Source organism: Mycobacterium scrofulaceum (assembly GCF_001667885.1).
Taxonomy (GTDB): Bacteria; Actinomycetota; Actinomycetes; order Mycobacteriales; family Mycobacteriaceae; genus Mycobacterium; species Mycobacterium scrofulaceum_C.
In genome coordinates, this window is sequence record NZ_LZJW01000075.1 from 1 (window position 1) to 57,004 (window position 57,004).

The window sequence follows — 57,004 nt, forward strand, 5'->3', positions numbered from 1 at the left end:
TGGCTGGCCCGCATCATCTGGTCGTTCTCGACCGTCAACGAGGCCCAGACGTTCGACATGTCCAAGCCGGACACTGTCCGGCGCTACGTGGAAACGTTCGCCATCAACGGGCTTCGCTGAAGGACCACGCGGGCGTCGCTCAACTAAACAATAGACGTACTATTGTTCTCCGATGTCGGATGGCTTTCGACACTGGATTCTCGATCGGTGGTCAGCGCATGGGCGAACGGACATTGGCCGGCAAGCGGGTCGTGGTGGTGGGCGCATCGGCCGGGATTGGGCGGGCATTCGCCGTCCGTGCCGGCAAGGAGGGCGCCGACCTGCTCATCGCGGCGCGCCGACGAGACCGTCTCGACGAGGTCGCCGCCGATGCCGGCTGCGGCGCGGCCATCAGCGCGGATGTGCGTAACGCTGACGATTGCGGGCGGCTCGCCGATATGGCCCGAGAGAGCCTTGGTGAAATCGACCTGCTGTTCATCTCGGTGGGGTACGCGCCGTTGAGAATGTTCGCCGACACTTCCCTCGACGATTGGACGGACGTGATGCAGACCAATGTCGTCGGTGTGCATCAGGTCATCAAGTGCTGTCTGCCGGTGCTCGCACCCGCCGCGATCGTCAGTGCCCTGTCCTCCGAAACCGTCGGCCAGCCACGGACCGCGCTGGGCGCCTATTCCTCCAGCAAGGCCGCGCTATCAGAAAGCCTGAATGCTTGGCGCACTGAGCATCCCGGCTTTCGCTACTGCTGTGTCACAGTGGGCGGCACCGTTCCGACGGAGTTCACCGCGGCGTTCGAACCCGGGCTGCTCGGCGTGGTCGTGCAGGATTGGGTGGCGCGCGGCCTCTTGCAAGAGACATTGATGTCGCCCGCCGACGTCGCCGACATGCTGGCGGGAACATTCGCCAGCGCTTTGAACTTTCCCGCCGTCGGCCTCGAGCAGCTCGTAATTCGTCCACCGTCGTCGCCGCGTCGCGCGGTGACGGTATGAGGGCGGCGGCGAGAGGGTAGCGATGTCAACGCAAGTCGAGTCGGCGTGGCCCGATTACCCCAATTACCGGATCGAGGCGACCCCGTGTCCATACCGGGGCCAGGTGTGGTTCGGTGAGGTGCTCGTTGCCCAGAGCGACCGGTGCCTCGTGGTGACCGAGACCGACCACGAGGACCGCTTGTACTTTCCCGAATCCGACGTGCTGTGGGAGTTGTTCCGCCCGTCGGATCACAGCACCGTCTGCCCGTTCAAGGGCCGGGCGAGTTACTGGAGCCTCAGCCAATCGGACCCCGCGGTCGAGAACGTCGTCTGGGCCTACCCCACCCCCTTGCCAGAAGTCGCGGCGATCGCGGGACACGTTTCGTTCTACGACGACGCGCTGCGCGTGGTCGTCGAGGAAGACTGGCCGGACGGCTCAAAGGTAACTGTGAGATTCCCGCTGTGGGGAGACGCAGCCGAGCTGTGCAGGATCATTGACGTCCAGCAGGTGTCCGACAGCGAGTTCATCGGGCCAGCTCATGGGCCAACCCATCGCAACGTCGTCGAGGGTGGCCAGCTGCTCGGCGAGGCGATCGTCGCCGCATCGAAAGCACTCCCAGGGCAACGGATTACGTCCGCGTCGATGATCTTCGCCAAAGCGGCCTCGTTCGACGCGCCCGTAGACCTGTCCGTGGACGTGCTACGGCGGGGGAGATCGTTTTCGTCGGCCGAAATACGCATCAGCCAGAGCGGGGTGCTGCGCAGCGCAGGCTTGGTGCTCGCGGACTCAGGAGCCGGCGATGTCATGCGGGCAGTGGAGCCCATGCCGGACGTCCCAGGGCCCGAGTCGGCAGTGCCGTTCCAGGGCTTCGGGATGACCGGCCGCGAGATTCGGGTGGTCGATGGAGCATACGATCCGGATCCCGATCGGGTTGGCCCGCCGATCATCAACGCGTGGGTGCGATTCCGCGATGCGCCGCCGACCCCGTACCTAAACGCCGCATTGCTCGCCCAGTCGACGACGCATTGGACTATCGCCGCAGGTATGTTGCCGCATCCTGGCCTGGGCGAGGCGCGCGCGCATGCCACCTTGTCGACCGGAATCATGAAGGCCACCATCGCCTTTCACGACGACGTCGACGTCGCGGACTGGCTGCTCTACACCAACCACGCCTTCTGGTCGGGACGCGGCCTTGTGCAGGGCGACGGCCGGGTCTTCACCCGAGACGGACGGCTCGCCGCGTCGTACACCATCCAGGCGATGGTGCGTGAGTTCGCGACCGAGCCCGCGGTGATGGGACGTGACAGCCGCACGGCTATGTGATGGGGGTGTGGTGTTCGCGACCGCGTCAGCGCAGGCCGTTGATCGCGAATTTCTCGACGTACCGGCGGACCGTGGCCGGCTTGGTCATATCGAAGGTCAGACCCTGATTGACAGTCGAAAAGGAATAGATGATGCGGGCCAGCCACTCGCTGCCGGCCGTGACATCGACGCCGGTGCCGACCTCGCCGCGCTTCTGGGCATCGCGGACGTAAGGTTCCAAAAACTTGGTGGTGCGGCGGACGGCGGCGTCACCGTCGGCAACCATGTGGCGCATCAACTCCGCATCGTCGGCCATCAGCCGGTTGCGAGTCCGGTGGTCCAGCAGGATCTTCGCATGGGTCTCGGCCATCGCGCCGACCTGCTCAGCCAGCGTGTTCTTCTTGGCCATGGCGGAAGCGACCTCCCGATAAAACCGCTGCGCACCGAATTCGATCGCGGCGTCGATGAGCACGTTGCGGTCTTCGAAGTACCGGTACACCGTGCCCCGCGACACGCTGGCTTTTCGCGCGACGTCCTGCACGCTGGTGCGCTGGATGCCGAGCTGGGTGAAGCATTCGTTCGCCGCCTCGAGGATCTGGTCCCTGCGATCGAATTCCCCGTCCGATTCGAGATCGGCAGGGGCGGGTTTCGTCGACATGTCGCTCTATGCTACGCGACAAATTTCGCCGTTGTGTTCCGTCCACGGGCCAATCTGCCACTGAGCTGACACCGGATAGTAGTCATTGCGACACATAGCGTACTGCTGTCTAGTATGGCTGTCGTCGAGGATGACGCCAGAAACGAGGGCAGCGCGTGGAGCTTGGCCTGGGGGGACGCAATTTCGTTCTCGTCGGCGGGACGACCGGTATCGGGTTCGCCGCCGCGCGGCTGCTCGCGGCCGACGGTGCCAACGTGGCGCTGCTGGCGCGTAACGGAGAGCGCGCCCGCGCGCGGGCCGAGCAATTGACCGAAGACTACGGAGTGCGGGCGGTCGGAATCGCCGTCGACGCGGCCGCCCCGGGCGACGGGATGGATCGCGCCGTCGACGAGGCGGCCGCGAGCCTGGGGCCGCTGCGCGGCCTGGCCGTCACCGCGGGACCGATGAATCAACAGGGGCCGTTCCTCGAACACGGCGACGAGTCGTGGGACTGGTATTACCAGTTGATTTTGATGGGAACCGTGCGCTCCTGCCGCGCGGTCATCCCCCACCTGCAACGCAATGGCGGTGGAACCATCGTCACGACGGCCGCGTACTCCGTTCGGGCGCCGAAGATCCTCATTCCGCCATACAACGCGCTCAAGGCGGCGGTGTTGACCTTGTCAAAGATCCTGGCGAAAACACATGGCCCCGAGGGCATCAGGGTCAACACCGTATGCCCGGGACTATTCGACACCGAGGTCAACGACTTCATCCGTGCACGACGGGCGGCCGAATACGGGGTGGCGCTGGAGGACGCGATCTATACGCACCTCGCGAGCAACCCGGACTGGAACATGCGGGTTGCCCTCCGCCGCGGCGGGCGTCCCGAAGAAGCGGGCGAGCTGATCGCCTTCCTGCTCAGCGACAGGGCAGCTTTCATGACCGGTGCGGCCGTCAACATCGACGGGGGCACGGACTTCTGACCCCCTCAGAGCCCGATCTCGTCCGCGAGGAGCCCCCGGTGATAGGACGCGTCGCCCAGCAGGTGCCCTGACGATTGAGCCCGCTTGAAGTACAGATGGGCCGGGTGCTCCCAGGTGAATCCGATCCCACCGTGAATCTGGATATTGGAGGCAGCGGCCCGGGCAAACGCCTCAGAGCTGCACGCCTTGGCCAGCGACGCCACCGCCGGCAGTTCTGGCAAGCGTTGGGCCGCGGCCCGCACCGCGTAATAGGCTGCTCCGCGAGCACATTCGATGTCCAGGGATAGGTCGGCGCACTTGTGCCGGATGGCCTGGAATGAGCCGATGGGCTTGCCGAACTGTTTGCGGGCCTTGGCGTAGGAGACGGCCATCTCGAGGCAGCGTTGCGCGCCGCCGACCTGTTCGGCGGCCAGCGCGGCGCAACCAAGCGCGAGGGTCGACCGCAACAGTTCCTCCGCGCCGCCCAAACGACCGACGAGCGAGGCCGGCGTTGCGGTGAATTCGATGCGGGCCTGTTTTCGCGTCGGGTCCAGGCTGGACAGCGCGCGTCGGGTGGCGCTGTCGAACCGGTCGACGGCGAACAACGACAATCCGGAGTCGGCCTGGGCGGCCACCAACAGCAAATCGGCGCTGCAGCCGTCGAGGACATAGGTTTTGGCTCCGTCCAGCACCCAGCCGTGTGCCGTCTCTCGCGCCCGCGTGTGGATCGCCCCGGCTTGCCAGCGGCCCGACTCCTCGGTGACCGCCAGGCTGGCGATGGTCGCTCCGGACGCGATGCCCGGCAGGTATCGTTGTTGGGCGGCGTAGTCACCCGAATCAAGCAGCGCGCTCGACGCCAGTACCGCCGACGCGAAGTATGGCGACGGAGCCAGTGCCCGTCCCAATTCCTCGGTGACGACGCCGAGTTCGACGAAGGTGTACCCCTGACCGCCGAATTCTTCGGGGATTGCGAGCCCCACCAGGCCCAGTTCTTCGGACATTTGCGCCCACAGCGACGGGTCGTAGCCCACCGGGTTTTCCATGTGGCGGCGCACGCGTGCCTCGTCGGCCTTGTTTTCGAGAAAAGAACGTACGACGCGGCGCAACTCATTCTGCTCATCGGTGAATCCGAAACCCATTGCACGACCGGACATCACGACTCCGCGGGGGCGCGGCCGGTCGGGCTCACCCGCGGTGCGTCAGCGCCCTGGCGCAGGGTGCGCAGCCAATCGCCAACGGCCGCCGGGGCCGGGACCGGCGCGTCGAAGCGCCCGGGGTCGGCGGCCCAGAATGCCTCCCACGACGGGAACGCGTGGTGGAACGAGCCGTCCTGGTTCGGGCTGCCGGGCCAGCGCACCTTCCGCGGACCGACCGGCGGGTCGGTGATGTCGCTTCGGTACCAGAACAGCGGGATGCGGCGCGCGAAATACCAATGACCGTCGCGCCGTTCGTAACGGTCCAGATAGGCCAACATCTCGATGAACCAAGCGCCCTCGGTTTCCAAGTCGTTGCGCGAGTAGACGAGACCGCTTGCGGTGTCGGTGTCGTGGACATCGATGACATGGCCCAGGACACCGTGCGCGCTGCCCAGCAGCGTCGGACGAACCTCGGCGTCGTACCAGTGCCGCAATGCGGCGCGACCGTGGCGCTTGCCCGGCACCCCGATGTCGTCGACGAAAAGATTTGCCAGGGAATCGAAGTCACGCATGTCCAACGCCACCGCGTACCGTGCCGCCAGCTGACGGATTTCCTCGATGGCTTCTAGGCGGGCGATCCGCGCCTCCAACTCGGTCATGCCAGCTCCCCCGAGGTGACAAGCTGCACCAACCGTGGCTTATCGATCTTGTTCGTGGTGGTGTACGGCAGCCGATCGGCGTCGGGGAGAATCACCCACCGCTTTGGGACCTTGTAGGCGGCAAGTTCCTTGCGGCATGCCGCCGCGAGTTCATCCTGTGACGCGCACCGACCCTGGTTGAGCACGACCACGGCGCAGACGAGCGCACCCTTGTCCGTGTCCGGAACGCCGACGACATAGGCGATCCGCACGCCGTCGACGCCGCCGATCACCGCCTCGACCTCCACCGGTGCGACGTTGGCGCCCGAGGATTTGATCATGTCGTCGGTGCGTCCGGTGAAGAACAGGAAACCCTCGTCGTCCAGGTATCCGGCGTCTTTTGTGTGGTACCAGCCGTCGGCGTCGAACAGATCGCTGTGTTGCCGTCCGATCATGCCGCGCATCATCGCAACTCCCCGCACGCAGATTTCCCCGATGGTGCCGTTGGGCACCTCCGCACCGCACTCGTCGACGACCTTGTGCTCGTAGCCGGGTGCGGCAACCCCGAGTGAACCGCGCTTGCTTTCGGGCACCGGTTCGTGTGGTGGCCACCAGGTGTGGGAACTGCACGTTTCGGTCATCCCCAACTGCGTCACCAGCAGTGACGGATCGGCGGCGCGCAGTTCCGGCGGTAGCAGCACCTGGTGGTATCCCCCGCGCAAACTTGACAGATCGGCGGAGGCGAAGTCGGGATGATTCGCCAGTGCCCGGCCGACGTGCGGGAACCCCGTTGCGTAAGTGGCGCGCTCGGTTTCGAGTAGGCGCAGCACGTCGCCGGCGTCGAACTTGTGCTCGGTGAGAATGGTGGCGCCGGTCTGCATCGGCCCGAGCAGACCGAAGACCAGCCCGGCGACCCAGAAGAACACCATCGGGATGTAGACCCGGTCGTCGGGCTTCCACTCGTGCTGCGTGGCGACGAAGCGGGAGTGAGTAATCACGGTGCCGTGCGTGTGGATGATGCCTTTCGGGTCCGAGGTGCTTCCCGATGTGTAGATGACGACCAGGTCGTCGGACGGGCGGACCGTCGATTCACACGCACTCAGAAACGTTTCGGGCGCCGGCTCCGGCCATGCGCTGGGCCAGGTCCGCTCGCTGTCGCCAAGCCCAAAGATGTTGCGCAACTGGGGCAGCCGTTCGAGGCCAAGCGGTGCGCCCGGGGGCGGTAACTCGCCTGCAGCATCTCCGACACGAGCGAGCATGTCCTTGCCGAGCAGCGAGTCGACCGACAGCAGGGTGTGGATGTCGGCGTCGCGCAGCAGCCAGCTCAACTCCGGCGGCTGAAAGAAGGTGTTGATCGGCACCGCCACAGCGCCGATCCGGGTGGCAGCCAGGAAGGCGACCGCAAAATCGGGTCCGTTCGGCGCCAGGATTCCGACCCGAACGCCTTTGGTGACGCCCGCCGCGAGCAACCGCCGCGCCATCTCGGCGGACCGAGCAGCGGCCTGCGCATAGGTGATTCGCTCGATCGTCCCCCCGCCCGCCGTGGAAATGACGAAGTCGTTGTCTCCGTAAGCGGCTACCAGGTCGACCAGCATCGCCGGGACGACCGGTGCGTACGGCATCGGTTCGTAGGCGAAAATCCGTGGCGCCTCACTCATCGCGCGTCATTCCACTACCCACCGCGGTTCCCGCTTTTCCGCGAACGCGAGCATCCCTTCCCGGTAGTCGGGGTGGGTCAGCTGGTGTTGCAGCACATAGCGATACGCGATGTCGTTGGCCGCGCGTAACCCGACATCGAGACTGCTCCACATCGCCTTGATCGACGCCTGGACCGTCGCAGGCGAGAGTTTCGCGATGTCCAGGGCGATTTCGCGCGCACGCTGTTGCAGCCGGTCCGCGGGCACGACCTCATTGATCAGGCCGATCTCGTAGCCCCGCTGCGCGCTGATCCGGCCCTGCTTGGTCATGAGCCCGAGCTGCATCACCAACGACAGCGGCATTCTGCGCAGCAGCACGGCGGGCTCGAGCGCGAACACGTTGCCCACGGCCAGATGCGTGTCGATCAGCTCGGCGTGCTCGGCCGCGATGATGAGGTCGGCATCGGCGACCTGATGCAGGCCGCCGCCGACGACCATTCCGTTGAGGGCGCAGATTACCGGCTTCCACACGTTGTGGTGCAGCCGCGAGCCGGGAACCTTGTTGCGGATGCCACCCTCGGCCGTTGCCCGGATGTCCTGGCCCGCGGAGAACGCCCGGTCGCCGGCACCGGTGATGATGGCGACCCGGATGTTCGGGTCCTCCCGCACGCGTGCCCAGGCGATGCCGAGTTCGGTGCGGGTCAGGTCGTCGGTGGCGTTGAGCCGCTCCGGTCGGTTGATCGTGATGGTGGCGACCTGTTCCCTGACGTCGAACAGGATTCTCTTCAGTTCCACGACATCCCCTGGCATCGATTCGTAGCACTAAACACTACATCAACATATGTCTTGTCGTTCCGCGTCGTCGTCATGGCATCCACTGCCCACCCGACACCGAAATGAGTTGTCCGGTGACGTGTTTGGCGGCGGGCGAACACAGAAAGGCCACCACCCCGGCCACGTCCTCCGGCTCGCCGATGTTTCCGGTCACCGTCGTCTTGCGCATCTGCGCAAGCTCGTCGGACGTCTTGCGCGACAACAGCCACGGCGTCGCGGTGGTGCCGACCACGACGGTGTTGACCCGGATCCCATGCACACCGAGCTGAACGGCCATCAGCCGGCTCAACCCTTCAACACCGGCCTTGGCGGCCGCGTAGGCCGGCGGCCCGGTGCGCACCCCGTGGGCCGACACCGAGCTGACGTTCACGATGGCCCCGCCGCCGTGGGCGACCATCTGCCGGGCGGTGACCTGCGCCATCACGAAGGTGCCCTTGAGATTCACGTCGACGATGCGGTCCCAGTCCCCGTCCGTCTGCTCGAGAAACGTGCCGGGCAGCGTCATACCCGCGTTGTTGACCAACGCCCGGACGGGCCCGTACCGGTCGGCCAAGCCGCTCAGCGCGTCCTCGACCGCGCCACGGTCCGTGATCGACACGTTCATCGGGACGAGCAATCCCGATCTCGCCTCATCCGAATCCTCGACGCGCGCAATGGCCTTCGCGTTCACGTCGATCGCTGCCACCCGGTGCCCGCTGCACATGAGCGCGGCCACAATCGATTCACCGATGCCTCTTGCTCCCCCGGTGACGACCGCGAGCGGACGGGAATCACCCGACACGCTTGCCACCCCCTCGTCCCGGTCCGGACGTTGCGACGGTCCGCTCGATCGCGGCGATCGAGGGCCGCACTAGCTCCACGGATTCGGCCATCAGTTGTGACAACTCACCCCGGCCACCGGCGGCGACCCACGAATCGATCGCTGCGCGGTTGGCGGCGTTGATCAGCGTGGCGGCCAGCCGAGGCCGCAAGTCCGGTTGGTTATCGCTGCCCAGCCAGCGAGCGACCTCGGCGGTGAGCTGATCGATCCAGTCCTCGTTGATCCGCAACATTGTCGCGCGCAGCGCCGGCAGGCTGTGATACATCCGCGCGCGGACCAAAAACATGTCGGGCTGATCGACGATCGCCTGCGCCACGGCCGTCGAGGTCTCGGCGAGTGCGTCCCACAGTGAGTCGGAGCGTGCGGCACGGAAACGCCGGATCGCTTCCTCCAGCCGCTCGGCGTAGCCGTCGAACAGGATGTCTTCCTTGTTGGCGAAGTGATGGAAGAACGTGCGCGGCGCGACCCCGGCCGCCGCCGAGATCTGGTCGACGGTGGTGCCCTCGTAGCCCTGAGTGGTGAACAGCTCGATCGCGGCATGGATGAGCGCCTGCCGGTTGCGCAATCCGCGGGCCCGTCGTTGGTCCATGCTCACACCCCTGCCAGCGTGGCGGTTCCGGAGCTCAGGGCGACGGCATCGCCCTGCAGCGTCCGGAAACGCACCGAACCTTCGGTTCGCCAGATCTCCGTCCGCAGCGGGGCATCGAGCTTCACCTGCTTGGAGAACCGGCAGGCCAAGGATGTCAGCGACCGGGGCTCGCCGTCACCGATCCGGTCGATCACCGCCCGCGCGGCGAACCCGAGCGTGCACAGCCCGTGCAGGAAGACGTCGTCGAAGCCGTATTTCCGGGCCGCCGCCGGATCGATGTGCAGTTGGTTGCGGTCACCCGAGAGGCGGTAGAGGGCGGCCTGCTCGGGCCGGACGACGTCGTCGAATATCGCATCCGGCGGCCGGTCCGGGTCCGGTTCCGCGGCGGGTCCACGGTCGCCGCCAAATCCCCCCGCACCGAGAACCATGGTCTGGGACCTGGCGACGAACACGGTCCCGTCCGCATCGGCGCCGCGGCTGGTCAACTCGACGGCCGCGTGTTTGCCCTTGTCCCACACCGCCGACACCTCGGCCTGCACCGACATTTCCCCTTCGGCGCCGATCGGCCGGTGCAGCTCCAGCGATTGCGCGGAGTGCACGATCGGATACGTCCCCAGGTCGAGCGCACTGCGCAGGTCCTTGACGGCCCACCAGTTGGCCACCAGGGCGAACGTCGGCAGCACATCGGGACCGCAAGCCTCGTTGAGGAGCCTCAGCCCGGACGGCGGGCGGGCGCCCACCCCCAGCGCGTACAGGATCACGTCGGTCTCGCACCAGCGGAAGGTGCTCGGCGGCAACACGGTTCCGACCGCGGAGTCGAACAGAGCCACGGCACTCCCTACTAAACGGATTGACGATATGTGTTCAATCGTGCATTATTGTGGCAGTCAGTGCAACTACTTTTACAATGCGAACAGCGGGAGTGACCGACATGAAGTTCGGCGTGTTCATCCTCGGCGACAAGCCCAACCACCTCAGCGAGCGGGAGGTGCTGGCCAACGTGCTGGAGGAGGCGCGCTGGGCGGAGGAGCTCGGTTACGACGAGATCTGGCTGGCCGAACACCACTTCTCCCCCTACGGCATGCTCCCGGACCTGCCGCAGGTGGCGACGGCGATCGCCGCGCAGACCGAACGCATCCGGATCGGTACCGCGTGCATGGTGGCGCCCTTCCACGAGCCGATTCAGTTGGCCGAGCGGATCGCCTTGGTAGACGTCCTGTCCGGCGGCCGCTTCGACGCCGGCTTCGGGCGCGGCTATCAGGCTCATGAGTTCAAGGGTTTCGGCATCTCGATGGACGAAGCCACCGGTCGATATCAGGAGTGCGTGGAAATCGTCAGCCGCCTTCTGACCGAAGAGAACGTCAGCTTTCATGGCAAGTACTTCCGGATCGAGGACGTGACGATTTACCCTCGGCCGGTGCAGCAGCCGATACCCGTGTGGGGCACGGTGATGAAGACGCCGTCGAGCTTCGAGTGGCTCGCCGAGAAGGGGTTCGGCGCGATCATCGGAAACCCCTATCAGGTGGATCCGGATCTGCAGGGAGCATTGGACATTTACTTGAAGGTGCAGTCCGAGAAGGGACTTGACGCCGCTACTGGCAACGTGTGGGCGCTGCTCAACGCCTTCTGTCACCAGGACGACGCGTTCGCCCGTACTTACCCGCGGGAGAGTGTCGAGTTGTCCATTCAGACCCATCGCAAGTATTCGAGCCCGTTCGAGCGTGGCGGGGAGATACCGGCCGACTACAAGGCCTACTCGGACTGGTTCGAAAAGCACGATAAGCAGAGCTACGAACAGGTCCTGAATTCGCACCTGACGCTGATGGGTGACCCGGACCGCATCGTCGACAAGATGCGCACCGTCATCGACATGGGCTGGCGCAACATCATTTTGCGCATGTCGCGCGGCGGAGCTATGGACCGCACCAAGGTGTACGAGTCGATGAAGTTGTTCGCCCAAGAAGTGATTCCCGTGGCGACCGAGCTCGCGGCAGCCGCGGCTTGAGCCAGCAACTCGCCGACCGCATCCACGCGGTGCTCGCCCTTGACCCGCGGGCGCCCGCGATCGAGTACGAGGGCCGGTGGGTGGATTGGCAGGAATTGTCAGACGTTGCCGCGGGCATTCAAACTTGCTTACTGTCAGCCAATCTGGGCAAAGGATCTCCGGTCGGCCTCGTGCTGCGCAATCATCCCGCCATGGTCGGGGCCATGCTCGGCGTCTTGCTGACCGGTGGTTGCGTGGTCACGATCAACCCGTCCCAGGGTGACGCCGGGCTGTGCACGGATATGCGGGACCTGCGGTTGCCCGCGGTGGTAGCCGTGCGAACTGACTGGGAGCGCGCCGGAGTCGTCGACGCCGCCGCCGGGTCGCTGGGCCTGCAGGTGTCGGGGGACGTGGCCGGAGCGACCGTCGTGGACGGGCTTGAGCATCCCGGACCGGGCCCGTTCCGCCCGCCGGGTGACGGCATCGCCGTCGAAATGCTTACCAGCGGCACCACGGGTCCGCCGAAACGAATACCGCTTTCCTACAGCTCGTTTGAGCACTCCGTCGCAGCGGCGGGCGCACATTACCGTGTTGGCGCCGGGCATGACCCGGAACAGAGACTACGTTCGGGCGTCGCCATCGTCTCCTCTCCCCTGGTGCATATGTCGGGGCTGTTCCGCACCCTGCTCAACATTTGCGAGGGAAGAAAGGTTGCGCTCCTGGAGCGATTCCGGGTTCCCGACTTTGTCGAGTTGCTACTCCGGCACCGCCCGAAGGCCGTCAGCCTGGTGCCGTCGGCGATGGCGATGGTGCTCGACGCGGGCGTCGATCCGGAGGCATTCTCGAGCGTCGAGGTGGTGACCTCGGGCACCGCGCATCTGCCGGTCGACGTGCAGACCAGGTTCGAGTGCCGCTACGGCGTCGCGGTGCTGCCGTCCTACGGGGCAACGGAATTCGCCGGCGGCGTGGCCGGCTGGAATCTCGCCTTGCACCGGCAATGGGCGAGCGCCAAGCGCGGAAGCGTGGGGCGCCCGCAACGCGGCCGGGAGATCCGCGTCATGTCCCTCGAGGATGACACGGAGATGCCGTGCGGTCAGCAGGGTCGCATCGAGGTTCGCACCACGGGCGGGGACTGGGTGCGAACAACCGACCTGGGCCGAGTCGACGCCGACGGGTTTGTGTTCATTGACGGGCGCACCGACGACGTAATCATTCGCGGGGGTTTCAAGGTCAATCCGGCCGAGATCATCGCCGTGCTCCGTGGCCATCCGGCGGTCCGCGATGCCGGCGTGGTCGGCCTGCCCGATGAACGGCTCGGCCACGTGCCGGTCGCGGCGGCCGAGTTGACCGACGGCGCCCGCGTCACGCCGGAGGAGTTGCTCGCGTTCGCTCGCGAACGATTGAGCCGGTACTACGTCCCGGCCCGCCTGGTCATCGTCGAGGAGTTGCCCCGCACGCCGTCGCTCAAGGTCAGCCAACCCGCACTGCGCGAAATTTTCGAAGGGACAGGGATGTGACGACCCGAGGCGTGGCCGCCATTGCCGGTGTGGCCGACGAGGTTTCGGCGACCGGGGTGATCGACGTTCCGTTGCGCGAGCTCGAGGCGCGCGTGATCACCGCCGCCCTGGCCGATGCGGGTTTGTCGCTGCGTGACGTCGACGGGCTGTGCACCTGCACCGGCGGAACGCTCATGCATTCGGTGGAGCTGGCCGAGTACCTCGGGATAGCGCCGCGCTTCACCGACGCGACGCAGACCGGCGGCGCCAGCTACGGGCTATACGTCGAGCATGCCGCCGCGGCGATCGCCGCTGGTGAGGCGGAGACGGTGGTGATCGTCTATGCGTCGACGCCGCGCGCCGCGCGCAAGCGTGGCGAAAAAGGCCTCGGGGTCTTCGCAACCCCCGAGCGGCTGGAATGGGAGACGCCCTTCGGGGTGATGCTCCCGATCAGCGCCTACGCGCTGGCGGCCAATCGGCACATGGCGACCTACGGGACGACGCCCGAGCAGCTGGCGCAGATCGCCGTCGACACCCGGCGGTGGGCCGCGCTGAACGAGCGGGCTCACCTGCGTGAGGCGATCACCGTGCGCGACGTCCTGGACTCCGGCTTCCTCGCCGAACCGCTGCACAAGCTGGAGTGCTGCCTGGTCACCGACGGTGCCGCGGCGCTGGTGGTCACCAGCGCCGAGCGGGCCCGCGACCTGGCCAAGCCGCCGGCCTTCGTCCTGGGTGCGGCGTCGGCGGCCTCGCACGCGATGATCTCCCAGATGCCCGATCTCACCGTCACCCCCGGGGCGGTGTCCGGTCCGGCCGCCTTCCGCGCCGCGGGCCTCACCCCGGCCGACATCGACCTGGTCGAGCTGTACGACTCGTTCACCATCACGGTGCTGCTGGCGCTCGAAGACTTGGGCTTCTGCGGCAAGGGCGAAGGGGGTTCGTTTGTCGCGGACGGCGCATTGGGACCCGGAGGGACCTTGCCCGGTCAGACCTCCGGCGGCGGGCTCTCCTACACCCACCCCGGGGCGTTCGGCGCCTTCCTGCTCGTCGAGGCAACGCGCCAGTTGCGCGGCGAATGCGGCGAGCGGCAGGTGTCGGACGCGAAAACGGCTGTGGCACATGGCACCGGCGGGGTGCTCTCGGCCACCTCGACGGTCATTCTCGGGACGGAGGCGACGTTGTGACCGATAGGCTGCCGGTCAAGGAGCCTAGCCTGGTTTCCGCGCCCTTCTGGGACGCGACCCGGCGGCGCGAATTGACGGCCCAACGATGCGAATCGTGCGCGCGGCTCGTCTGGTATCCACGGTTCGCCTGCCCGCACTGCGGCGGGGCGGCGCTGGTGTGGGAGAAGTTGAGCGGTGACGGGGTCGTCTACGCGGTCAGCGTGCACCACCGCGCCGCGCTTCCCGCCCTCGCGGACAAGGTCCCGTACTCCGTGGTGCTCGTCGATCTGGACGAAGGTGTCCGCATGATGTCAAACGTGTTCGGTCCGCCTCCCGCCGTCGGTGACCGCGTCACCGTGGTGTGGGTGCCGCTCGAGGACGGCCGTAACCTCGCTGTCTTCGAACCGAAGTGAGCCCCGATAGCGCGCTGCGGCGCACCCGCGAAGAGCTCGTGCTAAGGCACGTCGCGGCCGAGAATGCGCGAGACCTGGAGGCGGCGATGGACACCTTCACCCATCCCCGCTACGAGATCATCGCTACCGGAACCGTTTTCGACGGCGACGAGGCGGTCCGCGCCATGTTGCTGCAACAGTGGACGGATCTCCCCATGCTGCAGTACTCCGCCGAGGCGCTCTACCACGGCGACAACGGGTTGGTCGTCGAGACCCGAACCACGGCACCCGGCACGCCGCTGAACATGTTGAGCATCAACCTCTTTGGGTTCCGCGGGCCGGATCTTGTCCTGGAACGTTGCTATTTCGACCGAATGCTGCTCGCCGCACAGCTCGAGTCGATCCGCGCGCCTTAGCCGACAGGGTCACGGACCGCCCGGACCATGGCAGACGATACCGCCCACGTTGTCCGGTCAGCGGCCGGCGTTTTCGGCGTGCGCCTCGTCGGAGATTCCCGCACCGAAGTGCGGCACGGTGACGAACTCACCGCCGTGTGCCTCGCTGACGGCACGCTGCAGCGGTATCAGCAGCGGCACGAAGAGGAGTTGGTCGGCGACCATCGGCGTCAGCAACCGGTTGTGCACGAAGGCGAATGAGCTCTTGGTGGCCGGGTCGGCCCAGCCGATGGTCCCGCCCAGGCCGGCGTGCCCAAAGCCCCGCAATAGCCCCGGCACCGGTGATCCGTGGTAGCCCAGGTGAAATGACATCGGGAAGAAGACGTTGAGGTCCGGCCGGAAACTGCGCCTGCCCGTCAGCGACGCCACCAATTCCTCCGAGAGGAATCGCTGCCCGTTGATACGTCCTCCGTTGGTGAGCGCTCCGTACATCCTGGCCAGGCCCCGCGCGGTTACCACCGCGTTCACCGCGGGAATCTCGCTGTCCAGCAGCGCCATGTCTCCCTGCACCAGAGAGGTGATACCGGGTACATACGTCGCTCCGAGCGGTCCCGGAATTGGCAGTTTGGCCATCAGCGAGATCAGCTGGCCTAGCACCGGCCCGCCCGAGAAGCGTTGCGGGAACATCGTTTGGGCGGCCTTGGTCGGCGCGTCGGCCGGCGGCCGCCCCAGATGAATACCGTCGGTGTCCAGTGGTCCCGCGATCTCCGTGCGGAACAGCTCCCGCATGCCCTTGCCGGTGATCGCGCGGGCCAATCCGGATGCCAACCACCCGAAGGTGAACGCGTGATAGGCCGCCCGGCCCGCGAGGCGGTCAACCCGTGCCGCGGCCAGCCGCTCTTCCATGAACCGGTGATCGAGCAACTGCTCGGCCGTGACGGTGCCGAGCCGGGACAGGCCCGTCGTGTGACGCACCATGTCGCGAACGGTGATGTCGGACTTACCGTTGGCGCCGAACTCGGACCAGTACTCCGCGATCCGGGCGTCGTAGGAGAGCAACCCACGGTCGGCGAGCCGGTGCAGGATCGTCGACGCCACCCCTTTGCCGGCGGAGAAGACCATCGCGCCGGTGTCCGCAGTCCAGGGCACCGCGCCCTCGCGATCGGACCAGCCGGTCCACACGTCGACGACCGGTTTCCCATCGACATAGACGGACAGCGCCCCACCGCCATACCGTGGGCCGGGGAACAGCGTGGCGAAAGTTTTCACTGCGCAGGCGAAGCCAGGGTCGGCGGCACCGTGCAAGTCGGCGGGCAGACCGTCGCCGGCTTGCAGGGCTAGTCGCTCGGGCATGGCAGCTGGAGCTCCCCTCGATAGTCAAGCGAGTCGCCCATCGGACGACTGAACAGATATCGTCATATTGTATTGTATGCTGTCGGCGGAGTGCGCATGGCGAAGGAGGGGTGATGGCCACGCAAGTAGACACCGAAAGCCGGGCCCTGAGCAGCGGCCGCGCCGTCGAGTTGTATCGGCTCATGAGCAAGGTGCACCACAGCGACCAGCGCGTCCGAAAAGGGCTGTCTTCCGGTGAAATCGCGATGAGCTACTGGCCGGTGGACGGGCAGGAGGCGATGTCGGCCGGGGCCGCGCTCGCCCTCTCGAGCACCGACCAGCTGGTCACCACCTATCGCGGACTCGGCGACGTCGTGGCCAAGGGCATCGACCTGCCCGGGTACTTCGCCGAGATCCTGGGCCGCGGCACCGGCCTGTCGAAGGGCAAGGCCGGCGCGATGGGCATCTACGACCCCGAGCATGGCATCGCCTGGACCACCGGCATCGTGGGCGCCGGTCCCCTGATCGCGAACGGGATCGCGCTAGCGGAGGCCGTCAAGGGCGGTGATCGCGTGGTGCTGGTGAGCTTCGGTGACGGGGCGACCAGCATCGGCTACGTCCACGAGGCGATGAACATGGCGGCGCTGTGGGCGCTTCCGGTGGTGTTCTTCTGCCAGAACAACGCCTGGGCCGAATGCACGCCGGTAGCCGGGTACACCCGCACGACGCGCTTGTCCGACCGGGCCGCGGGCTACGCGATGCCCGGCGTCACGGTCGACGGCACCGACCCGCACGCGGTCTACCAGGCCGTGGCCGAGGCGGCCGAGCGGGCTCGCTCCGGCGCCGGGCCGTCTTTCGTCGAAGCCGTCGCCTACCGCCTGCAGGGGCACTACTTCGGTGATCAGATGCCCTACGCCGACCCGGACGAACTGGCCGCCAAGCGCGCCGACCCGCCCTTCGCCCGGTATCGGCGGCGGCTCGTCGAGGAGGGCCTGGCCGACGAGGCAGACCTCGACCGCATCGATGTGGAGCTGGTCGCCGAGATCGACGCGGCCTTCGCCGCCGCGCGCGACGCCGAACCGCCCGATGCCGATGAACTGACCCGCGACGTGTTCGCCGCGCACGGCATCGAGATCGCCGCACCGGTGACGGAACGTGCCGCGATTCCCGGAGGTGAAACCGAGACCCTCGGCCTCGTGCAGGCGATTCACCGCACGCTGGACCGCGCGATGGCCGCCGACGATTCGATCGTGCTCCTGGGCGAGGACATCGCCGACCCGTCGGGCGGCATGTTCAAGATCACCGCCGGTTTGTCGACGAAATACGGCAGCCACCGGGTGCGCGACACACCGATCGCGGAGTCCTCGATCATCGGCGCCGCGGTGGGTGCGGCCCTCGGCGGTCTCCGGCCGGTGGCGGAGCTCATGTTCGTCGACTTCCTCGGCGTGGCCATGGACCAGATCGCCAACCACGCCGCCAAGATCCGCTACATGTCCGGCGGCCGGCAGGGCGCCCCGGTCGTCATCCGCGCCATGGTCGGCACGGCGGCCGGCCCGCAGCACTCCCAGGCCTTCGAGGCATGGGCGATGCACACACCGGGCATCAAGGTCGTGTGGCCCAGCACCGCCGCCGATGCCGTCGGGCTGCTCAACGCCTGCCTGGCGGAGGACGATCCCTGCCTGTTCATCGAATCGATGAAGCTGTACTACGGCGGCGGCAAGGGACCCGTTCCGACGGCCGACTACGTGATCCCGCTCGGCCAGGCCGACGTCAAACGCGTTGGCACCGACGTCACAGTCTGCACCTACGGCAGCCTAGTGCACGCCGCACTCGACGCCGCCGAACAGCTTGCTGCCCAGAGTGTTTCGGTGGAGGTGGTCGACCTGCGCACGCTGGTGCCGTTGGATCTGGCCACCGTCTTCGAATCCGTCCGCAAAACCCGTCGCCTCGTCGTCGCCCACGAGTCCGTCGGATTCTGCGGCCCGGGAGCCGAAATCGCCGCGGCCGTCGGAACGGAGCTCTTCGGCGTGCTGGCGAGCCCGATCCAGCGCGTGGCCGGCACCTACACGCCCGTCCCGCGTGCGACGACATTGGAAGCCGCGTGCCGCCCCGACGCCGCGCGACTCGTCGAAGCCGTCAGGAGGATCGTGTGACGGAGGTGCGGATGCCGAAGCCGGGCGACGCGATCACCGAAGCAGAGGTGACCGAAATCTACGTATCGGACGGCGCCCACGTCTCCGAAGGGGATGCGCTGTACCAGATCGCCACCGACAAGGTCGAGATGGACATCGAAGCGCCGGCCAGTGGCATCGTTACCTGGAAGGTCAGCCCCGGGGCAAGCTATGACGTCGGCGAACTGCTCGCCGTGATCGAGGCACGGTGAACTCGCTACCGGATTCCGTCGACGTCGACCTCTGCGCCGCAGAACTCGACGGGCGCATCAACGGCGACACTCTGACCGTCACCATCAACCGACCGGAGAAGAAGAACGCCGTCACCGCGGACGGCTATCACGGAATCAAACGGGCCGCGATGATCGTGGCCGACGAACCGGACCTGAACTTCTTGGTGATCACCGGGACGGGCGACGTCTTCTGTGCGGGCGGCGACATGAACGCGGTGCAGAACCCGGATCGCAGGTGGGACGCGTTCACCGAGTCTTATGACGGAACCCCGTTTGAAACACTGGGGAAGATACCGAAACTCGTAATCTGCGCCGTCAACGGCATCGCCATGGGCGGCGGCTTGGTAATGACATTGTTCGCCGACCTAGTCGTCGCATCCGATCGCGCCCGGTTCCGGGTCCCCGATCTCACCCGCGGTGTCTACGAAGCGTTCGTCGCCGCCCGACTACCGCAGCGACTGGGCACCCTGAGGGCGAATCACCTTATCTACGGCAATGATTGGGTCGACGCACAGGAGGCCGAGCGGCTTGGGCTGGTCGGTAAGGTCGTTGCGCACGACGCCCTGCGGTCGGAGGTCGATGCGTTGCTCGAACGAGTTCGAAAGACGGGCCCCACCGCTCGCGCGTCCGTCAAACGCGAGATGGCGCGCGCGCTGCCACCGGTCGACGTGACGGGTTACTGGTCGTCGATCGGAACCGCCGAACAGATAGAGGCGTTCACTGCGTTCCTGCAGAAGCGGCCTCCGGCTTGGGCGTCCAACCGCGATCGAGACGCGTTCGTTCAGACCAGACGATCGGCGTGGCTGGCGCCGGACGAGGATGGTTGACAGCCCATGACCGACCTACCGCAGGGCACGTCGGAACTGACCGGCTGCGACGAGATACTCGTGGCGGTTGACGGTCCGGTCCGGATCGTGACGCTGAACAACCCCGACGATGCCAACGCCGTCAATAACCGGATGCACACGGCGTTCACGCGGCTGTGGTCCACCCTCGCCGAAGATCCCGACGCGCGGGCTGTGCTGATCACCGGCACGGGTGACTACTTCTCCGCCGGCGGAAACCTCGTGGAATGGCTGGAAACCCACGTCAACAACCCCGTGACACGGCGCGCCGGGATGCGCGACGCCCGCCGCATCGTGCGCGACATGATCGACTTTCCGCTGCCCGTCGTCGCGGCCGTCAACGGGCCCGCGGTCGGCTTCGGGTGCAGCATCGCAGTGTTGTGCGACATCGTCCTGATGTCCGACCGCGCCTTCTTCGCCGACACCCATGTCGCGAGCGGGCTGGTCGCCGGTGACGGTGGGTCCGTGCTATGGCCGCTGCTGATGAGCCTGTTGAAGGCCAAGGAGTACCTGATGCTCGGCGAACGCATCAAGGCCGACAAGGCGGTCGAGTTGGGCTTGGCCAACCGGGTCGTGCCGCACGCGGAGATCAAGCAGGAGGGGCTGTCGATTGCCCACCGCCTGGCCGCGTTGCCACCGAGGGCCGTGCAGGACACCAAGCGGACGCTGAACCTGCACGCCCAGCGCGCGATCACCGGCATCCTCGAATACGGAATCTCCGCCGAGACTGAGTGTTTCACCACGCCCGAACACCGGGCCGCCATCGACAAGTTCCTCAACCGGTAGGACTACTGGATGACCGGCAAAACCAACTCGGAGCCAGCGCTGATTCGCTACGAAGATCGAGACGGCATCGCATTGATCCTTCTCGATCGACCGCGCCAGCGCAACGCCTTGTGTTACCAATCCTGGACCGAATTGTCCATGGCGCTTGGCGGAGTGGTTGCGTACGGCGACCGCGCGTTGGTATTGGCCGGTGCTGAAGACTTTTTCTGCGCCGGTGGAGATTTGAAGACGGGCCCGGCGCACGGCGACGGTCCATTGGGTCCTGCCGGCCGCGTCGAACACGCCCAACGCGTGATGGAACAACTCAAAGCTGTGCCTGTACCGACGGTCGCAGCAGTCGAGGGTGCGGCCGTTGGTCTCGGTTGGAGCTTGGCGCTGGCGTGCGACCTCGTCGTCTGCGCTTCCGACGCATTCTTTGCCGCCCCGTTCGTCGCGCGTGCGGTGGTGCCCGACGGCGGATTGGCCTGGCGCTTAACGCAACAGCTAGGCCGCAACCGCGCTGCCTCGTTACTGCTACGGGGAACACGACTGCCGGCCAGCCAGGCCGAGCAGCTTGGGCTGGTGAACGAGATCGTTGAACCCGGGTCCGCCGTCAGCCGCGCACTGGCCATCGCTGACGAACTTCTCCGGGCCGACGCCGGGGCGGTCGAAATGACCAAGCGGCTGATCAATTCCGCCGAGGCGGCTCAGCTCGCCGCGTTTCATCCGCTCGAGCTGGCGATGGCAACCGTGGCGCAACAACGTTCGGCGGCCGCCGAAGGACGAGCCGCATACTCCTGACGTCAGCGCGGCAGTCCCAGACCGACCGTCGAGATCAGGTCGCGCTGGATCTCGCTGGTGCCACCGCCAATCGTGTGGAGCACCGAAAGCAACAAACCTTCGGAGAAGTGCCCGTCGAGTACGGCGTCAGGGTCATCGGGCATGAGTTCGCCTGCCGGACCCAGGATTTGGGCCCCGAGTCCGCGTAGCTCGGCGGTCAATTCGGAGTGATACAGCTTCGACAATGACGGCAGCGCGGGATCCAGCGCGCCGGCGGCCTGCAGGTGGGCGACCCGATACGACAGGGCGCGGCCCACCTCGACGCGTTCGACGGCGCGGGCCAACGCGATGCGGTTGGCGGGATCGGAAAGGGGGTCGTGCGCGGAACCTTTCTGCGCGTGACACCAGTCAATGAGCTCATCGAGATAACGCTGGGCCTGGGCCGCCCTGGTGACGTTTGACCGTTCGGCGTCCAGCAGCGCCTTGCCGACCGTCCAGCCCTCGCCCTCCGCCCCGACGAGGTTGGCGGCGGGCACCCGCACACCGTCGAAGAATTCCTCCGCGAACGTCGGATAGCCGGTCATGGATCGGATGGGCCGGCGGGTGATGCCCTGACTTTCCAGGTCGACGAGGAAGAACGAGATGCCGGCCTGGCGCTTGTCCGCCACGGGCGAGGTGCGGGCCAGGACGAAGATCCAGTCGGCGAGCACGCCATTGCTGGTCCAGGTCTTCTGCCCGTCCAGGACGTACTCGTCGCCTTCTCGCCGGGCCGTCATGCGCAGCGACGCCAGGTCCGAGCCGGCCTCTGGCTCCGAATAACCTTGTGCCCACATCCGTTCCGAGCGCGCAATGGCGGGCAGATGCTCCGCCTTTTGTTCGGGCGTGCCGTATTTGAACAGCACCGGCGCCAACATGTTGACGCCGTTGGTGTTCACTAACGGCGCGCCCGCATAAGCGAGTTCCTCACGGATGACCACCTGTTCAACGATCCCGCGTCCGCCACCTTCGTACTCGGCGGGCCAATGCGGCACGAACCATCCCTGCTCGTGCAGCGCCTTGCAGAACGCGACCGCACGCTCGTGAGCGTCGCGCGGGAGGTAGTCGGGATTCGCGGCGGTGCGGCGGAATTCGTCCGGGAGGTTGGCTGCCAGCCACTCGCGGATCAAGGCCCGCAATGACTCGGTGCTCTCATCACCGCCGAAGCGAATGATCGGTTTCAAAGGCATGGCTATATGCGCTCGGTGGGTTTGGAGCCCTTCTTCATCAGCTCCGCCATGAACTCCTGGAACTCCTTGCTGCCGGTCACCATCGCTTGCAGATCGTTGGTCGCCTGCTGGTGGGTACGGAACCCCATGGTCTCCCACGCGCGGATGACGCCGGACTTGACGGCCTGCAGGGTGATCAGGGGTGCCTTCGCGATCTGCGCCGCCAGTTCCTCGACGGTGGCCTCGAGTTGATCCGCGGGGACCACTCGGTTCACCAGACCGAACTCGAGCGCTTCCGCCGCGCTCAACCGCTGAGCGGTGTACAGGTATTCGGCGGCCCGCTTGTAGTTCATGAAGACCCACGGCTCGAACATGGTCTCGGCGCCCGGCAGGCCGAAGCCCGGCACCAGGGGCATCTGGAACCACGCGTCCTCGGAGCAGACGGTGATCTCGGGAATCAGCGCCCAGGTCGTGCCCCCGCCGATCGCATACCCGTGCACCTGGGCGATCACGGGCTTGGGAAATTCCCACAACTTCAGCACCGGCCAAAGGAACAGTTGTGCCGCGGAACGCCACACCTTCCCCGACGCCTGCAGTTCGGCCATGAACTCGGGATACGCGCCGGTGGGGATGTGGCCTGAGCAGAATCCCTTGCCGTTGGCCTTGATGATGACGACCTTGATGTCATAGTCGTACTGCGCATCGTCCAGCGCCTCGTTGACGCTGTGGACCATCTCGGAGGACTGTGCGTTGGCGGCGTTGGGGTTGTTTAGGATGATCCGCGCAATGGGGCCGTCCTTCTGGTAGATCACATGCTCGAGTTCACGCGTTTCCATCGTTCGTCCTCCTCAAGACCGGGCAAGCACATCGTCGCCGATGGTGCAACTATACAGATAATGTAATAGTGTTCTTTCACGAGAGGACGGTGCCGATGACGACGATCGAGTTACGTTGGGATCCGTTCGACCGCGCGCTGCACCAGAATCCGTACGGGGTCTGGAAACGGCTGCGCGACGAAGCGCCAACGTACTACAACGAGCATTACGACTTCTACGCGTTGAGCCGGTTCGCCGACGTGATGGAGGCGTCGTTGGACACCGAGACGTTCTCCTCGTCGCATGGGCTCACCCTCGATGCGATCACTGACGAGCCGTGGCCGCCGCCGCGGGCGATGATCATGATGGATCCGCCCGATCACACCGCACTGCGAAAAATGGTCAATCGCACATTCTTTCGCACCCAGATCGCTCAGCTCGAGGACCGGGTGCGCTCGCTCTGCTGTGACTACCTGGATGCGTTCGTGGGGACGGGCGGCTTTGACTACGTGCGCGAGTTCTCGATGAAGCTCCCGGTGATGGTGATCAGCTCCATGCTGGGCTTTCCCGAGGAAGACCACGACAACCTGCGTGAGTGGTCGGATGCCCAGCTACACCGCGACGAGGGCACGACCCAGCTCAGCGAGGAGGGCCAGCAGGCCAACGCGAAGCTGTTCGCCTACTACGCGGATCAGATTCAGCGACGGCGGGCCACACCGACCGACGACATCGTCGGCCGCCTGATGGCCTCCGACCTGGTCCAGGCGGGCCGCGAGACCCGTCGCCTGGACGACGGTGAAGTGTTGATGTTCATCGCAATGATCAACGTCGCCGGCAACGAGACCGTCGCGCGCCTGCTGGGATGGGCCGCGCTGACGCTGGCGCGGTACCCCGACCAGCGGGCCAAGCTGGTCGACCGCCCAGAGCTCATCGGCAACGCCGTCGAGGAACTGCTCCGCTACGACGCCCCGTCGCCCGTGCAGGGCCGCTACACGAAACGCGATGCCACCTACAACGGCACGCTCATCCCGGCGGGCTCACGTGTTGCGCTGCTGACCGGGTCAGCGGGCCGCGACGAACGCCAATATGCGAACCCCGACGTCCTCGACGTCGAGCGCGCGGGGATCCGCCACATCAGCTTCGGCCACGGCTCGCACTTCTGCCTGGGTGCGGCGCTGGCCCGTCTAGAGGCCCGGGTCGCCCTTGAAGAGACGCTGAAGCGTTTCCCGATCTGGGATGTCGACGAAGCCAACGTGGAGTACGTGCACACGAATTCGGTGCGCGGCCCCGCCAGCGTGCCGATGCGGCTGTGACCCCCGGGCTTGCCGTCCGCACCGAGGGCGCGGTGCTCTGGTTGGTCTTGGACCGCCCAGAGTCCGGCAATTCGGTGACGCGGGCGGTGCAGCAGGCCCTCATCGAAAACCTGCGCTCCGCGTCCGACGACGCAGGCGTACGGGCGGTGGTGCTCACCGGCCGCGGTGACAAGCATTTCTGTACGGGACCCAACCTGCGGGACCCGGGAATGCAGCCCAAGAAGGACCGCGTAGCGGGCGACGCCGCCCGCATCCTGCGTACCGGATCTCAGGCGGTGGTGTCCGCATTGCTGGACTGCGAGAAACCGGTGCTGTGCGCGCTCAACGGAATCGCCGCCGGGGTGGGCGCCAGCATGGTGCTGGCCTGCGATCTCATCGTGGCCTCCGAAAGTGCCCGCATCATCGAGCTTTTCGCGCGGCGCGGGCTCGCGCCCGACGGGGGTGCCGCCTATCTGCTGGCGCGCAAGGTCCCCTTCAACGTCGCAAAGCAGCTGCTGTTCTTCGGCGAGGAGCTGTCCGCGGCCGAGGCCGAACGCCTCGGCCTGGTCAACAAGGTCGTCGCCGCCGACGACCTTGAAGCCGAGACCGCCGCGTGGGCCGAGCGGCTTGCTAATGGGCCCACCCGTGCGCTGGCGGCGGCCAAGGCGATGCTGAATCAGGCGTTCGACGTCGACCGCGATGCCGCCTTTCGCACCGAGGCGCTGTTGGTGGAGCAGGTCGCCGCGACCGACGACGTCGCCGAGGGCATGGCGGCCTTCACGGAGCGACGCGACCCGGACTTTCGTGGACGCTGAGTTCTCGCAGCTGCCCAATGCCGCGATGACTCGATTGGATAATTGAACACCCAGTGTTAATCTGTCTCTCGCCGCGAGCTGGTGGAGGCCCGCATCCCCGATGCCGTCCCAGGGCGTGAGGAGAAGCGAATGACGCTGCACCGGAGCGCCGCCTCGCTGAACGGTCAGGTCGCCGTCGTCACGGGCGGAGGCGGTGGGATCGGGAGCGGCATCGCCGAGGCCCTCACCGAATTCGGGGCACGGGTGGCCATCTGGGAGAAGGACCAGCCGAGTGCCACGGAGGTGGCCGCGCGGGTGGGCGGCCTCGCTTGCGTCACCGACGTACGCAACGCCGAACAGGTCGACGCGGCGCTCGCCACCACCGTAGACGCGCTGGGGATTCCTACCATCCTGGTGAACAATGCCGGCGGGGTCTTCTGGTCGGGCCTGCTGGACACCTCGCCCAACGGCTGGGATGCCCTGATCCGGATCAATCTGACGCAGGTGCTGCTCTGTACGCAGCGCGTTACGCGGGCCTTGGTAGAGGCGGGACAAGGCGGCAGCATCATCAACATCAGCACCATCGAGGCGGTACGCGCCGCGCCCGGGTTTGCCGCCTACGCCGCGGCCAAAGCGGGGGTGGTCAACTTCACCAAGACCGCTGCGCTGGAACTCGCACCGCACAACATCCGCGTCAACGGGCTCGCGCCCGACTTCACGCTCACCGAGAGCCTGCAGAAGATGGCGCCCAACGGCGTCGAAAACGCCAAACTCATGGTGCCGATGGGCCGCGCGGGCCACGTCGACGAAATGGCCGGAGCCGCAATCTTCCTCGCCAGTGACCTCAGCGCCTACGTGACCGGGCAAACGCTGCACGTCGACGGCGGGACATCGGCGGCCGGCGGCTGGTACCACCATCCGCAATCGGGTCAATACGTACTCGGCCCGTCGACCCCGGTGCCCTAGCCACGATGCACGACACCGAAATTCGGGACCTGTTGGCGAAGGAGGAAATTCGTCAACTGCCTTACCGTTACGCCGCCGCGATCGAATCGCGGGACGTCGCCGCGATGGCCGAATTGTTCGTCCCGCACGCCCGGTTCGGCGACCACGGAGAGGGCCCCGAGGCCCTGCGCCGGCTGATGTCGGCCAGCGTCGACGGGAGCGTATTCGCGGTCATTCTTGTCGCTAACCACCTCGTCGAGCTGGACACAGCGGACCGCGCCCGTGGGCAGGTTTGGGCCCAGTGTTTCGCCCAGACCGACGCCGAGGGGTTTGTCGAACAGCTCATCAAGTACGAAGACCGCTACGAGCGGCACTGCGGGCGTTGGCTGTTCCTGCATAGAAGGCATCGCCTGTTCTACGGCGTGAGCCGCCGGCCGTCGCCCCTGACACAGAAAGCCGCAGCCTGGCCACGAAACCAGACCGGCGTCGGTGACCTGCCGCTGACCGATCCGGTCTTCACGGCTTGGTGGCAGAGCAAGGCCGACGGGGAAACGCGGCTGTGAGCTCCGGCCGTTGCCTAGCCGAGGGGCTGTCCTTCCCCGAAGGCCCGGTCGTCTTCGACGACGGTTCCGTCGTGATCTCGGAGATGGCGGCCGGCAGGATCACCCGTGTCCGCCCCGACGGCGTCACCGAGACGGTCGCCGAGACAGGCGGCGGCCCCAACGGGGTGGCCCGGCTTCCGGACGGTCGGCTGCTGGTCTGCCAGAACGGCGGCTCCACCTTCGGGCTCGGCCCGTGGCCCTACGACTTCGCCGGCTGCGCAATACTTTTCCGGCCGGTAGGACCGCCCGACCACCCCGTCGCTCCCGCACTGCAGCTGGTCGAAGCCGACGGTCGGGTCAGCACCCTGTGCACCGAATTCGTCACGCGCTCCGGCGGCACGTTGCCGCTGATGCGGCCGAGCGACATCTGCGTTGACGGCGATGGCGGCTTCTACGTCACCGACGGTGGAGCCGCGCGCAACCGCAGCCGCGGCATGACCGGCCTGCTCTACGGCACCGTCGACGATGGTCTTCGCGAGATCGTCTACCCACTCGAGATGCCCAACGGCGTTGCCCTGTCCCCGGACGGGGCGTTGCTCTACGTGGCCGAGACGCGCACGCGCCGGGTCTGGGAGTTCACGCTCGACGGCCCCGGAGTGGTGACCCGGGCGCGCGGTCTGGCAACGGTGCCCAGCGGGGGCCCGCTGAATGTCGGAGGGGCCGATGGGCTCTGTGTCGACGCCACCGGCAGAATCCTCGTCGCCACTCTGGGTACCGGCGGCGTCACCGTCATCTCCCCGACCGGTGAACTGCTGGGGACGATTCCCGCCGACGACCCGATGACGACCAACGTCGCCGTGAGCACCGATGGCGACACGTTGTTCATGACACTCGCCTCATCGGGACGTTTGGTGACGGTCCGGAATTGGCGGGCACATCTGGGCGCTGCGCAGGCGTCACCGTGAAGCTGGCCCGGCGCCGGCTGCGTTCGCCGTTCGCGCCCTCCGGCAAATCACTCGTGATGTCGGGGGCGATTGTCCCGACCGTCGTCGGCTCAACCCTGATCGCAGCACTGACCGCCTGGGCTCTGCCGACGGGTGCGGCGCTCCGCGAACACCATGTAATGGTGGTCAATATCGTTGCAGGAATTTGCTATTCCGGCATCGCCCTGCCGCTGGCCGGGATCTGTGGGTACATCTTGTTGAGCCTGCCCGCGGAGGCAAGCGATGCCACCGCGCGCCGTGTCGTCCTGGCCATCCCGACGAGGATGGCCGTGGTTCATGGGGCCGTATGGTCGGCGGCCGTCGTCGTCTTCGTGCTCACAAATCTCGATACACCCTGGCTGGCGGCAACCTTGGGAGTGTCCATTCTGCTCGGAGCCATCGTGACGACCGCGCTGTCCTATTGGATGTGCAGAATTGCGCTGAGGCCGACGGCGGCCAGGCTGCTCACCGAAGACCCGCCGACGCAGCCCCGGGGGCCGGGTCTTCGGCTGCGTGCGGTAAGCGCCTGGGTGATCGGAACGGGAGTTCCGGCGTTGATGGTCATGCTCGTTGCCGCGAGCGCCCTCTTCGTCGAGTACTCCGCGCATCGGCTGGCGCTGGTTGTTCTCGTGCTCGGGGGTTGCACCATGGCCTGTGGCTTGGTGGTCGCCGCATTCAACGCGTCATCCATCGCCGATCCCATCGACGAAGTCAGGGACGGCATGCAACGGATTCAGCGCGGCGAATTCGACGTGTCCGTAGCCGTTTTCGACGCCTCCGAGCTCGGCCTGTTACAGGCGGGCTTCAACACAATGGCGACCGGACTTCGGGAAAGAGAACGGCTGCGCGACCTGTTCGGCCGCCACGTCGGCCAGGACGTGGCTCGGTTGGCCGAGCAACTCGCCGCCGCCGGTGACCAGATCGAGATGGGCGGAGTCAACCGGGAAGTGGCGGTGTTGTTCGTGGACCTGGTCGGCTCGACACGACTGGCCACCACACTGGAGCCACCCGAGTTGCTGGCGACGCTCAACGACTTCTTCACGATGGTCGTGAACGCGGTCGAAGCCAATCGGGGCTTCGTCAACAAGTTCGAGGGGGACGCGGCGCTGGCGGTCTTCGGCGCTCCCCTCGACGACGATGACAGGGCCTCGCATGCACTGGCGACAGCGCGCGAACTCAACAGGATTTTGAATCCGCCCGGCGCGCCGATCAAGTCCGGCATCGGCGTTTCGGCCGGCATGGCGGTGGCCGGCAACGTCGGCCACCCGGGCCGCTACGAGTACACGGTGATCGGCGACCCGGTCAACGAGGCGGCACGGCTCACCGAGGTCGCCAAACTATCGGTGGGCGTCGCCGCGTCGGCCACCGCACTTGTCATGGCGAGTCAGGCGGAGTCAGGGCGGTGGCGGGTCGTCGACTCCAAAGTGCTGCGCGGCCGCACCAATTCGACCGACATCGCCGTACCGGTCGATTGAAGCTCCGTGCGCGTCAGACCTTATGGGACTTCTGCTCTTCCATCTTGTTCAGGAACGCCTCCAGGCCGACGCCGCCATGGCCCGCCATGACTTCGTCGTAGTCGTACTCCGGCGGGTTGCCGCCGTTGGGGCGCCACCCGGCATCCGCGGTGCAGGATTTGAAGCCGTCCTCGGGGAAGGCGTACCAGCGCCGCGTGTTGAGTTCGACAATCTTGGCGGCCTCTTCGTCGGGGACGTCGGCGAGCATCTCCTCGGCGCGCGCGCGGCTCTTGGGCCAGAAGGAGTCGGAGTGCGGATAGTCGCATTCCCAGGTGATGTTGTCGATCCCGATCTGGTGGCGCATCGACATGCCGACTTCGTCCTCGATGAAACATCCGGAAATGTTGCGCCGGAACAGCTCCGACGGCGCCACCGCGGGGTGGATGTTCTGGTAGAACTTGTGCTTGCGCCAGACGTAGTCCGCGCGTTCGACGAGGTACGGCATCCAGCCGACGCCGCCTTCGGAGAACGCGACTTTGAGGTTCGGGTGCTTGTGGAAGACGGGCGAGAAGATGAGCTCGGTCGCCGCGGCCATGGACGTTGTGCCCATCAAGGTGATCATCACCGCGAAGGGCGCCTCCGGTGCGGTCTGGGGCGGGAATCCGCCGCTGCCGAAGTGCATCACCGCGGTCAGGTTGGTCTCTTCGAGCGCCGACCACACCGGCTCCCAGTACGCGGTGTGGTAGCTGGGCAGCTTCAGGTTGGTCGGGTTGTCCGGCAGCCCAATCGCTCTGGCCCCCTTGGCCGCCACCCGCTCGATCTCGGCGACGATCAGGGCCGCGTCCCACAGCGGCGTGATCGCCATCGGGATGAACCGGGCGGGATCGGTGGCGCACCACTCGTCGAGCGAGAAGTCGTTCCACGCCTGGACGGACAACTGCGCGAGTTCCTTGTCCTCGCCCTCCAGGAAGACGGTGCCACAGAAGCGCGGGAAGGACGGAAAGCAAAGCATGGCGTGCACGCCGTCGATGTCCATGTCCGCCAGTCGGGCTTTCGGGTCGTAGCACCCGGGGATCATGTCCGCGTAGCGGATTGGGTCGACACCGAACTCCTCCGGCGACTTGCCGGCGACGGCATTCAGCCCGATGTTCGGATAGGCCCTGCCCTCGTAGACCCACTGCTGCACCGGCGGAGCCCCGTCGCGCGGGAAATCGACGATGCGGGGACCGGCATCGAGGAATTTCTTCGGCAGTCGGTCCGCCCAGACCTGCGGTGGCTCGATCAGGTGATCATCGACGGACAGGAGCTTCATCGAAGGTTGCAGCGGCATTGTGGGAGTCGTCTCTCGAAGTCGTGCGATACGGTACAAGTGAACAGATTATGACTATTTGACTATAGCGCCGATGGTGGCCGGAGCCCAAACGAACAGGGCGCATCAAGGAGGACCATGACAACACCCGATAACCCACAGTCGCGCATCCCGCACGACGATTGGGCGGACCAGGACCTGCTCACCAAAGGTGAGGCGGCCGAACGGCTCGCCGCCGAGATCGCCGAGGTCGCTGCCAAACTCGGCGCGTCGGACGATCAGGACGAGACCCTGATGCGACGACTCAACGGGCTCCAGGAGGCCTACAAGCACCTGACGCGGGACCCACAGGGCTGACGCTCAGGCGCGCGGCAAGCCCAGCACCCGCTGGGCGACGATATTGCGCTGGACCTGGGCCGTTCCGCCGTAGATGCTCGCGGCGCGCGACCACACGTAGATATCCCATTCCAGGCCTTCGGTGAGCAGCGGGCCGCTGGCCGAAAGGTCCATCATGGCGTGGGCGAAGAACTGGTCGGCACGTGTCATGAGCAACTTGTCCACCGAACCCTCGGGTCCGGGAAGCCGACCGTTCTGGCGCTCCGTGAGCGATCTCATGACCTTGATCTGCAGTGCGCGCAGCTCCACGTAGGCCTGCCCGAGCCGGGCCCGAGCCGACGGCGAGTCTTCGAGCCAGCCGACGCGAACGTCGTCCTCGAGGCGACGTAGCTGCGTCTTGAGCCGGCCGATCCAGTTGATGTCGCTGGGACCGCGCTCGTAGGCAAGCAGCTGGTTGGCAATGGACCAGCCCTCCCCACGCCCGCCGAGCAGATTACCCGCGGGTACATCGACGTTGTCGAACGTGATCTCGGTGAACTCGCGGTTGCGCGCGGCGTTCACGATGGGCCGCACTTCGATGCCGGGCGTCGACATCGGCACCAGCAACACAGAAATGCCGGCGTGCTTCCGTGCGTCCGGCTCGGTGCGGCACAGCAGGAAGCACCAGTCGGCAACCGCACCGAAGCTCGTCCAGATCTTGCGGCCGTTGACGCGAAACATCTCACGCCCGCCGGTGTCGATGAAGTCGGCCCGGGTCTTCAGCCCGGCGAGGTCGGATCCGGCCTCGGGTTCGGAGAACCCTTGACACCAGCGCACGCGGCCGGACAGCAGGCCGGGCAGCAGCGTGTCGCGCTGCTCGTCGGTTCCGAAAAGGCGTAACGCGTTGCTGAGGTGACCGACGCCCTCGATGGGCGCGGCGCCGGCCCGCCCGAGTTCGTCGTTGAGGATCGCCTCGTAGACCGGCGCCTTGCCGTGCCCCCCATACTCGACGGGAAAGGACAACCCGATGTAGCCGGCTTCGTAAAGCGTTTGGTGCCAGGCATTTTGCGCGTCAGCCCGCGCCGCCGGGTCGTCGGGAATCGCGGCGTCGGCGGCGTGCTCGGACAGCCACTGCCTGAGCTCGGCGCGGAACTGCGCTTCGGGTGCGCTGTCGTTGAAGTCCATGGCTAGGCGAGTTCCCGGTTCGCCAGCCGCAGAGCGGCGATGGCCTCGTAGTGCACCGTCTCGTCGCCGAACAACCGCCGGTCCAACAGCGCCCGGCGCAGCCGCAGGTGTGAAACGTGCTCCCAGGTGATCGCGATGCCACCAAAGACCTGAACCGTGGTCTCCACCACCTCCCGGCCCGCGGCCGAGGCGTATGCCTTGGCCGTCATCGCCGCCAGCCGCGCCTCGTCGGCCGGCGAGTGGTCGATCGCCCACGCGGCGTGCCAGAGGCAACTCCGGGCGCCTTCCACTCGTACCAGGGCGTCGGCGAGCAGATGGCCCACAGCCTGAAACGAGCCGATCTTGACCCCGAATTGAGCCCGCTCGCCCGCATAGCGGACCGCGTCGTCCAGGGCACCCTGCATGATGCCGACCAGGTCGGCGGCGACGGCGGTCATCGCCAAGGACTCCACCCGCTGCCACCGTTCGTCATCGATGGCCTCGCCGGTCACTACCGCCGAAGCGACCGAACCGGCTGGCAAACAATGGAATTCACGGGTCAGGTCCAGTCCGCGCGGGCCGGCGCCGCACAGTGGTGCGCACACCAGGCGACGTTGTCCGTCGGTGCGGGCGGTCAGGAGTCCGTGGGTGGCGCCCGCGGCGTCGAATGCCACCCCCGGTCGGTGAGGCGAGCCGAAACCCATCAAGTCGGGGCCCAGCACCGGCGCCAGCCGAAGGCCGCCTTCCGCGATGAGCTCCAGTTCCTTCTCGGCGCCGGCCGCCTCGAGGAGCTCGGTGGCCAGCACCGCCTGGCCCGCCACCGGAACGGCGCTGAGGGTTCTGGCGAGTTCTTCGATCACGATGACGGTTTCGACGCCGCTCGCCTCGAGCCCGCACAGGCGCGGCGAACGCAACGTCGGCACACCGAGATCCACCAGGCGGCGCCACTGGGCGTCGAGCGCCTCGCCGGCCGGGATGTCGTCCGCGCTGGAAACCCCCACGCTCGCCCCCAGCTGCGCGGCGGTGTCGCGGAGCAGTTGCTGCTCGTCGGTAAAGGCGATCTCCATGGTCAGCGCAGGGTCATCTCCACGCTGGTGTATCCGCGCACCGTCGCGGTGAGCACGCGTTCCCGCGCCCCGATGGCGTAGTCGGGAAACCTGTCGGCGATGTACTCCAACACCAGCTGCGCCTCGCGGCGAGCCAACCATTGCCCGAGACAGATGTGGATTCCCCACCCGAAATACACGTCGGTGCCGCGCGGCCTGTCGATGATGAAGCGGTCGGGATCGTGGTAGCGCCGTTCGTCGCGGTTGGCGCTGCCCAGGAGCAGCAGCACCCAGTCGCCGGCATCCATGGTGACGCCGTGTCGCTCGACGGGCCTGGTCAAGGTGCGCGCCACCCAGTGGCTCGGTGTGTCGTAGCGCAGCGCCTCGTTCACCGCGGCGGGAATGACGGTGCGGTCCTTCACGATGCGCTGCCACTCCTCGGGGTGCTCGGCGAGCGCGACGAGGCCGTTGGAGATCAGCTTCTGCGTGGTTTCCGAGCCGGCGGCCGACAGGAGATTGCAGAACATGAGCACCTCGTGCGGGGTCAGGGCGCGCTGGCCGCCGGCTTCGGGGTCGTCGAACGTGGCTTGCAGCACGACGCTGATCAGGTCGTCACCCGGGTCGGTGCGGCGCCGCTCGATCAGGTCACCGATGTACTGGCTGATCAGGCGGTTGGCCTCAATGGCTTTGGCCGGCATCGCGACCTGCCCTTCCTCCCGGGTGAGGAAGGCCTCCCACCAGACGCGCAGCTGCGCGCGGTCGCTGTGCGGCACGCCGAGCAGATCACCGATCACGTCCGTGGGCACCGAGAACGCGAACGCCTCCATCGCGTCGACGGTGGTACCCGGTTGCAGCCGGCCAAGGTGCGTGTGGACCACGGCCCGCAGGGCAGACTCCATCGCGGCGACCGCTTTTGGCGTGAAGAACCCTTTGAGGACCCCGCGAATGCGGTCGTGGCGAGGCGGGTCCATCGAGATCACCGAGTACTTCCGTCCGTCGTTGTCCGGGTTCTCCGGTGCCGGACCGCGCTTGGACGAGAATGTCTCCCAATCCCGCAGAGCCTGCGACACGTCGTCGAACCTGGACAGGACCCACCAGCGGTTTTCGGGATCCCGGTAGACCGGCGCCTCGTCGCGCAATCTGCGGTACACCGGGTACGGATCGTCGAAGATCGCCTTGGAGAACGGCGAATACATCAACTCGCTGGTCGCTGGCACAGCCCTGACTCTATCATCGCAATGAACAATCGGACGTTAAGTGACTAACTGCTCAGTCGCTCGGCGGCGTGCGCTCGATCAACTCGATCCAGTTGCCGTCGGGGTCAGTCGCCATCAGTCCCCGGTTGCCGCCGTCGAATGTGACCGTTCGTTCCGGTCGGGCTTGGCCACCCAGGCGTTCGATACGCGCGACGACCGCGTCCGCGTCGCCGACGCGGAAAGACAGGTGCGTGAAGCCCACCGCGTTCATCCGACGGGGCCGGCGCTTCTCGCGCACGCCCGGTACCGGGTAGCCGAGCAACTCGAGGCGAAATCCGTCGCGCTGCAGGTAGACGAGGTCCAGCACCAAGCCTGGCACGCCAAGCAGCCGCGCCGTATCGGGCCCGTCCACCCGTAGCCGGCCGGATTCGTCGAATCCCATTGCCAGGCAATAGAACTGGACGGATCTTTCGAGATCGCTGACGCACAGCCCGATATGGGTGAGGCGGTCACCGGGGGTCATGCGTCGTCGGCGAGTTCGTCGAGCAGCGCGTTGTGTTCGCCGAGCAAGGGTGGCCGTACGGGCCCGCCCGCAAGAGTGGCGCTGAAAAGGTATGGCGTGCCCGGATAGCGGAACGTCTCCCCCAGCTCCGGGTGGTGGACCGGCACGTGAAACCCGCGGGCGGCGATGTGTTCGTCCTCGAAGGCCTCGTCGGGCGACAGCACCGCTCCGGCGGGGAATCCGCGTCGCTGGCTTTCCAGGAAGTACTCGTTGGCGGGCATCCGGGAAGCGATCAAGGTGATCGCGTCGCGGGCCGCCGTCAGTATCGCGGTGGTCTCGTCGTCGGCACCGATCATCGCGATGTCGACCGGCTCGTCGCGAGAGGCGGCCATTTCCAGGAACACCGCCTCGGGAAGCTCGTCGGTCAGGCCGAGGTCCGCGAGCCAGGTCAGCAGGTTCGCGAATTCGGTCGGTTTGCGGGGTAGCACGCCGGTGGTGGCGTAGGCGCCGTCCGCGCACCGGACCTGCGTCGGTTGACTCCGCGTGAAGTACGCGTGACGGCCGGTCTGGCGGACGCACGTCTCGTTGTTGACCAGCCAGTGGTACGTCGTCTGCTCGGAACTGACGTTGCAGGCCGCATTGACGCTGACGTCGACGAGCTGACCCTGGCCGGTCTGGTCCCGGTGCGCAAGGGCCACCAGCGCTCCGATCGCGCAATACAGGCCGGCGAGGTTGGCCGACTGCTCGCCGGCGCCGCGGATCGGCGGCAGGGAGTGATCGTCGTAGCCGCAGTTCCAGACCGGACCCCCGCCGGCGAGCATGGTGAGGTCGGTGACGGGTTGGTCGGCCCGCATGCTGTCGAGGCCGAATGGGGTGACCGCCACCCAGATCAGGGACGGGTGCCGGGCATCGCCGACGGGGCCGGACCCGGAGATCACGATGTCGGCGCCAGCGATCAGGCGCCCCAGTGCGTTACCACCCTCCGCGGTGTCGAGATCGACGGTCACCGACCTCTTGCCCACGTTGCCGCTCCACCATCGCAGGCTGGTATCCGTCCCGATGTTGTCGTGCGCGAACGGCGGTCGCGACCGATGTGAGGATCCCGCGGGAGGTTCGACCACGACGACCTCCGCGCCGAGTTCGGCGAGCAGCCTTCCCCCGACGGGGGTGAACTGGCCGCTGATCTCGACGACGCGAATCCCGCTCAGCGCGTTCAGATCACACCCCGCTTCGTCAATTCTTCCAGCTCCTGATCACTGCGCCCGAGCAGCCTGCCCAGCACGTCTCGGTTGTGTTCGCCCAGACACGGCGCGGCCCGCGAAATGTTCCACGGCGAGGCCGACATTCGCAGGGGAACCCCTTCGACGCGCACCGTGCCGATCTCGGGGTGCGTCACGGTCGGAAAGAGTCCCCAGTCGGCGAGGTCCGGGTCTTCGTCGATCCGTTCCCGCGGCGACTTCACGACACTCGCCGGCACCCCGGCCGCAGTGAGTTCGGCTGCCAGCGAGGGGGCTTCGCGGGTTTGAGTGCAGGCGCTGACGAGTGCGTCGAGTGCGTCGGCGCCGAGCAACCGCTGCTCTAGGGTGGCGAATCGGTCGTCTGTCAATCGCGGTTCGTCGATGACTTTGGACAGCAGGGCGACGTCCCGGTCGTCGCGGCAGGCGATGGCGATCCACCGGTCCTCGCCCAGGCACGGATAGATCCCATGCGGAGCCATCTCACCGAAGTCGGCGTGGTTGCCGTCCGGGAACCCCGGCCGGCGCGCGGGCCGCTCGTTGACCGTCCAATCCAGCACCTCGGTGGGCAGCATCGCGATGCCCGCAGGCACCGTGGCCAAGTCGATGTATTGACCCTCGCCGGTGCGTTCGCGCTGATGCAGGGCCGCCAGGATCGCGACCGTCATGTAGTAGGCGGCGACGTGGTCCATGTACGAGTAGCCCCATCCCGCGGGCTCACGGTCGGGCAACCCGGCGGTGAAGGTGAGCCCGCTCAGCGCCTGAACGATGGGACCCCAGGTCTTGAAATCGCGGTAGGGGCCGCTATGTCCGAAGCCGCAGTTGGAGACGTAGATGATGTCCGGCTTGATCCGGCGCAGCTCGTCGTAGCCGAAACCCATCCTGTCCAGCACGCCGGCGGCGAAATTCTCGCAGACGATGTCGGAGAGGGCGATCAGCTCACGCAACAGCTGCTTGCCTGCCTCTTGACGCAGGTTGATGGTCACCCCGAGCTTGCCCACGTTGTGGTTGTTGAAGCCGGCGCCCAGATTCACGCCCCGGCGCTCGTCGACGAACGGGCCGACGCCGCGCAGCGCGTCCCACATCCCGCGCGTTGCGGGGTCTTCGACTCGGATGACCTCGGCACCGAAGGCGGCCAGGATCTTCGTCGCCCCGGCGCCGGCCAGTTGACCGCCGAGGTCGCATACCCGAAGGTGGGACAACCCGACGCTCACCATGCAACAATAAAACAGATTTTGTTCCTCTGCCAACGCCGCGCCGCAGCCGGGCTCGGCGGGACGGCTACTCGCAGATTAACAATCGATGTTCTATTGTTCAGTCTTATGGTGACGATCACAGCGGCCCGCTTCGACGAGCCGGCGTTCTACCTCGGCGACCCGAACGCCACATTCGCGCAGTTGCGCGAACACGATCCCGTGCATTGGTACGAGGAGGGCCAGTTCTGGGTCATCACCAAGTACGAAGACATCAAGGGTATCTCGGCTCGACCCGAGAAGTTCAAGTCGGAGCGCATTGGGATCATGATGGATCTGATCGCGCACCGGGAGGGCCGCGACCCTCAGGGATATGGCAACCGCGGCATCATGTTCATGGATCCGCCGGTGCACCGAGTGCACCGCAAGGCTGTCGGCGTGCGGTTCACGCCGGCCGCGGTCGCCAAGATGGAGGCCCGGGTACGCCAGGTCGTCAACGATGTGCTCGACGACCTGCCGAACGGTGAATTCGACTGGATTCAACGGGTCGCCGAGCCCATCCCCGTGTATGTGTTCGCTTACCTGCTGGGAGTGCCCGAGGAAGACTGGCCAAAGGTCGCGGGCTGGGCGACCACGATCGCCAACGTCGGTGGTGGGGCCGCGAGCGACGAGGACTACGCGTTCATCTTCGAACACATCGGGCCCTATCTGATGGGCCTCGTCGCCGAACGCAAGGAGCATCCTCAGGACGATCTGCTCACGATGCTCTCCCAGGTGACCGTTGACGGGGTGCCCTTCGACGACATGCAGGTGATGATCTACGCGCTCACCTTGCTCGCCGCCGGCAGTGAGACCACGCAGAGCCTGATCGCGGGAATCGCCGATTGCCTCGACACGCATCCCGACCAATCGGCGGTGTTGTTCGCCAATCCTGGCCTAAGCGGCAACGCCGTCGAGGAGGTGCTGCGTTACTGGACGCCGGTGATGAGCATGGCCCGGCAGGCGGCCCGCGACGTCCGTCTGCGCGGTGCGGAGGTCAAGGACGGCGACGGGGTGCTGCTCGCCTATGCGTCCGCGAACCGCGATCAGGAGCACTGGGGCCCGACCGCCGAACAATTCGACATCCACCGCCAGGACGCCGCCAATCACCTCGGCTTCGGGGTCGGCGAACACTTCTGCATGGGCGCCGCCCTGGCTCGACGCGAAGCTCGTCTGCTGCTGGAGGAAGTGGCGCGGCGCGCCAAAGGGATTCACGTGGTCGGCGACCGAGTGCCCCGCGTGTCGACGCTGGTGCACACGCACGACCACCTGCCTGTTGTGCTCGACTACCGCTGAGGGGCGTGCCCATGAGCGGACCCATGGCAGGCGTACGCGTCCTCGAGGTTGCCCAGTGGACGTTCGTTCCGGCCGCCGGCGCGGTGCTGGCGGACTGGGGCGCCGACGTACTCAAAATCGAACATCCGCGCACCGGCGATGCCCAGCGGGGCCTACGTCAGCTCGGCAACGTGCAGATCGCCGGCGACCGCAACCCCGTCATGGAGCACGCGAACCGCGGCAAACGATCTATCGCCCTGGATATCTCGACACCGGCCGGCCATGAATTGCTGATGGACATTGCGCGCACAAGCGACGTGTTCCTGACCAACTTCTTGCCCGACGCCCGTGCGAAACTGCGGATCGACGTCGATGACTTGCGGACGGCGAATCCCGACATCGTCTATGTGCGGGGCAGCGCATACGGAACGCTCGGCGACGAGGCCGGCATCGGTGGCTACGACATGACCGGCTTCTGGAGCCGAGGCGGTAGCGCGGCAAGCGTCACCCCGCCCGATATGTGCGGCGTTGTCGCACAACCCGGCCCGGCGTACGGAGATTCTCTGGGCGGCATGACAATTGCCGGCGGAATCGCGGCGGCGCTGTTCGCCCGTGATCGGACCGGTGAGGCCAGGGTCGTGGATGTGTCGCTCCTCGGAGTGGGGGTGTGGGCGATGGGGGTGGCGGTCAACGCCGCGCTGATCTCCGGAGAGCCGTGGCAGGCAAACCCCGCCGGCGCCAACGTCGCCCCGCACAATCCGCTGGTGGGCTTCTACCGCACCGGCGACGGGCGGTATATGGGATTGTCGATGATGCAAGGTTTCCGCTATTGGGCGGACTTCTGTTCGCGGGTCGGACTCCCCGGGCTTGCCACCGACGAACGCTTTGCCAGCCATGAGCTGCTAACCCGCAACGCGGCGCAGGCAACTGCGATCCTGCGCGACGTGCTCGGAAGCAAAACCCTCGAGCACTGGCGCAAAGCGCTGGCCGGTTTCGAAGGGCAGTGGGCGCCCGTACAGAACACGATGGATGTTGTGGCTGACGAGCAGGTGAGGGCAAACGGTGTCATCGCGCCGATCCAAGGCAGCGGCGGTGCCCTCGAGTTAGTCTCGAGCCCCGTGCTTTTCGATCAGACACCGTTTGCTCTCGGCCCGACACCGGAGTTCGCCGAACATACCGAGGCGCTATTGCTCGAACTGGGCAAGGACTGGGACGACATCATCGCCCTCAAAGACAGCGGGACCATCGCCTGATCGACGGCCCCCTTAAGTTCCAACCAACGGAGTAAGCAGATGAATCGAGTCAGCGGCAAAGTTGCGGTCGTCACGGGTGCTGCGCGCGGCCAAGGACGTAGTCACGCAGTCCATCTCGCCGACGAGGGTGCCGACATCATCGCCGTTGACATCTGCGACGACATCGCGACCAACGACTATCCGATGGCACGCAAGAGCGACCTCGACGAGACGGCGAAGCTGGTGGAGAAGGCCGGCCGGCGGGTGGTCACCGCGGTGGCCGATGTGCGGGATCGGGCGGCCCTGAAGAAGGCGATCGACGACGGCGTTGCCCAACTGGGCGGGCTGCACGTCGTCGTCGCCAACGCCGGCATCTGCCCGCACGGAGAGCACAAAGGGTATCCGGCGTTCCGCGACGTGCTCGACGTGAACTTTCTCGGCGTTGTCAACACCGTCAACGCCGCGTTCGACCATCTGGACACCGGTGCGTCGATCATCGCCACCGGCTCGATCGCCGGACTGGTCTCCCAACACGACATGTTCAACGGCGGCGGCAACGCGGGCCCCGGCGGGCTCGGCTACGGTCTGGCCAAAAAATTCGTCCGCGACTGGGTCAAATCGATGGCGATGACGCTGGCGGCGCGAGAGATACGCGTCAATGCCGTGCACCCGACGAACGTGAACACCGCGATGATGAATAACCCGATGATGTACAAGACCTTCCGGCCCGACCTGGAGGCTCCGACACACGACGATGCCTTCGTGATCTACCCGATGCTCCAGGCGATGCCGGTCCCCTGGGTGCAGCCCGAGGACATCTCGCACGCCGTGGTCTACCTCGCCTCTGACGAATCGCGATACGTCACCGGACTGCAGATGTTCATCGACGCCGGTGCCGCGCTGAAAATGGGTTTCTGACCTCCCCGACGACATGACACCCGATGAGGCGGTACGAAGCTGGCTCGAGAGTCACGTGGGGCCCGTGCGGGCCTTCGAGCGCCAACCACGTTGGCGTCCGGCCTGGTTCGCCGACGTCGAACGCGACGGCACGATCATGCCGCTGTATGTGCGTGGCAACCGCGAGGGCATGGAGTTCTCGTTATCCACCCACCGAGAAGCGGACGTCCTTGAAGCCTTGGAGAAGCAAGGGATTCCAGTCCCACACATTCACGGTCGGATTGACGCACCACCGGCCATCGTGATGGATCGCCTGCCCGGCGCCACCAATCTGTCGACCTCGCCGAGTGCAGCAGAACGCGACTCTGTCATCGATGAATACATGGAAATCCTTGCGCGGATCCATCGGCTGGATCCGGGTGAGTTCTCCACCGCCGGGCTTAAATTGCCCGAAAGCCCTCAGCAGCATGCGTTGTCGAGTTTCGAAGCGTCCGTCGCGAGGTATCGGTCTACCAAAAAGCGCCCCGAGCCGTTTCTGGAATTCGGCATCGGCTGGATCCGCCGCCACGTTCCCGCGCACCGGTTCGACCCGCGCTTCGTCCTCGGCGATCCGGGACAGTTCATGTTCGCCGACGGTCGTGTGACCGGACTGCTCGACGTCGAACTAGCCTACCTCGGCGACACTGCCCATGACCTCGCAGGTCTGCGCCTGCGCGACATCTCCGAGCCCTTCGGCGACCTCGAGCGCGCGTTCCGGCGCTATGAAGAGGTTTCCGGCGTGGAACTGGACCTGCCGGTGGTCGAGTTCCACACGGCGCAGTTCTCGCTCACCACGCCTCTCTCGTTGGTGATGGTCTTGCACAACCCTTTTCCGATGAGCGACTTGCTTCAATATGAGGAGTGGTTTCAGCAATGCTCGCTCAACGCAGTCGAAGCCATGGCCGCGGTCGAGGGCGTCACCCTCGACGATTACCGACTCCCGCAGGCGACAGATGTCCGCCAGAGCGGCCTTGTCGACGCGTTGGCACCCATTATCGAGGAATCACCCACCGAGACCGAGATTGACCGCTTTCGCCGGCATCAAACCGCGCAAACCGCGCGCTACGTTTCCGGCGTCTGCCGGCACGGTCCCGCGATCGAATCCGAAAACCTCGACGACGTCGAACGCCTGCTCGGCTCCCGATACGCCGACTGGCGTGCGGGCGATGCGGCGCTGGAGGCATTCGTGCTGCAGGCACCCGACAATATGGACACCGAGCTCATTCGGCTGTTCCACCGCCGCATCATGCGGCAAATGCGTTTACTGGAACCGGTTCTCAACCGCGCCGGCGGCGTGCACCCGCTGACACCCCTGGCGCGGTTACTCGGCCGCTGACGTCCGCGTCGTAGGCCGCTACCGGGCGGCCAGCTCCAGACGCTTCCGACGGCGAACCAGGATGCTGGGCAGCCAATCTCCGACGTCACACGCGTCGATCCAGGTGGTGCGGTCCAAAAGCATCTTGAACACGATCTGAGCCTCCAACCGGGCCAGGGCCGCCCCGACGCAGAAGTGCACGCCCTTGCCGAACGTCACATGCCCTTTCGCGTTGCTGCGGTCGAGACGGAATTCGTCGGGCGACTCGAAGTGCTCGGGATCGCGGTTGGCCGCCCCCCATAAAAGAATCAGATGCGCATTCCCTGGCACCTCCACCCCGCCGAGGGTGGTGTCGCGCCACACATGGCGGTAGTGGCCACGAAACGGCGGCTCGTAGCGCAGTGTCTCTTCGATGAAACTGCCCAGTAATTCCGGGCTTTCGCGGAGCCGCTGTTGGACCTCGGGGCGGTCAGTGAGAATCCATGCCGCGCTGCCCAACAACGAGGCGGTCGACTCGCCGGCGGCGCTGAACAGCGTGAGCATGATGCTCATCGCCACGGCCTGGTCCACCTCGCCGGAGGCGTAGCGAGCGGCCATGTCCGGTATCAGTCCGGATTTGTCCACGGTATCGGCCTTCTCGAAATGCTCCATGACGTACTCGGCCAGTTCGAACGCCGCAGCCCCGGCCTCCGCGAGCTGCGCCTCGGTGACAATCCCGTCGAGCAGGGTGGTGGTGGCGTAACCCAGCCGGATCAGCTTGTCGACATCGGCGTGGGGCAGGCCCAGCAATTTGGCGACCACCATCATCGGGAGCCGGTTCGCCACCGCGCTCATCCACTCGATGCGTCCGTGGCGCAGGTTCTCCTCCCACAGGCGCTCGGCGGTCTCAGCGGCGAATTCCTCGATGATCCGCACCCTGCGCGCGGATAGGTGTGGGAGCAAGATCTTGCGGTGCAGCGCGTGCGCCGGATCATCGGCCGTGGCCAGGGCGTGGCTGGGGCTTCCCGCCTCCATCATCGGCAGCGCTGCGATGCTGCGGTCCTCGCGGAAAATCATGGTTGCCGTGAGATTGGACGAAAAGTCCTCGACCCGACTCACGGCCTCGATCACCGCGTCCCAGCCACACACGGCATAGAAGTCGGAATCGGCGATGCGATGCACCGGAGCCGTCGCGCGCATCCGGTCATACATCGGATACGGATCCTGCAGAGCCTCGGCACCGAAGAAATCGACCGGGTCGCTCAAGACCGCCATAGACCCAGGCTGAATGTGACCGTCGGCGCGGTCAATAGCGCGAGGAAAGGTTGATAAGCCTCCCGTCGCGCCGTCCGTGCGCCCCAAACCCCTTGCGCAGGAGGACCAGCGCGTTAGCCTGAGAATTGTTGCTGATAATTCTCAGCCTGAGGGAAGTTTTTGTTGGCTGTACGGGGAGGCTTGCATGGCACAGAACGACTGGCTCGTGGGCCGGGATCGCCGCAGCGCAGCCGCCGAACGGATATATGCGGCCGCCGCCGATCTCATCTCGCGCGTCGGATACGACGAGTTCACCATCGAGAGCCTCGCCGAAACGGTCCACTGCTCACCGGCGACGATTTACCGGCACGCCGGCGGAAAGGCGGCCATCAGGGACGCGGTGGTTGCCCTCCAGGCAAGCCGCATCGTCGATACCGTGCGCGAGGCCATCAAAGACCTGACCGGCCGCGAACGAGTGGTGACGGCCACCATCCTGGCTTTGCAACGCCTGCGCTCTGATCCGTTGGCTCAGCTCATGCAGACCGCACCGACGATGCCGCGCAGCGAGTGGCTCACGAACTCCCCCGCTGTCACCGCACTGGCCTATGACATGCTCGGATCCGACAACGCGGATCCACTTGCCGCCCAATGGCTTATCCGGGCGTTCCTGGCGCTGTGGTGGTGGCCGGTGAGGGACCCCGCCGACGAACGCGCCCTCGTCGAACGCTTTCTCGGCCGGTCTTACGAAGACCCCGGCTGAGGGCCGAATCACCGACCCAGTACGGCCACCACGCAGGACCCACCGCCGCCCATCGCCTGCGCCAGACCGACGCGGGGATCCGCGGCCTGCCTCGAATCCGCCTCTCCGCGAAGCTGACTCACCACCTCGGCGACCTGGGCCAGTCCCGTCGCACCGAACGCGTGCCCGCGGGCAAGGCAGCCGCCGTCGGTGTTGGTCGGCAGCCTGCCTCTGGATCCCAACCCGCCCGACTGGACGAGTTCGGCCACGTCCTTGACGTCGACGAGGCCGAGCGCGATCAGCGCGGTGACCTCCTCGCTCGCGCACATGTCATGCAGTGAGACCACTCCGATGTCGTGCGTCGCCGCCCGCGCCTCCTCGAACGCACGACGAGCGGTCAGCGTGATCTGTGACGGTGGGCCGACACACGGACCGGCCAGTGGCCAGGTCTGGTCTCGCGGCCAGCTGGTCTGCTCGATTGCGTTGATCGCCACGGACCGGGGGCGCTGCCCGGCGGTCACGACGATCGCCGCACCGCCATCGACCGACGCGTGACACATCATTTTGGTGAGCGGCTCGGCGACCATTCGGGCCGCCATGACCTGCTCCACCGTCACCTCGTCGTCGTTGCGCCGCGCCGCCAGTGGATTGTGCCGCGCCTGGTTGTACGACTTGGCCGCGACGGCTCCGAACACTTCTGCACCGCAACCCGTCTCATACAGCCACCGGTTCGCCTCGATCGCGTAGTGGATCTGCGGCGGGAAGCGGTCCCAGAAGTCGACCGCCGCCGGCACCACGCCGCCGGGTTCCAGCGCCGTGGTCTTCTCGTAGCCGATCGCCAGCGCGGTGTCACAGCGACCGGAGGCTACCGCCCACACTGCGTGCCGCAAGGCAACCATGCCGCCCGCCGAGGCGCTCTCGATGGCGGTCACCGGAACCCCGGTGCGGCCCAAACGAAGTGCCACTTTGAGGCCGGTTTGGGGCGGCGCCATCGAGGAAGACGTAAACACTTCGCCCACAGCGTCATAGCCGATACGCGCATCGGCGAGTGCCGCCTCGGCGGCCTTGAGGCCGAGCGTCGCCAGCGCGGTGTCGGCGTGTTTACCGAACGGTGTGACGCCGATACCGGCGACGTACGTCCCTGTCATTCTGATTGCGCCTCAAACAGAACGATGATGTTGTCCTCCAACGTGTTTTCGACGATCCGGCCGACGGTGCCGGGGGCCGGACGAGGCCCAGATACCAACACTTGCAGCCGCCCGTCGGAGGTGTCGACCCAGGCGACGCTGTAGCCGTCCTGACCGTACCCGGGGATCGGTGACTTCCCGGGAACGAAGGTCGACGCCCACACGGTCGCGGGGCGATCAGCGGACATTGGTCATGCCTCCTTCGCGCGCGTTGGCGTTGCCCAGGGCCGGCGGCGGCATGAGCGGGACGGGTCCTTGTCCGGCGAATCGCCATGGCAACCCGACTAGGCGGGCGGTATCGATGTCCGGGTCTGGGTGAGCGATCTCGGGGAAGAATCCGCGGATCGCCAGATGCGGATCTGAAACCAGGTCCTCGGCCCGTTGGACCGCTGCGGCGCGCAACCCCAATGCGCTCAGACGCGCCGCAACATCGTCAGCCGGGGCGGTGGCAATCAGGTCCGCCAGCTTCTCGACCATCGTGGGATGCCACGAATCATGTGATACTGCAGTGATTTCTGCAAGGCTTTTCCACTCACCGGGCTCCGCGATTTCAACGGCGACCCAACGGCCGTCGGCGGCGAGATAGACGCCGCGATGCGCGGAATCGCTGATGTCAGAGCTACCCGGAGCGGCTGCGGCGACGAACTCGGCCACGGAGAACGCGACGACCTCAGCCATCGAGAGATCGATGACGGCGCCAGTATCACGCGCCGGCCCGACGGCCCACGCGGCGATCACCGCGGCGGCCACCACGGAGGACAGCGGGTCGGCGATCACGGTGCCGAGCCGCGCGGGTGACCCGTCCGCGCTCGTCGTCAGCCCCGCCAGCCCCCCGTAAGCCTGAACGTTGTTGGCGTAGACGCGATAGCCGGCCATGGGTCCTTCCGATCCGAAGCCGGAGACGCGGACGGCGAGCCTGCCCGAGCCAGCCACTGCGGGGGGCTCCACGTTGAGTCTGGCGAGCCGAGCACTGCCGATGTTTTCGATGAGGACGTCCGCGTCGGACAGCGCCGCGGCGACGTCGTCCACCGCACGGGCCGGGTCGATCAGCAGGCTTTGCTTGGAATGATTGGCGACCGCGAAATACGCACCGCGTTCGACACCTGCCCGTCCCCCGGCGAAGGGCCCGGTACGCCGATAGATGTCAAGGCGCTCGGGGTCTTCGAGGCGCAAAACCCGGGCGCCCATGGCGCCGAGCAGCGCGCCGACGATGGGGCCGGCCAGGACATGGGTCAGCTCGGCGACCCGCAGATCGCTCAGGCGGCCGGTACGGCGGCGATCCGCCCCTCCCCCGCCGTGGGTGAGCCACGGCGGTTCGAGCAGGCACAGGGCGACCTCGCCGAGCTGTGTTGCAGACACCGCGTCGCGGAACACGAACTGTGGTGAGGTCAGAATTTCTTGGGCTGCGTTCACCGGTGTGGATGGCACGCCGTTGGCCTGAAGCAGTGCCGCACACGCCTCTTTGTCGCGCGTTGCCGCCCATGCTGTTACGTGTCGGTTGATCAGATCGGCGTGGTCGATGCGGGCCTGGCGTTCGTCAAGACCAGTGGCCCAGTCCGGATGATCAAGCGCGGCAAGCAATCCCCGCCACTGATGGTTCTCGACCGCGGTGATGCGGACCATCCCGTCGCGACACGGAAACAGTCCCGACGGCGCGAGATAACGCCCGCTGCCCGCCCGTCCGGGGCACCCGTACAGCACGTGGGCGCATTCCGGGAGGGCAGCGGTGAACGCGACGGCCTCCTGCACCGAAACGTCGACGAGCACCGAGCCGTCGCTCTCGTTGCGCCGATCGAGGCCGTGCAGTGCGGCCAGGGCCGTGACCGCGCCAGCCGCCTTCAGCGCGACATAGCCCGGCGCCGGTACGGGCCTTCCGTCGGACCCCTCGATGGTGGCGAGCAGACCGCCGGCGGCCTGGGCGACGAGCTCGCCGCCGGGCTGCGACGACCGGGGCCCGTCGAGGCCGAACGGGCTGACCGTAACGACGACCGCGTTCTCTGCAATCGGGGGCGTGACGGCACGGCCCTGGTCGACGATCACGATGTCGTGTTCGTCGACCAATGCTGAGAGGTCCGTGGGTGGTTGGACGATCCGCTTGCCGCGATCAAGAATGAGGTCCACGGCCGCAACCGGTCCGTCCGGGGTCCCGATCACGGGTCCCGCCCGATGAGGTGCGTCGGCACCAACCACCTTCGTCGCTTCCGCACCGAGGCTGGCCAGCAGCGCCGCGGCGGCCGAACCGGCGATCCCGTCGCCGAGTTGAAGCACCCGCACACCCCTTAGGAAAGGCGTATCGCCCCTTCGGCTCACGTCACACTCTCCCGGGTCTCGGTCGCCGGGTAACGCGCGGTCAACCACCGCGTGGCCACGTCTCGGTGATAGGCGCGGGCCCCCAGGTTCGCCGCCGCGCTCGCCGCGCGGCGCAGGTAAATGTGCGCGTCGTGTTCCCACGTGTGGGCAATTCCGCCGAACACCTGGGTGGCGCCCTCGGGGACGGCACGCAGCGCGTCGATGCCCCAATAGGCGGCGAGGGAGCCCAGTGCGGGGGCCTCGGGATGCCCGTGTTGGCAGGCGTCGGCGGCCCGATTGACCAGCGCCCGCCCGATCTCGATCGCGCATCGCTGGTCGACCAGGCGGTGTTTGATCGCCTGGAAGGCGCCGATCGGGCGGCCGAAGGCGACGCGCAGCTTCGCGTACTCGGTTGCGGCGTCATTGGCGGCCGATGCGATGCCGACCAGTTCGGCCACCTGCGCAACGCAGCTCCGCAGAGCAGCCTCGCCGTGGCGACGTCCGGCGCACTGGCCCGACTCGATGACCTGAATGGGCGTGTTGTTCAATGTGATTCGCGCCGCTGGGTTGTGGTCGAGCGGGGTCAGCGGTTCGCAGAGCACGCCCGGCGCGGTGGGTTCTACCGTGCCCAGAACCGTGGCGTCACCCGTGCCCGCGCAGACCAGCAGCCTGGTCGCGACCGCGCCGTACGGCACGAGCGGCCATACCCCCGAGACGCCCGTCGCGGCATGTTCAGCGCGCTCGAGCAGCAACAGGCTGGCGCCGTCGGCGCAGCGGTCTTCGCACCATCCGGCCACCGCCGCCGCGGCGAGCGGAACGGGTGCTGACGCAGCGCCGGCGGCCTCGGCCAGGACACAGAGTTCGCGAAGGCCACCGCCTCCCCCGCCAGCGGTCTCGCTCACCAAGACATCGACCCAACCCGCTTCGGTCATGGTCTGCCACAGCTTCGGGTCGAATACGGCACCCGGGCCGTCGAGTAGAGCCCGAAACGCCCGAGGTGACCATGCCTTTCGCAGGATGTCATCGGCCGACGCGCGCAGTCTGCCGAGTTCTTCTGCGCTCTGGGCGATGTCGCTCAACGACGACAGGCCGTCAGGGGTCACGGGGCAACCCCAACAGCTTCTCGGCGATGACGTTGCGCTGGACCTCCGATGTCCCCGCGCCGAATGTTGCGGCCCGCATCAGGAGATAGCTCGTTGCGACGTTGCCGTTCTTCGCCGCCCCCACCGAGCCTCGTTCCAGCGTTCCGGCCGGTCCGGCGAGGTCCAAGCCGAAATCGGCCATCGCCTGGTCGACCTCCGAGGTCAGCAGCTTGGCCACCGACGCTTCGGGCCCGGGACTGACACCACGGACGCCGGCGGCCGTTGCCTGCGCCGCAATTTGACGCAACGCCTCTACTCGCGCGGCGAACCCCACGATCCGATCGGCCACGTAGCCGTCGTCTCGGCCCCCGCGCTCCAGCGCCCCTTGCTCTTGTGCCATCCGCACCAGGATTCCCAACCGCCGTTCGATGCGGTGGGTGCGGCTCTGCCCGACGCGCTCATAGCCCAGTGTGGACTTGGCCACCTGCCAACCGCCGTGCAGCGGCCCGAGCACGTTGGCGAGCGGCACCCGTACCGAATCGAAGAACACCTCGTTGAACTCGGCCTGTCCGGTGATCTGGCGGATCGGGCGCACTTCGATGCCGCTCGTGTTCAGGGGCACAAGGATGTAACTGATCCCGCGGTGTTTGTCCGCTGCAGGATCGGTGCGCGCCAGGATGTAGATCCAGTCGGCGTACTGGGCCTTGGACGTCCAGATTTTCTGGCCGTCGATGATCACCTCGTCGTCGCACAGTTCGGCCCTGGTCTTCAGGGCCGCGAGATCGCTTCCGGCGTCCGGCTCGCTGAAGCCCTGGCACCACACTTCCTCGCCCGAGAGGATTTTCGGCAGATAGCGTCGGCGTTGCTCGTCGGTACCCCATTGAATGATGGTGGGGCCAAGCTGGTTGATGGCGCTGCGGTTGATGGGCTCGGGTGCGTGCGCGGCGGCCATCTCGGCATTGAAGATGAGCTGCTGCACCGGCGTGGCGCCGCGGCCGCCGAATTGCACGGGCCAGGAAATCGCCGCCAGGCCGGCGTCGTGAAGCCGGCTCTGCCACAGCCGCATTCGACCAAGTCGGTCGCCCTCGTCGTGCCCGGAACCGCGGACGTCCTCCGTCAGTGCCGACGCCAGGAAGGCGCGAACCTCGTCGCGGAACCGGCGATCGGCCTCGGTGAGGACAACCCCGTAATCCGATTCGGTCACGCCCCACCGCGAAGGATCGAGGCCATCCGTACCTTCATGTCTCCGTAGGTGATCGCGGTAGCGCCCGCCCTGGGCGCGCGGCCGGCGTCCACCTTCGGCGCCGACAGATCCAGTCCGGCGATTCTTTCCCGCAGCGCCGCGACGGTGCAGTGTTCCCTGCCCCGTCGCTCGACACCGGTGTAGCCAAAGGCACGCGCCGCATTACGCCAGGTGATCGCCTCGACCTCGTCGGGTGTGCAGCCCTCCAACTGGGCGGCGAGCTGCTCGGGCGCGTCCGGCCAGCTGCTGTCCGAATGCGGGTAGTCCATCTCCCAGCAGATGGTCTCCACTCCGATGCGCTCCCGCATCTCGATGCCGACCCGGTCGCGGATGAAGCATGACATGAAGTTACGGCGATACACGTCGCTGGGGCTCAGCCCGTCACCCAAATCGTCTCCCGTCCAGGCCCGCTGGCGCGAGTAGATGTCCTCGAATCGCTCCAGCAGGAACGGGATCCATCCGATGCCGCCTTCCGACAGCGAGAACTTAATAGACGGGAACTTCCGAACGATGGGTGAGAACAACAGGTCGGCCACGAAGCGTTGGGTGTCGATCGGCAGCATCGAGTTATAGGCCAGATAGGTGGTCAGGTCCGACGGCACGGGCAAGCCGCCGCCCGTGCCGATGTGGATGTTCACGACCGTGTTCTCTGTGCAGATCGCCTCCCACAGCGGATCCCAGTGCGGATCTTGCCAGGGCGGCTGCCCGTAGCTCCCGATGTGCTGTGGAGCCGTCACCGCGCGACAGCCCCGCCCCGCCAGGCGCCGTACCTCGGCCGCGGCCAGGCTCGCGTCCCACAACGGCAGGATGCCCATCGGGATGAACCGGTCGGGATGCCGGCCGCACCAGTCCTCGATGTGCCAGTCGTTGTAGGCGCGCACCATCGCCTCGGACACGTCGCGGTCGCCGCGGTAGGTGAACAGCGCGCCCGAGATGGTCGGGAACGACGGAAAGCACAGCGACGCAAGCACACCGGAGGCGTCCATGTCGCTCACCCGTGCGTCGACGTCGTAGCACCCTGACCTCATGTCGCTGAATCGTGACGGCTCGAATCCCCATTCGTCGTTGGGCCGGCCCGCGACCGCGTTGAGCCCGATGTTCGGCAGCTGCAGGCCGTCGTACACCCAAAAACAGACGCCGTCGGCGTCCTCGACGATGCGCGGCGCGTCCTCGGCAAAGCGACTGGGCACTCGGCCGACAAACATGTCGGGCGGCTCCACGGTGTGGTCGTCGACGCTGATCAGTACCAGATCGAGAGGATCAATCACTTGAAGAATCCTAAACCATTAGACATTTTCTGTCTAAGTGTTCTATCTGGGTTCGCGGGCTAGGGCGAAATCCTGAACCCAGCCCGCCATCAAGCCGTAGACGGACTCCATTGCATCGCGCGCAGCGGCATCATCGCCAATGGGTTCGTAGTCGATGTCCCAGACCACGATGGATTCCCCGGCGGCATCCGCGTTCTCGGAGACGGTGTTCACCGCCACGAAGCGGCTGACCGGCATCGGATTGTTGGCGATCTCATACGACAGCGCACGCTTGTCGGGCTTAATCCAGATGAGGGTCTCAATGACCGGCTTCTCAGTGCTCGCGGCGATGAACCGCCGCATACCGGGCCCTTCGCCCTCGACCCTGACATCGCTGGGCCCGGGGATCCAGTCGACGTTGCCGAAGTCGGCAAGAACTGCCCACACCGCGTCCGGTGGCGCGGCGAGCCGCTTGGTGACCGTGAATGTTGGCATTCGCTGACCGTATCACCAGATGTGACAGTTGATCGACTAGTGTACTTATGTATCGCCGACGCGCGAAGGAGGGCGGATGGGCACCGACGCCACTACGGGAGGCCAATTCGAGGTCGATGAAGACTGGGTCCGCTACGAGGTCGTCGAACCGCACATCGCGCAGATCACCATCAATCGGCCCGAACGGCGCAACGCAATCCTGTCGCCCGGAATGCATCAACTCTTCAAGGAGCGGCTGGACCGCGCCGAAGACGACGACGAAGTCAAGGTCGTCATGCTACTGGCAGAGGGCAAGGACTTCTGTAGCGGCGACGACGTGCGCCGGCTCCCGGTGGAAGAAGCGGGACTGCGCAAGGGCGGGCGATTGCCGCAGACCGCGCGCCTGGGCAACGCCCGACGGCTGCACCGGCACCTGACGAATTGGCTGGAGTTTCCGAAGACGGTGATCGCCGGATGTCAGGGTGCCACTCTTGGCGCCGGGATGAATCTGGCCCTCGCCGCCGACATTCTGGTCGTCTCCGACGACATGTACCTTGCCCGCCCTCAGGCACGCATCGGGTTCGCGGGCTTTTCCACGGCCATGCCGCTCGCGCTGCTCAAGCTGGGACCAAACCGCGGCTATGAGGCGATGATCACCGGCCGCAAGGTCACCGCGAACGAACTACACGAGTGGGGGGTAACCACGTCGGTGGTGCCTGCCGAGCGGCTCCGCGACGAGGCATTGCGGTATGCCCGCGCCATCGCTCACCACTCGGCCGACGGTCTGATGGTGGGAAAGCACGCTCTGATCGCGTTCTGGCACGCCGTCGGGATGGCGCAGTTTGGAGACTGGGTGCCGATGGGCCACACGGTCTTTAGCAACCTCACGTGGCGCGACGACGAGTTCAACTTCATGAAGGAACGCGGCGCCCGCGGCGGCCGGGAGGCGATGGCCGAGTTGGAGCGCCGCTATGCCGAGTGGGGGTTCGAGTAGGCCCTACTAAACAGCTATACAGATATTGTCTGTATGTTCTGTATGCTCGTTTCTAACGCAAGGCCACGAGGAGTTGGATGACGATGGGTGTGTTGGACGGACGGACCGCGTTGGTGACGGGGGCCGGGCGGGGAATCGGCGCCGCGGTGGCCGAGGGCTTAGCCGCCGAGGGCGCGACGGTCCTGGTCTCCGACGCGGGCGTCGGCGTCGACGGGACCGGACACGATTCCGGTCCGGCCGAAAGCGTCGCGGCGGCGATAACGAGCCGTGGCGGCAAGGCATTCGCCGATACCACCGACATCACCGACTTCGCCGCATGCGCGGATCTCATCGGCCGTGCCGCCGAGACGCTCGGCGGCTTGGACGTCGTGGTGAACGCCGCGGGGATCCTTCGGGACGGCATGGTCTTCAAGATGAGCGAGCAGGACTGGGACGCGGTGGTGTCGGTGCACCTCAAAGGGACGTTCAACGTCACGCGGCACGCGGCGGCCTGGTGGCGGGAGAACCGCGGCGGGCAGTACCGGCTGATCACCTTCACGTCCATGTCGGGCTTGCAGGGCGCGCCGAGCCAGCCGAACTACGCCGCGGCCAAGATGGGCATCGTCGGCCTGACCTTCTCGTGCGCCAACGCGCTGCGCAACTACGGGGTGCGCTGCAACGCCGTTGCGCCGATCGCGGGAACCCGGATGACGCAGGGCATCAAGGGCGGCGGCAGCATGGACTACTCGGACTCGAACGTTCGCCTTTCGCCGAAGAATTGCGTGCCCCCGGTCGTGTATCTGGCCAGCGAGCAGTCCGACTGGCTCAACCGGCGCGTGATCTTCGCCGGGAACGGGCGGATCAGCCTGATGTCCAATCCGGTCGTCGAACGCGAGATCGTGTCGGCGTCGGGGACGTGGGACATCCCGACCGCATTCGCCGAGATGGAGACGTCGTTCAAGGAAGCGGTGCTGTATCCCAACATCTTTGATAAGCCACCGTCCAGCTGAGCCGACGAAAAGTGCGACAATGACCGAGCTTGCCACCGAGCGGGTGCCACCAAAGTTCGCCTGCGGCGAGACTTTCGTGCCCAAGAGCCGGTACATCGACCCGGAATTCCTGCACCTGGAGCTGGAGCGATTGTTCACCCGGGTGTGGCAGCCCGCGTGTCGCGAAGAGGAAGTACCGGACGCCGGCTGCTTCTACGAGTACACGATCGGTCGGCAGTCTATCGCCGTGGTGCGCCAAAAGGACGGCAGCATCAAGGCATTCCACAACACCTGCGCCCACCGCGGCATGAAGGTCGTCCGCGGCAGCGGTTGCTCGGCCAGTAAAGAGCTGCGCTGCGAATTCCATGGCTGGCGTTATGAATTGGACGGCCGGTCCTCCTTCGTCCCATGTCGCGACGAATTCGCACCGCGCCCCCGCCAGCAGTGGGGCCTGCGTCCCGTCGCCGTCGGGACGTGGGGCGGCTGGGTGTTCGTGAGCATGGCCGAGGACCCGCCGGATCTGCTCGAGTGGCTGGACCCGCTGCCGACCGCGCTGGCTCCATTTCGGTTGCAGGACATGCGCTACCGCTGGCGCAAGCGCACGTTCCTGCCGGCGAACTACAAGACCGTCATCGACGCTTTCATCGAGGGCTATCACACGGCCGGGACCCATCCGCAAACGATGCGATCGGCGCAGGGCCCGCGGCCGTCTGCGGAGCCCGCAGCGCCGCAAGAATACGTCTACGCTCCCTACACCCCGACCATCACCTATAAGAACCACTCGCGGTTCGTCTACACGCAGCGTCCAGAGCATGCCGGCCGCGACAAGGGTCGCCAGGAGCAGGCGGCGCGACCAGAGGTGTTCGCGAATTCGATGAAGTACCAATACCTCGAGGTCGGGTCGCTGGTCACCGAGCGTGACTACCGGGCCGCGCAAAAGCTGGCCGCGATGGAGCCCGGAGACGTCCCACCATTTGTTCTGTACCACCAAATGTGCGAGGAACTCGCCCGCGCCGAAGGTGTTGACTTCCCGACGATGTCGATGGAGCAATACTTCGCCGGGAACGGTGACTGGCATTTGTTTCCAACCATGGTGATCCTGGTCGAGAAGTCCTGCCTGCTGGGATACCGCATGTTGCCCGACGCCGAAGACCCGAATCGGTGCACGTTCGAGATGTTCTCTCTGGAGCATTTTGCGCCCGGCGAGGTGCCCGAGACGCAGTGGCAGGTGTTCGAGCGGTGGCAGGACCACGACGGCTGGGGCGAGCTGCCCTCACAGGACCTGAGGAACATCGGCGCCATCCACGCGGGCATGCACTCGGCCGGGTTCGACGGACTCTGGCTCAACACCGCCCAGGAGATGTCCATTCGCAACGAGCATGCGATCGCCGACAGGTTTCTGTTCGGTTCGGACCGCGACGATGCGGATCATCGCGCTCAGGAGGGCGGTTCCTCCGCGTCGAAATCGGATAAGCGATAGAGGTTATCGCCATCGGCGGCGGCCTCCAGCCGCATCCATGCGACAACAGCAACACCGGGACCGTGAAGCCGCCGGTTTCAGGATAGCCTGACTTACCAGCTGATTGGCGACCCACGCGGAGTCTGGGGTGGGCGCAACGCCAACTTGCGGAATCGGGCTGCGTCAGAAACACGTTGATGACCGGTCAGAGACCTGCTTCGGGCTCACGCGGATATCGGAAAAGTTTCAGCGCTTCGTCGGCGACTGCGATCAGCGAGCCGGTGGGGGCATCGCGCTCGCCAGTCAGCCGGTCGAAGATTCCGACGTCTTTACGCAGCAGGGGTCCGACCATTGGAGCCAACACCCCGAAACCACCGAGAGCGACGGCGGTGTTCAGCGAAAAGCTGTTGCCGCTGCTGACCGACAAAGCGCGGCCCAGAGCCTGCTCGTCCAGGCCCAACCGAGTGCCGGCAACCATCGCGTCGCGCGCCAGGGCGTAGTGTGCGGCGTGCAGAGTGTTGTTGACGAGTTTGGCGATCAACCCGCTGCCGAGCGGCCCGAGGTGAATCACGTTGCCGCCGAAGGTTTCGAGCTCTGCGCGGCATTTATCGTAGTTTTCGTCATCGCCGCCGACGAGGACGGTGAGCTTGCCCTCGGCGGCCGCGAAGCCGCCCCCGCTGACCGGAGCGTCGATCACCCCGACACCCCGTTCCGCCGCGATCCGCGCAATCTGGTGACAGACCTCCAGGCTGATTGTCGAATGGATGGCCAGCACGGACCCAGGCGACATGCCGGCGAGCACCCCGGATTCGCCCAGGACGACGTCTTTGACCCCTGCATCGTCGACCACACAGATCCCGACCACGTCGCTGTTGGCCCCCAGCTCGGCCCGGGTCTCCGCGAACGACGCCGCAGAACCGCGATAGGGCTCAAGCGATTCCGCCCGGCGTGCCCACAACGTCGTGGGCACCCCGCAGGCTATGAGCCGATCCGCCATTCCCTTGCCCTGGTCCCCGAGACCGATGAATCCGGCTCGGATCCGCGGACGATCCGACGATGTCGGCGTCGCGGAGTCGGGGCGCGCGGTCGAGCCGGCTTGGTCAGTCATGGAGGGCGATGGCCTCCTCGGGACAGGACTGCACGGCGTCGGTGGCGGAGGGCTCTTCTCCTACTGGCACCTCGGCCGCCAGCAGCACGCTGTGCCCCTCCGCGTCGGCGTCGAACAACGCGGGCGAGAGGCTGTAGCAGCGGCCATGCCCCTGGCAAGCTCCGCTGTCGAGTTCCAGCCTCATCCACGCACCTCCCAACTCAGTGGCAGCGGCCGCGCCAGCCGCACCGGAAGAGCTTCGTATTGCAACGACGAGCCCGGCCTGATCTCGTAATCGGGAATACGCTTGTGAAATTGGTCGAGTGCCGCCCGCAGCTCCATCCGGGCGAGATGGCTTCCCAGACAACGGTGAAAACCGCTTGCGAACGAGTAATGCGGATTGGGCCGACGGGTCAGGTCCACTTTGAGAGGATCTTTGAACTTGTCCGGATCCAGGTTGGCGGCGGCCCACAACACCGTCACCTGCGTTCCTGCGACCACGGTCGTCTCGCCGACCTGCATGTCCACGGTTGGAGTCCGCGATGCCACCGGCACCGGGGTCTCCCAGCGCATCAACTCTTCGATGGCGTCGGGCCACATTTCCGGGTTCGCCACTACCTGGCGGCGCTCGTCGGGATGGCGCGCGAGCCAGGACAGGATGCAGGATAGCGACGCCGCGACGGTATCCAGGCCGGCGATCATCAGCAGGAAGCAAATGTCGAGAATGTTCTCGCGGGTCAGTGAGTGGCCGTCGACTTCGGCTGTCATGAAGCGGCCGAGGATGTCGTCCCCGGGTTCGCCGCTCGCTTCGCGTTCGTCGAGAACTTGGTTGAAGTACGCGTAGCACCGTTTGCCCGCCGCCTTGTACCTGGCCTCGCGTTGCGCGACGGTTTCCCCGTCGATGTCGCGCAGCAAATCGTCCTTGTTCTTCAGGAAGTAGTTCAGCTCGGAGAGCGGAATTCCCATGAGGCGCAGGAAAATTGTGGACGGCAGGATCGCGCAGAATTCATCGTAGATGTCAGCGTGGCCGCGTTCGATGAACTTGTCGATCAGCTCGTCGGCGAGCGTTCTTACGTCCGTCTCCAAGTGAGCGATCGCCTTCGCCGAAAAGATCGGGTCAAGCAGTTTGCGGTAT

The 57,004-nt window shown here is 66.3% G+C and carries 57 protein-coding genes (1 of these 57 cut by a window edge); 28 read left to right on the top strand and 29 right to left on the bottom strand.

All coding sequences use genetic code 11. The features are described from left to right. Positions 1-179 precede the first annotated feature (179 nt). A complete protein-coding gene (locus A5681_RS10400; RefSeq protein WP_231996277.1) occupies positions 180-986 on the top strand; it encodes an SDR family oxidoreductase in 807 nt (268 codons plus the stop codon). Between the two features lie 22 nt (positions 987-1,008). Then, on the top strand, positions 1,009-2,289 hold the full coding sequence (locus A5681_RS10405; RefSeq protein ID WP_067273282.1) for a DUF427 domain-containing protein: 1,281 nt from the start codon (positions 1,009-1,011) through the stop codon (positions 2,287-2,289). 25 nt (positions 2,290-2,314) lie between these two features. On the opposite strand, the gene A5681_RS10410 is transcribed toward A5681_RS10405, so the two are convergent. Further along, positions 2,315-2,926 carry a TetR/AcrR family transcriptional regulator gene (locus A5681_RS10410; RefSeq protein WP_067273285.1) on the bottom strand — a complete coding sequence of 204 codons (612 nt, stop codon included), beginning with the start codon at positions 2,924-2,926 and terminating at the stop codon, positions 2,315-2,317. A gap of 155 nt (positions 2,927-3,081) precedes the next feature. On the opposite strand from A5681_RS10410, the gene A5681_RS10415 reads away from it, so the two are divergent. Further along, positions 3,082-3,891 (top strand): SDR family NAD(P)-dependent oxidoreductase, encoded by an 810-nt coding sequence (locus A5681_RS10415; protein ID WP_082968296.1) that lies wholly within the window; start codon positions 3,082-3,084, stop codon positions 3,889-3,891. 5 nt (positions 3,892-3,896) lie between these two features. Here the strand turns inward: A5681_RS10415 and A5681_RS10420 are convergent, their stop codons facing one another. From A5681_RS10420 to A5681_RS10450, 7 genes are all read right to left on the bottom strand, one after another. Further along, positions 3,897-5,024, bottom strand: coding sequence for an acyl-CoA dehydrogenase family protein (locus A5681_RS10420; RefSeq protein WP_231996278.1), 1,128 nt, complete (start codon positions 5,022-5,024; stop codon positions 3,897-3,899). After that, entirely contained in the window at positions 5,024-5,665 is a 642-nt protein-coding gene (locus tag A5681_RS10425) for a nuclear transport factor 2 family protein (RefSeq protein WP_067273292.1), read from the bottom strand. The genes A5681_RS10420 and A5681_RS10425 overlap by 1 nt, the downstream gene beginning before the upstream one ends. Continuing rightward, positions 5,662-7,302, bottom strand: a complete 1,641-nt coding sequence (locus A5681_RS10430) for a class I adenylate-forming enzyme family protein (RefSeq protein ID WP_067273295.1) — start codon at positions 7,300-7,302, stop codon at positions 5,662-5,664. The genes A5681_RS10425 and A5681_RS10430 overlap by 4 nt, the downstream gene beginning before the upstream one ends. A 6-nt stretch (positions 7,303-7,308) precedes the next feature. Beyond that, positions 7,309-8,076 (bottom strand): enoyl-CoA hydratase-related protein, encoded by a 768-nt coding sequence (locus A5681_RS10435; RefSeq protein WP_082968297.1) that lies wholly within the window; start codon positions 8,074-8,076, stop codon positions 7,309-7,311. A 70-nt stretch (positions 8,077-8,146) separates the two neighbouring features. Further along, positions 8,147-8,896, bottom strand: a complete 750-nt coding sequence (locus A5681_RS10440; protein ID WP_067274040.1) for an SDR family NAD(P)-dependent oxidoreductase — start codon at positions 8,894-8,896, stop codon at positions 8,147-8,149. After that, on the bottom strand, positions 8,886-9,524 hold the full coding sequence (locus A5681_RS10445; RefSeq protein WP_067273302.1) for a TetR/AcrR family transcriptional regulator: 639 nt from the start codon (positions 9,522-9,524) through the stop codon (positions 8,886-8,888). Before A5681_RS10445 ends, A5681_RS10440 begins: the two co-directional genes overlap by 11 nt. A gap of 2 nt (positions 9,525-9,526) precedes the next feature. After that, the gene (locus A5681_RS10450; protein ID WP_067273305.1) at positions 9,527-10,354 is read right to left on the bottom strand and encodes a MaoC/PaaZ C-terminal domain-containing protein; all 828 of its coding nucleotides are present in this window, start codon (positions 10,352-10,354) and stop codon (positions 9,527-9,529) included. Positions 10,355-10,455: 101 nt separating this feature from the next. Between A5681_RS10450 and A5681_RS10455 the strand changes: the two genes are divergently transcribed. The 5 genes from A5681_RS10455 to A5681_RS10475 are packed head-to-tail and all read left to right on the top strand — an operon-like array spanning position 10,456 to position 14,975. Then, the gene (locus A5681_RS10455; protein ID WP_067273307.1) at positions 10,456-11,529 is read left to right on the top strand and encodes an LLM class flavin-dependent oxidoreductase; all 1,074 of its coding nucleotides are present in this window, start codon (positions 10,456-10,458) and stop codon (positions 11,527-11,529) included. Then, entirely contained in the window at positions 11,526-13,025 is a 1,500-nt protein-coding gene (locus A5681_RS10460) for a class I adenylate-forming enzyme family protein (RefSeq protein ID WP_067273310.1), read from the top strand. Before A5681_RS10455 ends, A5681_RS10460 begins: the two co-directional genes overlap by 4 nt. Next, positions 13,022-14,188 (top strand): acetyl-CoA acetyltransferase, encoded by a 1,167-nt coding sequence (locus A5681_RS10465; protein ID WP_067273312.1) that lies wholly within the window; start codon positions 13,022-13,024, stop codon positions 14,186-14,188. Before A5681_RS10460 ends, A5681_RS10465 begins: the two co-directional genes overlap by 4 nt. Further along, positions 14,185-14,580, top strand: a complete 396-nt coding sequence (locus tag A5681_RS10470) for a Zn-ribbon domain-containing OB-fold protein (protein ID WP_067273314.1) — start codon at positions 14,185-14,187, stop codon at positions 14,578-14,580. Before A5681_RS10465 ends, A5681_RS10470 begins: the two co-directional genes overlap by 4 nt. Beyond that, on the top strand, positions 14,577-14,975 hold the full coding sequence (locus tag A5681_RS10475; RefSeq protein WP_067273316.1) for a nuclear transport factor 2 family protein: 399 nt from the start codon (positions 14,577-14,579) through the stop codon (positions 14,973-14,975). Before A5681_RS10470 ends, A5681_RS10475 begins: the two co-directional genes overlap by 4 nt. A 57-nt stretch (positions 14,976-15,032) precedes the next feature. On the opposite strand, the gene A5681_RS10480 is transcribed toward A5681_RS10475, so the two are convergent. Then, positions 15,033-16,307: a serine hydrolase domain-containing protein gene (locus A5681_RS10480; protein ID WP_067273317.1), complete on the bottom strand. Its 1,275-nt coding sequence runs from the start codon at positions 16,305-16,307 to the stop codon at positions 15,033-15,035. Positions 16,308-16,420: 113 nt separating this feature from the next. On the opposite strand from A5681_RS10480, the gene A5681_RS28045 reads away from it, so the two are divergent. From A5681_RS28045 to A5681_RS10505, 5 genes are read left to right on the top strand one after another with little or no spacing between them, the layout of a single operon-like run. Further along, complete coding sequence (locus tag A5681_RS28045) at positions 16,421-18,439, top strand: alpha-ketoacid dehydrogenase subunit alpha/beta (protein WP_067273320.1); 2,019 nt, start codon at positions 16,421-16,423, stop codon at positions 18,437-18,439. Beyond that, positions 18,436-18,669: a lipoyl domain-containing protein gene (locus tag A5681_RS10490; protein ID WP_082968299.1), complete on the top strand. Its 234-nt coding sequence runs from the start codon at positions 18,436-18,438 to the stop codon at positions 18,667-18,669. The genes A5681_RS28045 and A5681_RS10490 overlap by 4 nt, the downstream gene beginning before the upstream one ends. Continuing rightward, positions 18,666-19,517, top strand: coding sequence for an enoyl-CoA hydratase/isomerase family protein (locus tag A5681_RS10495; protein WP_067273323.1), 852 nt, complete (start codon positions 18,666-18,668; stop codon positions 19,515-19,517). The genes A5681_RS10490 and A5681_RS10495 overlap by 4 nt, the downstream gene beginning before the upstream one ends. Positions 19,518-19,523: 6 nt before the next feature. Next, entirely contained in the window at positions 19,524-20,321 is a 798-nt protein-coding gene (locus tag A5681_RS10500) for an enoyl-CoA hydratase/isomerase family protein (protein WP_067273325.1), read from the top strand. A 9-nt stretch (positions 20,322-20,330) separates the two neighbouring features. Next, entirely contained in the window at positions 20,331-21,101 is a 771-nt protein-coding gene (locus A5681_RS10505; protein ID WP_067273327.1) for an enoyl-CoA hydratase/isomerase family protein, read from the top strand. A 2-nt stretch (positions 21,102-21,103) separates the two neighbouring features. On the opposite strand, the gene A5681_RS10510 is transcribed toward A5681_RS10505, so the two are convergent. Both A5681_RS10510 and A5681_RS10515 read right to left on the bottom strand, forming a co-directional pair. Next, positions 21,104-22,306 (bottom strand): acyl-CoA dehydrogenase family protein, encoded by a 1,203-nt coding sequence (locus A5681_RS10510; RefSeq protein WP_067273329.1) that lies wholly within the window; start codon positions 22,304-22,306, stop codon positions 21,104-21,106. Between the two features lie 2 nt (positions 22,307-22,308). Beyond that, the gene (locus A5681_RS10515; protein ID WP_067273330.1) at positions 22,309-23,121 is read right to left on the bottom strand and encodes an enoyl-CoA hydratase/isomerase family protein; all 813 of its coding nucleotides are present in this window, start codon (positions 23,119-23,121) and stop codon (positions 22,309-22,311) included. Positions 23,122-23,216: 95 nt separating this feature from the next. Here A5681_RS10515 and A5681_RS10520 point away from each other — a divergent pair, with 95 nt between their 5' ends. The 6 genes from A5681_RS10520 (at position 23,217) to A5681_RS10545 (ending at position 29,131) form a co-directional block, all read left to right on the top strand. Beyond that, positions 23,217-24,413 (top strand): cytochrome P450, encoded by a 1,197-nt coding sequence (locus tag A5681_RS10520; RefSeq protein ID WP_067274047.1) that lies wholly within the window; start codon positions 23,217-23,219, stop codon positions 24,411-24,413. After that, positions 24,410-25,207 carry an enoyl-CoA hydratase/isomerase family protein gene (locus tag A5681_RS10525; RefSeq protein WP_067273331.1) on the top strand — a complete coding sequence of 266 codons (798 nt, stop codon included), beginning with the start codon at positions 24,410-24,412 and terminating at the stop codon, positions 25,205-25,207. The genes A5681_RS10520 and A5681_RS10525 overlap by 4 nt, the downstream gene beginning before the upstream one ends. Before the next feature lie 129 nt (positions 25,208-25,336). Then, positions 25,337-26,152 carry an SDR family NAD(P)-dependent oxidoreductase gene (locus tag A5681_RS10530; protein ID WP_067273336.1) on the top strand — a complete coding sequence of 272 codons (816 nt, stop codon included), beginning with the start codon at positions 25,337-25,339 and terminating at the stop codon, positions 26,150-26,152. 5 nt (positions 26,153-26,157) lie between these two features. Then, a complete protein-coding gene (locus tag A5681_RS10535) occupies positions 26,158-26,694 on the top strand; it encodes a nuclear transport factor 2 family protein (protein WP_067273338.1) in 537 nt (178 codons plus the stop codon). After that, on the top strand, positions 26,691-27,638 hold the full coding sequence (locus A5681_RS10540) for an SMP-30/gluconolactonase/LRE family protein (RefSeq protein ID WP_067273342.1): 948 nt from the start codon (positions 26,691-26,693) through the stop codon (positions 27,636-27,638). Before A5681_RS10535 ends, A5681_RS10540 begins: the two co-directional genes overlap by 4 nt. Before the next feature lie 161 nt (positions 27,639-27,799). Continuing rightward, positions 27,800-29,131, top strand: a complete 1,332-nt coding sequence (locus A5681_RS10545; protein ID WP_197498569.1) for an adenylate/guanylate cyclase domain-containing protein — start codon at positions 27,800-27,802, stop codon at positions 29,129-29,131. A gap of 13 nt (positions 29,132-29,144) precedes the next feature. Here A5681_RS10545 and A5681_RS10550 read toward each other — a convergent pair whose 3' ends face one another. Further along, complete coding sequence (locus tag A5681_RS10550) at positions 29,145-30,440, bottom strand: amidohydrolase family protein (protein WP_067273348.1); 1,296 nt, start codon at positions 30,438-30,440, stop codon at positions 29,145-29,147. Between the two features lie 117 nt (positions 30,441-30,557). On the opposite strand from A5681_RS10550, the gene A5681_RS10555 reads away from it, so the two are divergent. Beyond that, positions 30,558-30,776, top strand: coding sequence for a hypothetical protein (locus A5681_RS10555; protein WP_067273349.1), 219 nt, complete (start codon positions 30,558-30,560; stop codon positions 30,774-30,776). Between the two features lie 3 nt (positions 30,777-30,779). On the opposite strand, the gene A5681_RS10560 is transcribed toward A5681_RS10555, so the two are convergent. From A5681_RS10560 to A5681_RS10585, 6 genes are read right to left on the bottom strand one after another with little or no spacing between them, the layout of a single operon-like run. Further along, positions 30,780-31,919: an acyl-CoA dehydrogenase family protein gene (locus A5681_RS10560; RefSeq protein WP_067273350.1), complete on the bottom strand. Its 1,140-nt coding sequence runs from the start codon at positions 31,917-31,919 to the stop codon at positions 30,780-30,782. Positions 31,920-31,921: 2 nt separating this feature from the next. After that, complete coding sequence (locus A5681_RS10565) at positions 31,922-32,965, bottom strand: acyl-CoA dehydrogenase family protein (RefSeq protein WP_067273351.1); 1,044 nt, start codon at positions 32,963-32,965, stop codon at positions 31,922-31,924. Positions 32,966-32,967: 2 nt separating this feature from the next. Continuing rightward, complete coding sequence (locus A5681_RS10570) at positions 32,968-34,161, bottom strand: cytochrome P450 (protein ID WP_082968300.1); 1,194 nt, start codon at positions 34,159-34,161, stop codon at positions 32,968-32,970. Between the two features lie 52 nt (positions 34,162-34,213). Beyond that, positions 34,214-34,663, bottom strand: coding sequence for a VOC family protein (locus tag A5681_RS10575; protein WP_067273353.1), 450 nt, complete (start codon positions 34,661-34,663; stop codon positions 34,214-34,216). Beyond that, positions 34,660-35,880: a CoA transferase gene (locus tag A5681_RS10580; RefSeq protein WP_331710646.1), complete on the bottom strand. Its 1,221-nt coding sequence runs from the start codon at positions 35,878-35,880 to the stop codon at positions 34,660-34,662. The genes A5681_RS10575 and A5681_RS10580 overlap by 4 nt, the downstream gene beginning before the upstream one ends. Then, on the bottom strand, positions 35,856-37,091 hold the full coding sequence (locus tag A5681_RS10585; protein WP_197498570.1) for a CaiB/BaiF CoA transferase family protein: 1,236 nt from the start codon (positions 37,089-37,091) through the stop codon (positions 35,856-35,858). Before A5681_RS10585 ends, A5681_RS10580 begins: the two co-directional genes overlap by 25 nt. 111 nt (positions 37,092-37,202) lie before the next feature. Here A5681_RS10585 and A5681_RS10590 point away from each other — a divergent pair, with 111 nt between their 5' ends. The 4 genes from A5681_RS10590 (at position 37,203) to A5681_RS10605 (ending at position 41,888) form a co-directional block, all read left to right on the top strand. Next, a complete protein-coding gene (locus A5681_RS10590) occupies positions 37,203-38,405 on the top strand; it encodes a cytochrome P450 (RefSeq protein ID WP_231996279.1) in 1,203 nt (400 codons plus the stop codon). Between the two features lie 11 nt (positions 38,406-38,416). Further along, on the top strand, positions 38,417-39,637 hold the full coding sequence (locus tag A5681_RS10595) for a CaiB/BaiF CoA transferase family protein (RefSeq protein ID WP_067273365.1): 1,221 nt from the start codon (positions 38,417-38,419) through the stop codon (positions 39,635-39,637). A gap of 39 nt (positions 39,638-39,676) precedes the next feature. Continuing rightward, positions 39,677-40,534 (top strand): mycofactocin-coupled SDR family oxidoreductase, encoded by an 858-nt coding sequence (locus A5681_RS10600; RefSeq protein ID WP_055404272.1) that lies wholly within the window; start codon positions 39,677-39,679, stop codon positions 40,532-40,534. Between the two features lie 64 nt (positions 40,535-40,598). Beyond that, positions 40,599-41,888 carry a phosphotransferase family protein gene (locus tag A5681_RS10605; protein WP_231996280.1) on the top strand — a complete coding sequence of 430 codons (1,290 nt, stop codon included), beginning with the start codon at positions 40,599-40,601 and terminating at the stop codon, positions 41,886-41,888. Between the two features lie 18 nt (positions 41,889-41,906). Here the strand turns inward: A5681_RS10605 and A5681_RS10610 are convergent, their stop codons facing one another. Next, on the bottom strand, positions 41,907-43,121 hold the full coding sequence (locus A5681_RS10610) for a cytochrome P450 (protein ID WP_067273371.1): 1,215 nt from the start codon (positions 43,119-43,121) through the stop codon (positions 41,907-41,909). Positions 43,122-43,305: 184 nt separating this feature from the next. Here A5681_RS10610 and A5681_RS10615 point away from each other — a divergent pair, with 184 nt between their 5' ends. Further along, the gene (locus tag A5681_RS10615) at positions 43,306-43,860 is read left to right on the top strand and encodes a TetR/AcrR family transcriptional regulator (RefSeq protein ID WP_067273374.1); all 555 of its coding nucleotides are present in this window, start codon (positions 43,306-43,308) and stop codon (positions 43,858-43,860) included. 8 nt (positions 43,861-43,868) lie between these two features. On the opposite strand, the gene A5681_RS10620 is transcribed toward A5681_RS10615, so the two are convergent. The 7 genes from A5681_RS10620 to A5681_RS10650 are packed head-to-tail and all read right to left on the bottom strand — an operon-like array spanning position 43,869 to position 51,382. Continuing rightward, a complete protein-coding gene (locus A5681_RS10620) occupies positions 43,869-44,987 on the bottom strand; it encodes a thiolase family protein (RefSeq protein WP_067273377.1) in 1,119 nt (372 codons plus the stop codon). Beyond that, the gene (locus A5681_RS10625; RefSeq protein WP_067273386.1) at positions 44,984-45,214 is read right to left on the bottom strand and encodes a hypothetical protein; all 231 of its coding nucleotides are present in this window, start codon (positions 45,212-45,214) and stop codon (positions 44,984-44,986) included. Before A5681_RS10625 ends, A5681_RS10620 begins: the two co-directional genes overlap by 4 nt. After that, the gene (locus A5681_RS10630; RefSeq protein WP_231996281.1) at positions 45,204-47,294 is read right to left on the bottom strand and encodes a CoA transferase; all 2,091 of its coding nucleotides are present in this window, start codon (positions 47,292-47,294) and stop codon (positions 45,204-45,206) included. Before A5681_RS10630 ends, A5681_RS10625 begins: the two co-directional genes overlap by 11 nt. A gap of 38 nt (positions 47,295-47,332) precedes the next feature. Continuing rightward, positions 47,333-48,418 carry an acyl-CoA dehydrogenase family protein gene (locus A5681_RS10635; protein ID WP_067273390.1) on the bottom strand — a complete coding sequence of 362 codons (1,086 nt, stop codon included), beginning with the start codon at positions 48,416-48,418 and terminating at the stop codon, positions 47,333-47,335. Next, positions 48,408-49,601 carry an acyl-CoA dehydrogenase family protein gene (locus A5681_RS10640; protein ID WP_067273393.1) on the bottom strand — a complete coding sequence of 398 codons (1,194 nt, stop codon included), beginning with the start codon at positions 49,599-49,601 and terminating at the stop codon, positions 48,408-48,410. The genes A5681_RS10635 and A5681_RS10640 overlap by 11 nt, the downstream gene beginning before the upstream one ends. Beyond that, positions 49,598-50,908 carry an amidohydrolase family protein gene (locus A5681_RS10645; protein WP_082968301.1) on the bottom strand — a complete coding sequence of 437 codons (1,311 nt, stop codon included), beginning with the start codon at positions 50,906-50,908 and terminating at the stop codon, positions 49,598-49,600. The genes A5681_RS10640 and A5681_RS10645 overlap by 4 nt, the downstream gene beginning before the upstream one ends. Positions 50,909-50,950: 42 nt before the next feature. Next, positions 50,951-51,382 carry an SRPBCC family protein gene (locus tag A5681_RS10650; RefSeq protein ID WP_067273402.1) on the bottom strand — a complete coding sequence of 144 codons (432 nt, stop codon included), beginning with the start codon at positions 51,380-51,382 and terminating at the stop codon, positions 50,951-50,953. Positions 51,383-51,458: 76 nt separating this feature from the next. Here A5681_RS10650 and A5681_RS10655 point away from each other — a divergent pair, with 76 nt between their 5' ends. The 3 genes from A5681_RS10655 to A5681_RS10665 all read left to right on the top strand — a co-directional run bounded on the left by A5681_RS10655 (position 51,459) and on the right by A5681_RS10665 (position 54,803). After that, entirely contained in the window at positions 51,459-52,355 is an 897-nt protein-coding gene (locus tag A5681_RS10655) for an enoyl-CoA hydratase/isomerase family protein (protein WP_067273404.1), read from the top strand. A gap of 77 nt (positions 52,356-52,432) precedes the next feature. Then, complete coding sequence (locus A5681_RS10660; RefSeq protein WP_231996282.1) at positions 52,433-53,344, top strand: SDR family NAD(P)-dependent oxidoreductase; 912 nt, start codon at positions 52,433-52,435, stop codon at positions 53,342-53,344. Between the two features lie 19 nt (positions 53,345-53,363). Continuing rightward, a complete protein-coding gene (locus A5681_RS10665; protein WP_082968302.1) occupies positions 53,364-54,803 on the top strand; it encodes an aromatic ring-hydroxylating oxygenase subunit alpha in 1,440 nt (479 codons plus the stop codon). Positions 54,804-54,987: 184 nt separating this feature from the next. Here A5681_RS10665 and A5681_RS10670 read toward each other — a convergent pair whose 3' ends face one another. The 3 genes in view from A5681_RS10670 to A5681_RS10680 are tightly spaced (each overlapping or abutting the next) and all read right to left on the bottom strand, a layout consistent with a single transcriptional unit that may run on beyond the window. After that, a complete protein-coding gene (locus A5681_RS10670) occupies positions 54,988-55,890 on the bottom strand; it encodes an NAD(P)-dependent oxidoreductase (RefSeq protein WP_082968303.1) in 903 nt (300 codons plus the stop codon). Continuing rightward, on the bottom strand, positions 55,883-56,074 hold the full coding sequence (locus A5681_RS10675) for a ferredoxin (RefSeq protein WP_067273407.1): 192 nt from the start codon (positions 56,072-56,074) through the stop codon (positions 55,883-55,885). Before A5681_RS10675 ends, A5681_RS10670 begins: the two co-directional genes overlap by 8 nt. Continuing rightward, on the bottom strand, positions 56,071-57,004 hold the 3' portion of the coding sequence (locus A5681_RS10680; protein ID WP_082968304.1) for a cytochrome P450. 314 nt of this gene lie beyond the right edge of the window; 934 of the gene's 1,248 nt are visible here — the last part of the coding sequence; its start codon lies beyond the right edge, outside the window; the stop codon is at positions 56,071-56,073. The genes A5681_RS10675 and A5681_RS10680 overlap by 4 nt, the downstream gene beginning before the upstream one ends.

Bases quoted from the DNA above. Each gene is read 5' to 3' on its own strand.
- A5681_RS10400 (WP_231996277.1), top strand. From the start codon at position 180: ATGGCTTTCGACACTGGATTCTCGATCGGTGGTCAGCGCATGGGCGAA.
- A5681_RS10405 (WP_067273282.1), top strand. From the start codon at position 1,009: ATGTCAACGCAAGTCGAGTCGGCGTGGCCCGATTACCCCAATTACCGG.
- A5681_RS10410 (WP_067273285.1), bottom strand. From the start codon at position 2,926: ATGTCGACGAAACCCGCCCCTGCCGATCTCGAATCGGACGGGGAATTC.
- A5681_RS10420 (WP_231996278.1), bottom strand. From the start codon at position 5,024: ATGTCCGGTCGTGCAATGGGTTTCGGATTCACCGATGAGCAGAATGAG.
- A5681_RS10425 (WP_067273292.1), bottom strand. From the start codon at position 5,665: ATGACCGAGTTGGAGGCGCGGATCGCCCGCCTAGAAGCCATCGAGGAA.
- A5681_RS10430 (WP_067273295.1), bottom strand. From the start codon at position 7,302: ATGAGTGAGGCGCCACGGATTTTCGCCTACGAACCGATGCCGTACGCA.
- A5681_RS10445 (WP_067273302.1), bottom strand. From the start codon at position 9,524: ATGGACCAACGACGGGCCCGCGGATTGCGCAACCGGCAGGCGCTCATC.
- A5681_RS10455 (WP_067273307.1), top strand. From the start codon at position 10,456: ATGAAGTTCGGCGTGTTCATCCTCGGCGACAAGCCCAACCACCTCAGC.
- A5681_RS10480 (WP_067273317.1), bottom strand. From the start codon at position 16,307: ATGCCCGAGCGACTAGCCCTGCAAGCCGGCGACGGTCTGCCCGCCGAC.
- A5681_RS28045 (WP_067273320.1), top strand. From the start codon at position 16,421: ATGGCCACGCAAGTAGACACCGAAAGCCGGGCCCTGAGCAGCGGCCGC.
- A5681_RS10500 (WP_067273325.1), top strand. From the start codon at position 19,524: ATGACCGACCTACCGCAGGGCACGTCGGAACTGACCGGCTGCGACGAG.
- A5681_RS10505 (WP_067273327.1), top strand. From the start codon at position 20,331: ATGACCGGCAAAACCAACTCGGAGCCAGCGCTGATTCGCTACGAAGAT.
- A5681_RS10510 (WP_067273329.1), bottom strand. From the start codon at position 22,306: ATGCCTTTGAAACCGATCATTCGCTTCGGCGGTGATGAGAGCACCGAG.
- A5681_RS10515 (WP_067273330.1), bottom strand. From the start codon at position 23,121: ATGGAAACGCGTGAACTCGAGCATGTGATCTACCAGAAGGACGGCCCC.
- A5681_RS10520 (WP_067274047.1), top strand. From the start codon at position 23,217: ATGACGACGATCGAGTTACGTTGGGATCCGTTCGACCGCGCGCTGCAC.
- A5681_RS10530 (WP_067273336.1), top strand. From the start codon at position 25,337: ATGACGCTGCACCGGAGCGCCGCCTCGCTGAACGGTCAGGTCGCCGTC.
- A5681_RS10535 (WP_067273338.1), top strand. From the start codon at position 26,158: ATGCACGACACCGAAATTCGGGACCTGTTGGCGAAGGAGGAAATTCGT.
- A5681_RS10550 (WP_067273348.1), bottom strand. From the start codon at position 30,440: ATGCCGCTGCAACCTTCGATGAAGCTCCTGTCCGTCGATGATCACCTG.
- A5681_RS10555 (WP_067273349.1), top strand. From the start codon at position 30,558: ATGACAACACCCGATAACCCACAGTCGCGCATCCCGCACGACGATTGG.
- A5681_RS10560 (WP_067273350.1), bottom strand. From the start codon at position 31,919: ATGGACTTCAACGACAGCGCACCCGAAGCGCAGTTCCGCGCCGAGCTC.
- A5681_RS10565 (WP_067273351.1), bottom strand. From the start codon at position 32,965: ATGGAGATCGCCTTTACCGACGAGCAGCAACTGCTCCGCGACACCGCC.
- A5681_RS10575 (WP_067273353.1), bottom strand. From the start codon at position 34,663: ATGACCCCCGGTGACCGCCTCACCCATATCGGGCTGTGCGTCAGCGAT.
- A5681_RS10595 (WP_067273365.1), top strand. From the start codon at position 38,417: ATGAGCGGACCCATGGCAGGCGTACGCGTCCTCGAGGTTGCCCAGTGG.
- A5681_RS10600 (WP_055404272.1), top strand. From the start codon at position 39,677: ATGAATCGAGTCAGCGGCAAAGTTGCGGTCGTCACGGGTGCTGCGCGC.
- A5681_RS10610 (WP_067273371.1), bottom strand. From the start codon at position 43,121: ATGGCGGTCTTGAGCGACCCGGTCGATTTCTTCGGTGCCGAGGCTCTG.
- A5681_RS10615 (WP_067273374.1), top strand. From the start codon at position 43,306: ATGGCACAGAACGACTGGCTCGTGGGCCGGGATCGCCGCAGCGCAGCC.
- A5681_RS10620 (WP_067273377.1), bottom strand. From the start codon at position 44,987: ATGACAGGGACGTACGTCGCCGGTATCGGCGTCACACCGTTCGGTAAA.
- A5681_RS10625 (WP_067273386.1), bottom strand. From the start codon at position 45,214: ATGTCCGCTGATCGCCCCGCGACCGTGTGGGCGTCGACCTTCGTTCCC.
- A5681_RS10650 (WP_067273402.1), bottom strand. From the start codon at position 51,382: ATGCCAACATTCACGGTCACCAAGCGGCTCGCCGCGCCACCGGACGCG.
- A5681_RS10655 (WP_067273404.1), top strand. From the start codon at position 51,459: ATGGGCACCGACGCCACTACGGGAGGCCAATTCGAGGTCGATGAAGAC.
- A5681_RS10660 (WP_231996282.1), top strand. From the start codon at position 52,433: ATGACGATGGGTGTGTTGGACGGACGGACCGCGTTGGTGACGGGGGCC.
- A5681_RS10665 (WP_082968302.1), top strand. From the start codon at position 53,364: ATGACCGAGCTTGCCACCGAGCGGGTGCCACCAAAGTTCGCCTGCGGC.
- A5681_RS10670 (WP_082968303.1), bottom strand. From the start codon at position 55,890: ATGACTGACCAAGCCGGCTCGACCGCGCGCCCCGACTCCGCGACGCCG.
- A5681_RS10675 (WP_067273407.1), bottom strand. From the start codon at position 56,074: ATGAGGCTGGAACTCGACAGCGGAGCTTGCCAGGGGCATGGCCGCTGC.